Annotated in this window: 45 protein-coding genes (2 of these 45 only partly in view); 26 read left to right on the top strand and 19 right to left on the bottom strand. The window is 72.7% G+C overall.

Annotated features, from left to right (window positions below; translation table 11 throughout):
• The 11 genes from AB0J42_RS06835 to AB0J42_RS06785 all read left to right on the top strand — a co-directional run.
• Nucleotides 1-2,254, top strand: the 3' portion of a protein-coding gene (locus AB0J42_RS06835; protein WP_364289712.1) for a protein kinase. It extends 326 nt beyond the left edge of the window; 2,254 of the gene's 2,580 nt are visible here — the last part of the coding sequence; its start codon lies beyond the left edge, outside the window; it ends in the stop codon at nt 2,252-2,254.
• Between the two features lie 48 nt (nt 2,255-2,302).
• Nucleotides 2,303-2,929, top strand: a complete 627-nt coding sequence (locus AB0J42_RS06830) for a TetR/AcrR family transcriptional regulator (RefSeq protein WP_364289710.1) — start codon at nt 2,303-2,305, stop codon at nt 2,927-2,929.
• 53 nt (nt 2,930-2,982) lie between these two features.
• Nucleotides 2,983-4,515, top strand: a complete 1,533-nt coding sequence (locus AB0J42_RS06825; protein ID WP_364289864.1) for a carboxyl transferase domain-containing protein — start codon at nt 2,983-2,985, stop codon at nt 4,513-4,515.
• Complete coding sequence (locus tag AB0J42_RS06820) at nt 4,512-6,524, top strand: biotin carboxylase N-terminal domain-containing protein (protein ID WP_364289708.1); 2,013 nt, start codon at nt 4,512-4,514, stop codon at nt 6,522-6,524. Before AB0J42_RS06825 ends, AB0J42_RS06820 begins: the two co-directional genes overlap by 4 nt.
• A complete protein-coding gene (locus tag AB0J42_RS06815) occupies nt 6,521-7,285 on the top strand; it encodes an enoyl-CoA hydratase-related protein (RefSeq protein ID WP_364289706.1) in 765 nt (254 codons plus the stop codon). The genes AB0J42_RS06820 and AB0J42_RS06815 overlap by 4 nt, the downstream gene beginning before the upstream one ends.
• Complete coding sequence (locus tag AB0J42_RS06810; protein WP_364289703.1) at nt 7,279-8,958, top strand: acyclic terpene utilization AtuA family protein; 1,680 nt, start codon at nt 7,279-7,281, stop codon at nt 8,956-8,958. Before AB0J42_RS06815 ends, AB0J42_RS06810 begins: the two co-directional genes overlap by 7 nt.
• A gap of 33 nt (nt 8,959-8,991) precedes the next feature.
• Nucleotides 8,992-9,798 (top strand): GNAT family N-acetyltransferase, encoded by an 807-nt coding sequence (locus AB0J42_RS06805; RefSeq protein WP_364289701.1) that lies wholly within the window; start codon nt 8,992-8,994, stop codon nt 9,796-9,798.
• Nucleotides 9,799-9,848: 50 nt separating this feature from the next.
• Nucleotides 9,849-10,862, top strand: coding sequence for a phosphotransferase family protein (locus AB0J42_RS06800; RefSeq protein WP_364289699.1), 1,014 nt, complete (start codon nt 9,849-9,851; stop codon nt 10,860-10,862).
• A 105-nt stretch (nt 10,863-10,967) separates the two neighbouring features.
• Complete coding sequence (locus AB0J42_RS06795) at nt 10,968-11,228, top strand: hypothetical protein (protein ID WP_364289697.1); 261 nt, start codon at nt 10,968-10,970, stop codon at nt 11,226-11,228.
• A gap of 59 nt (nt 11,229-11,287) precedes the next feature.
• Nucleotides 11,288-12,139, top strand: coding sequence for a helix-turn-helix transcriptional regulator (locus AB0J42_RS06790; RefSeq protein WP_364289695.1), 852 nt, complete (start codon nt 11,288-11,290; stop codon nt 12,137-12,139).
• A 69-nt stretch (nt 12,140-12,208) separates the two neighbouring features.
• Nucleotides 12,209-12,475 carry a hypothetical protein gene (locus AB0J42_RS06785; RefSeq protein ID WP_364289693.1) on the top strand — a complete coding sequence of 89 codons (267 nt, stop codon included), beginning with the start codon at nt 12,209-12,211 and terminating at the stop codon, nt 12,473-12,475.
• 2 nt (nt 12,476-12,477) lie between these two features.
• Here the strand turns inward: AB0J42_RS06785 and AB0J42_RS06780 are convergent, their stop codons facing one another.
• From AB0J42_RS06780 to AB0J42_RS06770, 3 genes are read right to left on the bottom strand one after another with little or no spacing between them, the layout of a single operon-like run.
• Entirely contained in the window at nt 12,478-13,836 is a 1,359-nt protein-coding gene (locus tag AB0J42_RS06780; protein WP_364289691.1) for a HAMP domain-containing sensor histidine kinase, read from the bottom strand.
• Nucleotides 13,833-14,531, bottom strand: coding sequence for a response regulator transcription factor (locus AB0J42_RS06775; protein ID WP_364289689.1), 699 nt, complete (start codon nt 14,529-14,531; stop codon nt 13,833-13,835). Before AB0J42_RS06775 ends, AB0J42_RS06780 begins: the two co-directional genes overlap by 4 nt.
• A gap of 45 nt (nt 14,532-14,576) precedes the next feature.
• Nucleotides 14,577-16,085 (bottom strand): NAD(P)/FAD-dependent oxidoreductase, encoded by a 1,509-nt coding sequence (locus AB0J42_RS06770; protein ID WP_364289687.1) that lies wholly within the window; start codon nt 16,083-16,085, stop codon nt 14,577-14,579.
• 703 nt (nt 16,086-16,788) lie between these two features.
• On the opposite strand from AB0J42_RS06770, the gene AB0J42_RS06765 reads away from it, so the two are divergent.
• The 3 genes from AB0J42_RS06765 to AB0J42_RS06755 all read left to right on the top strand — a co-directional run bounded on the left by AB0J42_RS06765 (nt 16,789) and on the right by AB0J42_RS06755 (nt 21,021).
• Nucleotides 16,789-17,715, top strand: coding sequence for a pseudouridine-5'-phosphate glycosidase (locus tag AB0J42_RS06765; RefSeq protein ID WP_364289685.1), 927 nt, complete (start codon nt 16,789-16,791; stop codon nt 17,713-17,715).
• Complete coding sequence (locus AB0J42_RS06760) at nt 17,712-18,653, top strand: sugar kinase (protein ID WP_364289683.1); 942 nt, start codon at nt 17,712-17,714, stop codon at nt 18,651-18,653. Before AB0J42_RS06765 ends, AB0J42_RS06760 begins: the two co-directional genes overlap by 4 nt.
• A 73-nt stretch (nt 18,654-18,726) precedes the next feature.
• Complete coding sequence (locus AB0J42_RS06755) at nt 18,727-21,021, top strand: hypothetical protein (RefSeq protein WP_364289681.1); 2,295 nt, start codon at nt 18,727-18,729, stop codon at nt 21,019-21,021.
• Nucleotides 21,022-21,087: 66 nt separating this feature from the next.
• Here AB0J42_RS06755 and AB0J42_RS06750 read toward each other — a convergent pair whose 3' ends face one another.
• The 6 genes from AB0J42_RS06750 to AB0J42_RS06725 form a co-directional block, all read right to left on the bottom strand.
• Nucleotides 21,088-23,961: an AAA family ATPase gene (locus AB0J42_RS06750; protein ID WP_364289679.1), complete on the bottom strand. Its 2,874-nt coding sequence runs from the start codon at nt 23,959-23,961 to the stop codon at nt 21,088-21,090.
• Nucleotides 23,962-23,993: 32 nt separating this feature from the next.
• Entirely contained in the window at nt 23,994-24,428 is a 435-nt protein-coding gene (locus AB0J42_RS06745) for a GNAT family N-acetyltransferase (RefSeq protein ID WP_364289677.1), read from the bottom strand.
• A 155-nt stretch (nt 24,429-24,583) separates the two neighbouring features.
• Nucleotides 24,584-25,732 carry an acyl-CoA dehydrogenase family protein gene (locus AB0J42_RS06740; RefSeq protein WP_364289862.1) on the bottom strand — a complete coding sequence of 383 codons (1,149 nt, stop codon included), beginning with the start codon at nt 25,730-25,732 and terminating at the stop codon, nt 24,584-24,586.
• A gap of 3 nt (nt 25,733-25,735) precedes the next feature.
• Entirely contained in the window at nt 25,736-26,647 is a 912-nt protein-coding gene (locus AB0J42_RS06735) for a hydroxymethylglutaryl-CoA lyase (protein WP_364289675.1), read from the bottom strand.
• A complete protein-coding gene (locus tag AB0J42_RS06730; RefSeq protein ID WP_364289673.1) occupies nt 26,647-28,629 on the bottom strand; it encodes a biotin carboxylase N-terminal domain-containing protein in 1,983 nt (660 codons plus the stop codon). Before AB0J42_RS06730 ends, AB0J42_RS06735 begins: the two co-directional genes overlap by 1 nt.
• 2 nt (nt 28,630-28,631) lie before the next feature.
• Nucleotides 28,632-30,212 carry a carboxyl transferase domain-containing protein gene (locus tag AB0J42_RS06725; protein ID WP_364289671.1) on the bottom strand — a complete coding sequence of 527 codons (1,581 nt, stop codon included), beginning with the start codon at nt 30,210-30,212 and terminating at the stop codon, nt 28,632-28,634.
• 66 nt (nt 30,213-30,278) lie between these two features.
• On the opposite strand from AB0J42_RS06725, the gene AB0J42_RS06720 reads away from it, so the two are divergent.
• The 5 genes from AB0J42_RS06720 (at nt 30,279) to AB0J42_RS06700 (ending at nt 34,002) form a co-directional block, all read left to right on the top strand.
• Entirely contained in the window at nt 30,279-30,875 is a 597-nt protein-coding gene (locus AB0J42_RS06720; RefSeq protein ID WP_364289669.1) for a TetR/AcrR family transcriptional regulator, read from the top strand.
• Nucleotides 30,876-30,980: 105 nt separating this feature from the next.
• Nucleotides 30,981-31,538, top strand: coding sequence for a PadR family transcriptional regulator (locus AB0J42_RS06715; RefSeq protein WP_364289667.1), 558 nt, complete (start codon nt 30,981-30,983; stop codon nt 31,536-31,538).
• Nucleotides 31,535-32,512, top strand: coding sequence for an ATP-binding cassette domain-containing protein (locus AB0J42_RS06710; protein WP_364289665.1), 978 nt, complete (start codon nt 31,535-31,537; stop codon nt 32,510-32,512). Before AB0J42_RS06715 ends, AB0J42_RS06710 begins: the two co-directional genes overlap by 4 nt.
• Before the next feature lie 3 nt (nt 32,513-32,515).
• On the top strand, nt 32,516-33,379 hold the full coding sequence (locus AB0J42_RS06705) for an ABC transporter permease (protein ID WP_364289663.1): 864 nt from the start codon (nt 32,516-32,518) through the stop codon (nt 33,377-33,379).
• An 83-nt stretch (nt 33,380-33,462) separates the two neighbouring features.
• Entirely contained in the window at nt 33,463-34,002 is a 540-nt protein-coding gene (locus AB0J42_RS06700) for a hypothetical protein (protein ID WP_364289661.1), read from the top strand.
• Between the two features lie 48 nt (nt 34,003-34,050).
• Here the strand turns inward: AB0J42_RS06700 and AB0J42_RS06695 are convergent, their stop codons facing one another.
• A complete protein-coding gene (locus AB0J42_RS06695) occupies nt 34,051-35,379 on the bottom strand; it encodes a hypothetical protein (RefSeq protein ID WP_364289659.1) in 1,329 nt (442 codons plus the stop codon).
• 236 nt (nt 35,380-35,615) lie between these two features.
• On the opposite strand from AB0J42_RS06695, the gene AB0J42_RS06690 reads away from it, so the two are divergent.
• Nucleotides 35,616-37,796 (top strand): thiamine pyrophosphate-dependent enzyme, encoded by a 2,181-nt coding sequence (locus AB0J42_RS06690; RefSeq protein WP_364289657.1) that lies wholly within the window; start codon nt 35,616-35,618, stop codon nt 37,794-37,796.
• 3 nt (nt 37,797-37,799) lie between these two features.
• Here AB0J42_RS06690 and AB0J42_RS06685 read toward each other — a convergent pair whose 3' ends face one another.
• From AB0J42_RS06685 to AB0J42_RS06675, 3 genes are read right to left on the bottom strand one after another with little or no spacing between them, the layout of a single operon-like run.
• Nucleotides 37,800-38,918, bottom strand: a complete 1,119-nt coding sequence (locus AB0J42_RS06685; protein WP_364289655.1) for a magnesium and cobalt transport protein CorA — start codon at nt 38,916-38,918, stop codon at nt 37,800-37,802.
• Between the two features lie 13 nt (nt 38,919-38,931).
• Complete coding sequence (locus tag AB0J42_RS06680; protein WP_364289653.1) at nt 38,932-39,402, bottom strand: nuclear transport factor 2 family protein; 471 nt, start codon at nt 39,400-39,402, stop codon at nt 38,932-38,934.
• A 4-nt stretch (nt 39,403-39,406) separates the two neighbouring features.
• The gene (locus AB0J42_RS06675) at nt 39,407-40,294 is read right to left on the bottom strand and encodes an amidohydrolase family protein (RefSeq protein ID WP_364289651.1); all 888 of its coding nucleotides are present in this window, start codon (nt 40,292-40,294) and stop codon (nt 39,407-39,409) included.
• Between the two features lie 34 nt (nt 40,295-40,328).
• Between AB0J42_RS06675 and AB0J42_RS06670 the strand changes: the two genes are divergently transcribed.
• Nucleotides 40,329-41,030 carry a M50 family metallopeptidase gene (locus AB0J42_RS06670; protein ID WP_364289649.1) on the top strand — a complete coding sequence of 234 codons (702 nt, stop codon included), beginning with the start codon at nt 40,329-40,331 and terminating at the stop codon, nt 41,028-41,030.
• Here AB0J42_RS06670 and AB0J42_RS06665 read toward each other — a convergent pair.
• Nucleotides 41,027-41,494: a MarR family transcriptional regulator gene (locus AB0J42_RS06665; protein ID WP_364289647.1), complete on the bottom strand. Its 468-nt coding sequence runs from the start codon at nt 41,492-41,494 to the stop codon at nt 41,027-41,029. The genes AB0J42_RS06670 and AB0J42_RS06665 overlap by 4 nt on opposite strands.
• Before the next feature lie 225 nt (nt 41,495-41,719).
• On the opposite strand from AB0J42_RS06665, the gene AB0J42_RS06660 reads away from it, so the two are divergent.
• The 4 genes from AB0J42_RS06660 (at nt 41,720) to AB0J42_RS06645 (ending at nt 49,134) form a co-directional block, all read left to right on the top strand.
• Entirely contained in the window at nt 41,720-43,282 is a 1,563-nt protein-coding gene (locus AB0J42_RS06660) for a PHB depolymerase family esterase (protein ID WP_364289645.1), read from the top strand.
• A 107-nt stretch (nt 43,283-43,389) separates the two neighbouring features.
• Nucleotides 43,390-44,589 carry a hypothetical protein gene (locus AB0J42_RS06655; protein ID WP_364289643.1) on the top strand — a complete coding sequence of 400 codons (1,200 nt, stop codon included), beginning with the start codon at nt 43,390-43,392 and terminating at the stop codon, nt 44,587-44,589.
• Entirely contained in the window at nt 44,586-46,076 is a 1,491-nt protein-coding gene (locus tag AB0J42_RS06650; RefSeq protein WP_364289641.1) for a hypothetical protein, read from the top strand. Before AB0J42_RS06655 ends, AB0J42_RS06650 begins: the two co-directional genes overlap by 4 nt.
• Nucleotides 46,077-46,137: 61 nt before the next feature.
• Nucleotides 46,138-49,134, top strand: coding sequence for a chromosome partitioning protein ParA (locus tag AB0J42_RS06645; RefSeq protein ID WP_364289639.1), 2,997 nt, complete (start codon nt 46,138-46,140; stop codon nt 49,132-49,134).
• 153 nt (nt 49,135-49,287) lie between these two features.
• Here AB0J42_RS06645 and AB0J42_RS06640 read toward each other — a convergent pair whose 3' ends face one another.
• From AB0J42_RS06640 to AB0J42_RS06630, 3 genes are all read right to left on the bottom strand, one after another.
• Entirely contained in the window at nt 49,288-49,443 is a 156-nt protein-coding gene (locus AB0J42_RS06640; RefSeq protein WP_364289637.1) for a hypothetical protein, read from the bottom strand.
• A gap of 278 nt (nt 49,444-49,721) precedes the next feature.
• Entirely contained in the window at nt 49,722-53,267 is a 3,546-nt protein-coding gene (locus tag AB0J42_RS06635; protein ID WP_364289635.1) for an SMC family ATPase, read from the bottom strand.
• Nucleotides 53,268-54,377: an exonuclease SbcCD subunit D gene (locus AB0J42_RS06630; RefSeq protein WP_364289633.1), complete on the bottom strand. Its 1,110-nt coding sequence runs from the start codon at nt 54,375-54,377 to the stop codon at nt 53,268-53,270. It abuts the gene before it with no gap.
• Between the two features lie 154 nt (nt 54,378-54,531).
• Between AB0J42_RS06630 and AB0J42_RS06625 the strand changes: the two genes are divergently transcribed.
• A complete protein-coding gene (locus AB0J42_RS06625; protein WP_364289631.1) occupies nt 54,532-55,974 on the top strand; it encodes a prolyl oligopeptidase family serine peptidase in 1,443 nt (480 codons plus the stop codon).
• Here the strand turns inward: AB0J42_RS06625 and AB0J42_RS06620 are convergent.
• Together AB0J42_RS06620 and AB0J42_RS06615 are read right to left on the bottom strand one after the other, a co-directional pair.
• Entirely contained in the window at nt 55,947-56,885 is a 939-nt protein-coding gene (locus AB0J42_RS06620; protein WP_364289629.1) for an alpha/beta hydrolase, read from the bottom strand. The two genes, AB0J42_RS06625 and AB0J42_RS06620, sit on opposite strands and share 28 nt — an antisense overlap.
• Before the next feature lies 1 nt (nt 56,886).
• Nucleotides 56,887-57,671, bottom strand: the 3' portion of a protein-coding gene (locus tag AB0J42_RS06615) for an enoyl-CoA hydratase-related protein (RefSeq protein WP_364289627.1). The gene runs 79 nt beyond the window's last position; 785 of the gene's 864 nt are visible here — the last part of the coding sequence; the start codon falls outside the window, past its right edge; it ends in the stop codon at nt 56,887-56,889.

Below are 57,671 nucleotides of genomic sequence, written 5' to 3'. Positions count from 1 at the left end.
GGGCCCGCGCCGGGGGGCGGCGCTCGAACGGCTCGCCATCAGCACCGCGACCGCGCTGGCGGCCATCCACCGGGCGGGCATCCTGCACCGCGACTTCAAGCCCGCCAACGTCCTCATGGGCCCGGAAGGGCCGGTCGTGATCGACTTCGGCATCGCCCGCGCCCTCGACGCGCCCGGCGCGACCGCCACCGGCATGGCCATGGGCACCCCCTCCTACCTGGCGCCCGAGCAGCTCACCGGCAGCGCGCCGGTGTCGGAGGCGGCGGACGTCTTCGCGTGGGGCGTCACCGTGGTGTACGCCGCCACCGGCAAACCGGCCTTCGGCGCCGACTCCATCCCCGTGGTGATGAACCGCATCCTCCACCAGGAGCCCGAGCTGGGCGGGATGGAGGGGCGGCTGGCCGAACTGGTCTCGCTCTGCCTGTCCAAGGACCCGGCCCAGCGGCCTACGGCCGACCGGCTGATCGTCGAGCTGACGGGCCAGCCGGCCCCGCACGCCGCCGTCGAACCGGTCCCCGGTCCCGGAGTTCAGACCCCCGGCCCCGGGGTTCAGACTCCCTACGAGCCTGCCCCGTACGGCCCGGCCCCTGGAACGCATCAGGTCCCCGCCACCGGCGCCTTCGCCCCGAACCACCCCGAAACCAGCCACCCCGGCCCGGCCCACCCCGGCACCCCGGGCCAGCCAGGCACGGCGCACCCGGACGCGGCCCGCCCCGGCTCTCCGGCCCAGCCTGCGGCCGGCCACCCGAGTGCCGCCCACCCCGGCGCCCCGGGCCAGCCTGGGACAGGTCACTCAGGCGCGGCACACCCCGGCACCACGGGCCAACCTGCGGCCGGTCACCCAAGCGCGGCACACCCCGGAGCACAGCCCGGAGTTCCCTGGACGCCTGCGGCCGCGGGTGACGCCATGCCGCATACGGGCGCGTACGGTCCGACAGGCCCCGGCGCCCCCGAGACCACCGGCGGCGCCGCAGCCCCAGGCGGACATCCGGCGACGCCCGGCCACCCCGGCATGGGCGCGCAACCCCCGTTCCCCGGCGCACAGCACCCGGGCCAGCCCACCCCGGGATACACGGGCCCCACCGCGCCCGGTCAGGGCCAACACGGGCCGGGAGCGACCGCGCCGGGCCAGGGAACTCTCCCGCACGGCGCGCCGGACACGACACCCGGGACCGCAGGCCAGAACGCTCCTCAGTACGGCGCACCGGACGCAGGTCCGGGTGCGTACGGCCCGCAGGGCGGTCCCGGTTATCCGGGAGCCGCAGGCCAGGGCGGTCCCTCGTACGGCGCGCAGGACGGTGCCGGTTACCCGGCGCAAGGACAGGGTGTCCCGTACGGCGCGCAGGATTCCGGGTACGCGGCGGCCGCCGCTCAGGGTGGCCCCCCGTACGGACCGCAGGAGGACGCCGCGCCTGGTCAGGGCGGCACTCCCCCGTACGGAGCACAAGAGGGTGCCGAGCCGGGTGCCAAGCAGCGGCGGACGCTCACGTTCGCGCTGTCCGGGGCCGCGGCGGCGGCGCTGCTGGTAGTGGCCGGTGCCGTGGTGGTGCAGGCCAACGCCAAGACGCCGGTGAGGACGGTGGACAACGCCAGCACCTCCACGCCGGTGGCAGAGGTCCAGCCGACCCCCGACGACGCCTTCTCGCCGATCCCGACGCCGGATCTGGCGGAGCCCACCCCGACCAGGACCAGGAAGAAGCGGCCCGACGAGAGCTCCGCCCGGCCGGACACGGTCACCGTCCCCAGCTACCGCCCGTCGAGCAGCACGCCGTCGCCGTCCCCGACGAAGACGAAGAAGCGGAAGAAGAAGCAGGACAACCTGGTCGACCCGGAGCTCGAGCCGACGACTCACCCGACGGGCAGCGGCGAGCAGACGCACCTGCCGCTCAAGCCGCGTCCCAAGCCGCTGATCAAGAACACCACGAACGTGGTCGCCGTCTGCGGCACCGGGTACAAGGTCATCAACCAGCGGAAGCTCGCCGACAAGTCCGGTAAGGACACCGCCGTGGTCTACCTGCTGTACCACAGCGGCCAGGGCAAGAACTGCGTGGTGACCAAGTCGCTGTACGTCAACAGCGACAAGCCGGTGATGAACGCCCTCCTCCAGGTGAAGGGCGGCTCGAAGGCCGAAGACCCGGGCCGTTACACCAAGTACGCGGGCCCGGTCCGCCTGGCCGCGAAGAAGAAGTGCGTCATCTGGGGCGGCTCGTTCGCGGGCGTGACGTGGAAGTCGGGCTGGAGCCACTGCTCCTGACGAGGGGCGCCCTTCTCTCCGGACGGGGTTCGCGCTACCGTTCCTGACGTGATCGTCAAATCGCTGACCGAGCGTGGCAAGCGGACGCGCGCCGCCCTGCTGCGCGCGGGCCGCGACGCGTTCGAGGAGTCCGGCTACGACGCGGTACGGGTCGACGACGTGTGCGCGCGGGCCGGGGTGTCGCACGGCACGTTCTACACGTACTTCCGCTCCAAGGAGGCGCTGTTCGCCGAGGTGGCGGAGGCGGCGGTGGGCGAGCTGTTCGCGGCGAGCGTGGTCGGCCCGTCGGCGCCGCGCGACCCGTACGCCCGGATAGCCGCCGCGAACCGGCTCTACCTGCGGGCCTGGACGGCGAACTCGCGGCTGGCGCGGACGCTGGAGCACGCGGCGACGGTCGACGAGCGGTTCGGCGGCCTGCTGCTGGAGCTGCGCGAGGTGTTCGTGCGGCGCGGCGAGGAGGGGCTGCGGCGGCTGCAGGAGGAGGGCCTGGCCGACCGGTCGCTGGACCCGAGGCTGACGGCGATCATGCTGGGCGGCATGGTGGAGAACTTCGCGCACGTCTGGCTGGATCTGGGCGAGCGGGCCGACGAGGAGACCGCCGTGGACCATCTCACGCGGCTGTGGGCGCGGGCCATCGGGTTGACGCCGCCGTCAGGTTCGGAGGCGGGATCGTGATCGTCAGCAGGCTCGACACGGGCTCCGGCGACTACCGGCGCCGGCGGGAGGCGATGCTCGCCAAGCTGGCGGAGCTGGACGCCGAGCACGCCAAGGCGGTGGCGGGCGGCGGCCCCAAGTACGTCGAGCGTCACCGCGGGCGCGGCAAGCTGCTCGCCCGGGAGCGGATCGAGCTGCTGGTCGACCCGGACTCGCCGTTCCTGGAGCTGTCGCCGCTGGCCGCGTGGGGCAGCGACTTCCAGGTCGGCGCGAGCGTGGTGACCGGCATCGGGGTGATCGAGGGCGTCGAGTGCGTGATCAGCGCGAACGACCCGACGGTGCGGGGCGGCGCGTCGAACCCGTGGACGCTGCGCAAAACCCTGCGCGCCGCCGACATCGCCTTCGAGAACCGGCTGCCGTTCGTGAACCTCGTGGAGAGCGGCGGCGCCGACCTGCCGACCCAGAAGGAGATCTTCATCCCGGGTGGCCGGGTCTTCCGCGACCTGACGCGGCTGTCAGCCGCCGGGATCCCGACGATCGCGCTGGTGTTCGGCAACTCTACGGCGGGCGGCGCGTACGTGCCCGGGATGAGCGACTACACGGTGATGGTGCGGGAACGCGCCAAGGTGTTCCTGGGCGGGCCGCCGCTGGTGAAGATGGCGACCGGCGAGGAGTCCGACGACGAGTCGCTGGGCGGGGCCGAGATGCACGCCCGGGTGAGCGGCCTGGCCGACTACCTCGCCGCCGACGAACACGACGCGCTGCGCATCGGCCGCCGCATCGTCCGCTCGCTCCACTGGCGCAAGCTCGGCGCCGAGCCGATCCCGGTGCGCGAGCCCGCCTACCCGGCGGAAGAGCTGCTGGGGATCGTGCCGGAGGACCTGAGGGTGCCGTTCGACCCGCGCGAGGTGATCGCCCGGGTGGTCGACGGCAGCGAGTTCGAGGAGTTCAAGCCGCTGTACGGGGCGTCGCTGGTGACGGGGTGGGCGCGGCTGCACGGCTACCCGGTGGGCGTCCTGGCCAACGCGCGCGGGGTGCTGTTCAGCGAGGAGTCGCAGAAGGCCACCCAGTTCATCCAGTTGGCCAACCAGACCCGCACCCCGCTGATCTTCCTGCAGAACACCACCGGCTACATGGTCGGCAAGAAGTACGAGCAGGGCGGCATCATCAAGCACGGCTCGATGATGATCAACGCGGTGTCCAACTCGACGGTGCCGCACCTGACCGTGGTCATGGGCGCCTCGTACGGCGCGGGCAACTACGGGATGTGCGGTCGCGCGTACGAGCCGAGGTTCCTGTTCAGCTGGCCGAGCGCGAAGTCGGCGGTGATGGGGCCGGCGCAGCTCGCCGGGGTGCTGTCGATCGTCGGCCGCGCCGCCGCGCAGGCGCGCGGCCAGGTGTACGACGAGGAGGCGGACGCGGCGATGCGGGCGATGGTGGAGGAGCAGGTGGAGGCGGAGTCGCTGCCGTTCTTCCTGTCCGGCCGGCTCTACGACGACGGGGTGATCGACCCGCGCGACACCCGGACGGTGCTGGGGCTGTGCCTGTCGGCGGTCAACAGCGCGGCGGTGCCGGAGCGGGCCGCGTTCGGGGTGTTCCGGCCGTGATCAGGCGTCTGCTGGTGGCGAACCGGGGCGAGATCGCCCGCCGCGTCTTCCGTACCTGCCGTGAGCTGGGCGTCGAGACCGTGGCCGTCTACTCCGACGCGGACGCGGACGCGCCGCACGTGGCCGAGGCCGACCGCGCGGTGCGGCTGGACGGGGTGAGGCCCGCCGGGACGTATTTGGCGATCGGCAAGGTGATCGAGGCGTGCCGGCTGTCGGGGGCGGACGCGGTCCATCCGGGGTACGGGTTCCTGTCCGAGAACGCGGAGTTCGCCCGGGCCGTCCTGGACGCCGGGCTGACCTGGGTGGGGCCGCCGCCGGAGGCCATCTCGGCGATGGGGTCGAAGACGACGGCCAAGCGGCTGATGGCCGAGGCCGGGGTGCCGGTGCTGCCGACGCTCGACCCGGCCTCTCCCGGTGAGTTCCCGGTGCTGGTGAAGGCGGCGGCGGGGGGCGGCGGGCGCGGCATGCGGGTGGTGCGCGACCCGGGCTCGCTGGCGCGCGAGGTGGAATCGGCGCGGCGGGAGGCGGAGGCGGCGTTCGGCGACGGCGCGGTGTTCGTCGAGCCGCTGCTGGAGGGGGCCAGGCACATCGAGGTGCAGGTGCTCGCCGACCGGCACGGCACGGTGTGGGCGCTGGGCGAACGGGAGTGCAGCATCCAGCGCCGCCACCAGAAGGTCGTCGAGGAGTGCCCCTCGCCCGCGGTCACGCCGTCGCTGCGGGCCCGGCTGGAGGAGGCGGCGGTCCGGGCGGCCCGCGCGATCGGCTACGTGGGGGCGGGGACGGTCGAGTTCCTGGTCGCGGGCGAGCGGGTGGCGTTCCTGGAGATGAACACCCGGCTGCAGGTCGAGCATCCGGTGACCGAGCTGGTGTACGGGGTGGATCTGGTGCGGCTGCAGGTGGAGGTGGCCGAGGGGGCCCGCCTGCCGGACGCGCCGCCGGTCCCGCGCGGGCACGCGGTGGAGGCCCGGCTGTACGCCGAGGATGCGGCTTATCTGCCGCAGACGGGGGTGCTGCACCGGTTCGAGGTGGGCGGCGCGGTGCGGGTGGACGCGGGGGTCGAGAGCGGTTCGGTGGTATCGCCGCACTACGACGCCATGCTGGCCAAGATCGTCGGGTACGGTGCGACGCGGTCCGAGGCGCTGCGCCGGCTGGAGTCCGCGCTGCGGGGTGCCCGCCTCCACGGTGTCACCACCAACCGGGCCCAGCTCCTCCAGATCCTGACAAATCCCGCTTTCGTGCGAGGAGAGACCCACACCGGCTTCCTCGACGAACACCCGCCCGTCGCTCCCCCGCCGCCCGGCCCCCGGGAAGCGCTCGCGGCCGCCCTCGCCCTGGCCGCCGCCAACCGCGACCGCGCCCTTGTCCTGCGCAGCCTGCCCTCCGGGTGGCGCAACGTCCGCTCGCAACCCCGTACGCTCCGCTTCGAAGAGACCTCAGCCACCTACGACCCCCTCCCCCCGTCCACTCGCGCGCTCGCCGTAACCCCGCTCGACTCCAGTCGGGGGGTGTCGGGAGAAAACCGCGTGGGGCGGCTCCCTCAGTCCACTCGCGCGCTCTCCGTAGCTCCGCTCGACTCCGGTCAGGGAGTGCGGCTCCCGTCGGACACCCGGGCGCCGGCCGCATCCAGCGGCGGGGCGTATCGGGTGGTGCTCGAAGAGGATCGGGTGCGGCGGGCGTTCGAGGTGTGCTGGTACGGCGACGGCAAGGTGTACGTCGACGGCCCGGACGGGGCCGCCGTGCTGACTCCCCTGCCGCGCCTGCCCGAGCCGGTGGAGCACGTCGCCCCCGGGTCGCTGCTGGCCCCCATGCCGGGCAGCGTGCTGCGGGTGGAGGTGGCCCCGGGCGACCGGGTGGACGCGGGCACCCCGATCCTGATACTCGAAGCGATGAAGATGGAGCACGCGGTCACCGCCCCGGCGGCAGGTGTCGTCGAGGCCGTGAACGTGGAGAAGGGCCGTCAGGTCGACGCGGGCGCGGTGCTGGCGGTGATCAGGAAAGAGGAAACATGACGGAGCTGGTGCACAGGAACGTCGAGGACGGGGTCGCGACCGTGACCCTGGACTCACCGCGGAACCGCAACGCGCTGTCCGCCAGGCTCCTGGCCGACCTGGACGCTCATTTGAGGGCGGCGCTGGCCGACGACGCGGTGCGGGTGATCGTGCTGACGGGGACGGGCCCGGTGTTCTGTTCCGGCGCCGACCTCAAGGAGCAGCGCGACCCGGACTCCGCGCCGGTGACCGCGTCGATGCCGGACGTCCTGACCATGATCTGGGAGAGCCCGAAGCCGGTGGTGTGCCGCCTCAACGGCACCGCCCGCGCGGGCGGGATCGGCCTGGTGACGGCGTGCGACTTCGCGATCGCTCCCGACACGGCGACGTTCGCGTTCTCGGAGGTGCGGCTCGGCGTGGTGCCCGCCATGATCGCGGTGCCGGTGCTGCGCCGGGTGAACCCGCGGGCGGCGGCGGAGTACTTCATGACCGGCGAAGTGTTCGACGCGGCGAAGGCGGTGGAGATCGGCCTGCTCAACCGCGCGGTGCCCGAGGACGAGCTGGACTCGGCCGTACGCCACTACACCGGCATGCTCGTCAAGGGCGGCCCCGAGGCACTGGCGATCACCAAGAACCTGCTGCGCGAGCTACCCGGGGTGGAGTTCGCGGAGGGCCTGCGCCGGATGGCCGACCTGTCGGCCGAGCGGTTCACCTCCGCCGAGGGCCAGGAGGGCATCGCCGCCTTCATGGAGAAGCGCCCGCCGCGCTGGGTGCCGTGCTGAGGATCGCGAACTGCTCGGGCTTCTACGGCGACCGGCTGTCGGCGGCCCGCGAGATGGTCGAGGGCGGCCCGATCGACGTGCTCACCGGCGACTGGCTGGCCGAGCTGACCATGCTCATCCTGGCCGGGAACCGGCTCAAGGGCCGCCCCGGTTACGCGCCGACGTTCCTGCGCCAGCTTGAGGACGTCCTCGGCACCTGCCTGGAGCGCGGCATCAGGATCGTGTCCAACGCGGGCGGCCTCGACCCGGCGGGCTGCGCCGGCGCGGTGCGCGAGCTGGCCGGCCGGCTCGGCCTCTCCCCCAGGGTCGCGCACGTGTCCGGCGACGACCTCACCGGCCGCGACCTGGACCTGGTCAACGCCGACACGGGCGAGCGGCTGACGGCCGCGCCGCTCACGGCCAACGCCTACCTGGGCGGCCGTCCGATCGCCGCCGCGCTGGCGGCGGGCGCGGACGTCGTGGTGACCGGCCGCGTCACGGACGCCGCCCTGGTGACGGGCCCCGGCATCTGGCGGTACGGGTGGACACCGGACGATCTGGACCCGCTGGCGGGCTCGGTGGTCGCCGGCCACGTCATCGAGTGCGGCTGCCAGGCGACGGGCGGCAACTACGCGTTCTTCCAGGACGTCCCCGACCTGGCGCACTGCGGCTTCCCGATCGCCGAGCTGCACGCCGACGGCTCGTCCGTGATCACCAAGCATCCCGGCACGGGCGGGCTGGTCTCGGTCGGCACGGTCACGGCGCAGCTGCTGTACGAGATCGCGGGCCCGTGCTACCCCGGCCCGGACGTGGTGGCCAGGTTCGACACCATCTCCCTGGCGCCCGACGGCCCCGACCGGGTCCGGATCTCGGGCGTCCGCGGCGAGCCGCCTCCTGACACGCTCAAGGTCGCGGTCAACTACCTGGCCGGGTACCGCAACACGATGACCCTGGTGCTCACCGGGCTGGACATCGAGGAGAAGGCCCGCGTCGCGGAGGAGGCCATCTGGGCGCGGGTCCCCAAGGACTCCTTCGACGAGGTGGACGTCACGCTCACCGAGCACGGCCTGCTCCGGATCACGGTCATGGACGCCGACCGGGAGCGGGCGGGCCGGGCGTTCTCCTCCGCCGTGGTGGAGACGGGGCTGGCGAACTATCCGGGCTTCTACGGGCTCACCCCGCCCGGCCCCGCCTCGCCGTACGGGGTGTACTGGCCGGTCCTGGTGCCCGCGTCCGAGGTCCGGCCGGAGGTGTACGTGGACGGCGAGCGCATCCCGCTGGACCTGGACGCCCCGCGCGGGCAGCCCGTGGCGGACGTCCCGGCCGAGCCGGAGACCGGGCCGCAGGGGGAACCCGCGGTGCGGATGCCGCTGGGCCGGATCGCCGGGGCCCGCTCCGGCGACAAGGGCGGCAACGCCAACCTGGGCGTGTGGACCACGAGCCCGGAGCGGTACGCCTGGCTCGACGCCTATCTCACCACCGAGCGCCTGAAGTCCCTCCTCCCCGAACTGGCCCCGTACCGGGTCGACCGGCACCCGCTGCCCAACCTCAACGCGGTGAACTTCGTGGTCCACGGCCTGCTCGGCCGCGGCGTCGCCGCCAGCCCCCGGATGGACCCTCAGGCCAAGGCCCTCGGCGAGGAGCTGCGCGCCCGGCCGGTGGAGGTGCCGGCGCGGCTCGTGCAAACGGTTTGAACCCTTTACGTCCCGTACGCGAAGATGACCCGCATGTCTATCCGCCGGTTGACCCTCGACGACCTGGACGCCTGCGGGCGGCTGGCCAAGGACCGCGGCTGGCTGCCGGAGCGCCCCAAGTGGACGCTGCTGTTCGAGGTCGGCGAGGTGTACGGGATCGACGCGCCCGACGGCGACGGCCTGGCCGCGACGAACGTCCTGACCCGCTACGGCGGCGACCACGCGGTCGTCAGCATGGTGCTGACCGCCTCCCGGTACACCCGCCGGGGCCTGGCCCGGCACCTGATGGAGCACGTGCTCGCCCAGGCCGGTGACCGGGTCGTGTCGCTGCACGCCACCGAGCAGGGCAGGCCGCTCTACGAGAGCCTGGGCTTCCGCACCGTGGGCCGGGTCGCCAAGCTCACCGGCGTCTTCCGCGGCGAGCCCTCGGGGCGCACCCGCCCGGCCGCGGAGGCGGACCTCGGCGGGATCCTGGCGCTGGACGCGGAGGTGTTCGGCACGGACCGGTCGGCGCTGCTGCGGCGCATGCCCGGGTTCGGCGAGGCGGTGCGGGTGGCCGAGGGCGGGTTCGGCCACTGCTGGCGCAACGACGACAACGTGGTGATCGGGCCGGTCGTCGCCCGGGACGAGGAGACCGCCCGCGCGCTCATCGGCGACCTGGCCTCGGACGTGGGCGGCGAGGTGCGGGTGGACGTGGACCTGACTCACGACGGCCTGGTGCGGTGGGCGGGCGAGCACGGCCTCGGCGACCCGTGGGAGACCTCTCTGATGGTGTGGGGCGGGGAGCTGCCCGGCGACCGGTCACGGCAGTTCCTGCCGTTCATGCAGGCGCTCGGCTGAGGCCCGTTAGGATGAGCGTTTCCAGAATATGATTCGGGAAGGCGGCGGCCATGACCTCTGCCCACATCGACGTCAGCGCCGTCGACCTCGATGAGCTCGGCGCCTGGATGGACGAGCAGGGCCTGCCCGGGGGACCGATCACGGAGGCCGAGCCGGTCGCCGGCGGCACCCAGAACGTGATGGTCCGCTTCGAACGCGGCGGCGTCCCGTACATCCTGCGCAGACCGCCGCGGCACGCCCGCGCCAAGAGCAACGAGGTGCTGCGGCGGGAGGCCCGGGTGCTGGCCGCGCTGCGGGACACGCCGGTCGCGGCGCCCCGGCTGGTGGCGGCGCAGACGGCGCGGGAGCCGGTGTTCTACCTGATGGAGCCGGTCGACGGGTTCAACCCCTCGGTGGGGCTGCCGGAGCGGCACGCGGGCGACCCGGCGATCCGCCACCGGATGGGGCTGGAGGCAGCCTCGGCGCTGGCCGAGCTGGGGCGGGTGGATCCGGATCTGCTGCCCGGGTTCGGCAGGCCGGAGGGGTTCCTGGAGCGCCAGGTGCCGCGGTGGCTGCGCGAGCTCGACTCCTACGGCGAGCTGGACGGCTATCCCGGGCCGGACATCCCCGGGCTGGAGGAGACGGCGCGCTGGCTGGAGAGCAACCTGCCCGTGACGTTCCGGCCGGGGATCATGCACGGCGACTTCCACTTCGCGAACCTGATGTTCGCCCACGACGGGCCCCGGGTGGCGGCGATCGTCGACTGGGAGATGTGCACGATCGGCGATCCACTGCTCGACCTGGGCTGGCTGGTGGCGATGTGGCCGATGGCCGCCGGGCACGTGCCCGGTCTCGCCTCGCCGCGCGAGATCGTCGCCTGTTACGCGGCGCTGTCCGACCGCGATCTGTCCGCCGTCGACTGGTACGCGGTCATGGCCTGCTTCAAGCTGGGCATCGTGCTCGAAGGCACACATGCCAGGGCATTCTCCGGAAAAGCGCCCAAAGACATCGGCGACCTGCTGCACGCCGCCACACTCGACCTTTTCGCCCGTGCGGCGCACATCATCCGCAACTCCCTCGATTGATGCCCATAGCATCCGATGTCCTGATTTTCCGGATAACGATCACAGACACCGCCTCGACCCGTACAATTGCGCGCAATTGCTGACGTAGTTCGGGGAAGGATCGTCATGCGGATGCGGTTCCTGGGGTCCACGTCGGAGGCCGGCGCCTGCCCGACCCTGTACGAGACGGACCGCGGCACGATCGTCGTCCAGGGGCTCCAGGTCACGGACGCGCAGGCCCTCGCCGATCTGCGGGACGTGCTCGACGGCGAGACGGCGGTCGAGGTGCCCCGCGAGCTCATCACCGAGATCGCCGCCCGGGTTCTGCCCGAAATCACGGCAACCGCTTTCCCGACCAGCGGCGGCGCACAACCCGCAACCGGTTGATCACAATTGCGGGATAGGGTCTGGCATGATCCGGGAACAGAGGTCTAGCCTCTGACGGCGTGAGCTCGTTTCAGCAGGCCCGCATCGACCTCGGCCGCCAGCTCCGCCAGTTACGCGAGGCCGCCGGCCTGTCCGGCAAGGAGCTCGCCCAGCGCCTCCACTGGCAGCCGTCGAAGGTCTCCCGCCTGGAGAACGCGCGCCAGACGGCCACGGAGGACGACGTGGTGCGCTGGGCCCAGGCCGCCTCGGTGCCGCCGCGGACCACCGACCTGCTGATCCAGCAGGCCATCGCGCTGGTGGAGCGGCACGACGGCTGGAAGCAGCGCCACCGCAGCGGCCTGGCCGCCATCCAGGAGGACATGCGCGACCTGGAGTCCCGCACCAAGCTGTTCCGCGCCTTCGAGCCGGGCATCCTGGTCGGCCTGCTGCAGACGGCCGAGTACGCGCGGCACGTGTTCAGCAAGGTCAAGCGCCTCTACAGCGCCCCCGACCAGATCGACGCGGCGGTGCGGGTGCGCATGCAGCGCCAGGAGATCCTCTACGACCGCACGCGCACGTTCCGGTTCGTGGTCCTGGAGGGCGCGCTGCACACCCGGCTGGCCCCGGCCGACGTCATGCGGGGCCAGCTCGACCGGCTGCTGGCCGTCAGCACGCTGCCGAACGTCCAGTTCGGCGTCATCCCCTTCAACCAGGAACTGCCCGCCAACCCGGTGCACGGCTTCTGGATCTTCAACGAGGCCCTGGTCACGGTCGGCACCCTGACGAAGGACCTGCTCCTGCGGGACCCGGACGACATCGCCTTCTACACCGGGGCCTTCGACGACTTCGCCGCGGCGGCCCGCTTCGACGACCAGGGGCGTGACATCATCATCAGAGTTCTTGACCAGTACAGAAAAGATTCAGCACTTTAACCCTCGCAATTGCTTGCCCTCCGACCAAGATCGTGCAATTCTTTGCCCGAGACGCCGCGGAGGTGATGCATGATGCGAGATGTCGCGCTCTGCCTCGAGCAATTCGCCCGGCATGCGCGCCGCCATGCTGACCTGTCGGTTCAGGACGTCTCGCTGTCCAGCGATCCCGCGTACGTCTCCGTACGCAACCGCTTCTCCGACACGCTCGCCGAGACCGTCACCTGCTCCGATGACGGCATCTTCGTCACCTCGTGGGGCTACCGGCTCGGCACCGCCGACGACGTGGAGGCCGCCGCCGCCCGTCTCGCCTTCCTGCTGGCCGCGCTGCCCGCCTGACCTCACGCGTCGCGGGCGACCCGGCCCGGCAGCGTCATGATCGCGATCACTCCCCCGCCGTCGGCGTTGCGCACGTCCACCCGCCCGCCCGCCTCCGCGACCGCCTGGGCGACGATGGCCAGCCCCAGCCCGGAGCCGGGCAGCGACCGGGCCGCGGGCGAGCGCCAGAACCTCTCGAACACGTGCGGCAGGTCCTCCTCCGGAATGCCTGGCCCGTGGTCCCGCACTGTCAGCACGCCCTCCCTGAGGGTGACCTCCACCTGGCTGTCCGGGCTGAACTTGGCCGCGTTGTCGATGAGGTTGAGCACCGCCCGCTCCAGCGACGCGGCGCCGCCGACCACGTACCAGGGCTCCAGGTCGGCGGTGACCTCCGCGCCGCGCAGCCGCGCCCGCTCGACGGCGGCGGTGACCACGTCCTGGAAGGCGAGCTCGGCGTGCGGCTCGTGGTCGGTGTCGCCGCGGGCGAGCTGCAGCAGGTCGCCGACGAGCGTGGACAGCTCGGCGAACTGCGCCTTGAGGTTGACCAGCAGCCGCTCCTTCGCCGCCGGGTCGAGGCTGCGGCCGGTCTGCTCGCTGCGCAGCAGCAGGTCGATGTTGGTGCGCAGGGTGGTGAGCGGGGTGCGCAGCTCGTGCCCTGCGTCGGCGACGAGCTGCCGCTGCCGGTCGCGGGAGCCCGCCAGCGCGGCCGTCATCGCGTTGAAGGAGGCGCTCAGGCGGGCGATCTCGTCGCCGCCCTCGACCGGGATCCGGGTGTCGAGGTCCTCGGTCTGCGCTATGTGCTCGACCGCGCTGGTCAGGCGGCCCACCGGGCGCAGCGCGGCACGGGAGACGAGCAGCCCGACCGAGGCGGCGACCAGCACGCCGAGCGCGGCGACTCCGGCCAGCAGGACCGTCACGCGGCGCAGCGTGTCGTGGATCTCCTCCACCGGCCGGCCGACGACGAACGCGGCGTCGGTGTCGACGTTCCTGATGTAGACGCGCAGCGGGGTGCCGTCGTCGGCGTGGCCGTTGTAGAACTCCCACTGGCCGTAGATGCCGGCGGCGATGCGCCGCTCGCGCCAGGTGACCTTGATCGCGGTGTTGCCCATGACGCAGCGGTCGCCGCCGGGGAAGACGATCTGCATCGGCTCGGCGAACGCGGGATGCCCGTCCAGGCTGGCCGCCGGCTCGGGCGAGCAGTTGCGCACCGCCCCCTGCATGGCCTTGATGGGCACCGCGATGTCCCGCAGCGACTTGTTGAGCTGCCAGGACAGCTCGCGGCGGACGAAGTACCAGCAGCCCACGGCGGAGACCGCCACCGCTATCGCCACGGCGGCGGCGACCAGGAGCGTCAGGCGGGAACGCAGGCTGCGCTTTCTCATGGGGAGCCTCTGAGCACGTAGCCGACGCCGCGCACGGTCTGTATGACGCGCGGCTCGCCGCCGGCCTCGGTCTTGCGCCGCAGGTACATGACGTACACGTCGAGCGAGTTGGAGCTGGGCTCGAAGTCGAAGCCCCACACCTCCGACAGGATCTGGTCGCGGGTCAGCACCTGGCGGGGGTGGGTCATGAACAGCTCCAGCAGCAGGTACTCGGTCCTGGTCAGGTCCAGCCGCCGGCTGCCCCTGGTGACCTCGCGGGTCACCTGGTCCATCCGCAGGTCGCCGTAGGTCAGCGTGTCGCCGGGCGCGTTCGGGCCGTTGAGCGCGCCGCGCCGCAGCAGGGCGCGCACCCGGGCCAGCAGCTCGTCCAGCTCGAACGGCTTGACCAGGTAGTCGTCGGCGCCCGCGTCCAGGCCGGACACGCGGTCGCCGACGGCGTCGCGGGCGGTGAGCATGAGCACGGGCACGTGGTTGCCGGCCGCCCGCAGCCGGCGGCACGCGGTCAGCCCGTCGAGGCGGGGCATCATGACGTCGAGCAGCACGGCGTCGTAGGCCTGCCGGGCCACCTCGCCCAGGGCGGCCATCCCGTCGTCGGCGGTGGTGACCCGGTAGCCCTCGAACTCCAGGCTCGACTGCAGCGCCTCGCGCAGCGCGGGCTCGTCGTCCACCACCAGTAACCGGGCGCCCTCGTTCATGCGCCCTACGCTAGAACAACAATCTGAGAGCCTGATGAAGGCAGGTCAGCGCCCCAGCACCGCCATCGCCGCGTTGTGCCCGGGGATGCCGCTCACGCCGCCGCCGCGCCGGGCGCCCGCCCCGCACAGCAGGATGCGCTCGTGCCCGGTCTCCACGCCCCAGCCGCCCTCCTCCCCGTACGGCCAGCTCAGGTCGCGGTGGAAGATGTGCCCGCCGGGCAGGCCCGCCTCGTTCTCCAGGTCGACGGGGGACTTGGCCTCGACGCACAGGGTGCCGTCGGGGGCGCGCAGCAGGCAGTCCTCGATCGGCTCGGCGAGCACCTCGTTGATCGACGCCAGGGTGGCGCTCAGTGCGCGCTCCCGCGCCCCGTCCGGGTCCTCGCGGAACAGCCGGGCGGGCATGTGCAGGCCGAACAGCGTCATCGTCTCGGCCTTGCCGCGCAGCCCGGGACCGAGGATGGACGGGTCGGTGAGCGAGTGGCAGTAGACCTCGGCGGGCGGCAGGTCGGGGATCTCGCCGCGGGCCGCCTGGGCGTGGGCGCGGGCGAGCTGGTCGCGGCTCTCGTTGATGTGGAACGTCCCGCTGAACGCCGCCGCCGGGTCCACGTCCTGGTCCTTCAGCCTGGGGAGCCTGCTGAGCACCATGTTGACCTTGAGCTGGGCGCCCTCCGGGGTGCCGCCCGGCTCCCCGCCCAGCAGCCGGTCGAGGGTCGCGGGCGGCAGGTTGACCAGGACGTGGCCGCCGGTGACCGTGTGCTCGCGGTCGTCCGTACGGAAGGTCACCTCGCCGGACGGGGCGATGCCGATGATCTCGGCGCCGGTCCTGATCTCCGCACCGGCCGCGCGGGCGGCGCTCTCCAGCGCGCCCGAGACGGCGCCCATGCCGCCCACCGGGACGTTCCACTCGCCGGTGCCGTCGCCGATCACGTGGTAGAGGAAGCAGCGGTTGGCCAGCAGGTCGGTGGCCGGGTCGGCGAACGTGCCGATCAGCGCGTCGGTGAGCACCACGCCGCGCACCACGTCGTCGGCGAACCGCTCCTCCACCACCTCGCCGATGGGGCGGGCGAACAGGTCGCGCCAGGCCTCCGCGCCGACCAGCTTCTCCACCTCGGCCGCCGGTCGCAGCGGCGCCAGCAGCGTCGGCGCCAGCGCCTGCGCGGCCTGCGCCGTCATGCCGTAGAACGCCTCCCAGGCCGCGTGGTCGGCCTCGCCGCCGGTGACGGCCCGGAACGACGCCCTGGTGCGGTCCGCGTCCTCGCCGTCGACGAGCAGCCCGGTCGTGCCCACGGGCGTGTACGAGGCGTAACGGCGGCGGCGCAGCTCCAGCTTCAGGCCCAGATCCTTGACGATCTTCGTCGGCAGCAGGCTGACCAGATAGGAGTACCGCGACAACCGGACGTCCACCCCGGGAAACGGCTGGGCCGAGATCGCCAGCCCGCCCGTGTGGTCCTGCTTCTCCAGCACCAGCACCCGCCGCCCGGCCCGCGCCAGATACGCCGCCGCTACCAGCCCGTTATGCCCGCCTCCGGCGACGACCACGTCATAAGTCCCCATTCCAGGCACTTTAAGACCTCCCCTCCCGATCCCGCCATCACCGCCCCTCTGAGGTAACGCTTCGGTTGAACTGAGGGGAGGCAGACCCGCCATCGCCGCCTCTCCCGCCATCACCTTCATCCGCGCCTCCCGCCACCTCCACGCCGCACACGCCGCCCCGTAAGACATCGGCGGCCTCCCCGACTTCGACAGCTCGGTGTCGAACGCGCAGCGGCACGTCTGACGCGCCCTCATCTGCCCCGTGACCGGCCGACTCCGCCACGCCAGCCTGAGGGGATCGCGCCATCGATCGGCGCCGCACGCGCCACCAGCCGAGCGCGGCGCGTCGGGTGAGTCCTCTCCTATCGCCGCCACGACACCCGACCACGCGAGCACGGCGCGGCGCGTGAGTTCTCTCTGTCGGCACCGTCGATGCCCGACCACGCGAGCCCGATTTTCGAGGTGGCGCTTCGGTTGTGCGGAGGGGAGGCAGACCTCGCACTATCTCGGAGCGGTGTCTTCGACGACACCCCTGTCATCTGACGGGGGTGGTGTGGCCGGTGAGTCCTGTGGGGACGGGGGTACTCGGGCAGGGGGTGGGGCCGTCCGGTCCGAGTGGACGTCGGGGCGGTCCGGCCGTACGCTGCTCTGTTCGGAACAAAATCCGCGAACCGCGCCGTTCCGGCTATGCGCCACAAGCCTCTCAAAGGAGCACGAAAGACACATGCGCCCCACCGCCGACTCCCTTATCCGGCCGTCCGACGAGGTAGCCGAGGCCCTCGACTCGGGCGCGCCGGTCGTCGCGCTGGAGTCCACGATCATCTCGCACGGGCTGCCCCAGCCCCGCAACCTCCAGGTCGCGCGTGAGCTGGAGGAGATCGTACGGAGCGCGGGCGCGGTACCCGCGACGATCGCGGTACTCGACGGCGTGGCCAGGGTGGGCCTGAGCGAGGCGGAGCTGGAGCGGATCGCGACGGAGCCGGGCCTGCGGAAGCTGAGCCAGCGCGACCTGCCGCTGGCGTCGGCGCTGAAGGCCAGCGGCGCGACCACGGTGGCGGCGACGTCGTTCCTGGCGGCCCGGGCGGGCGTGCGGGTGTTCGCGACCGGCGGCCTGGGCGGGGTGCACCGCGGCTGGACGGTGGACCAGGACGAGTCCGCCGACCTGGACACGCTGGCCAGGACCCGCATCACGGTGGTCTGCGCGGGCGTCAAGTCGATCCTGGACGTGCCGGCGACGCTGCAGCGCCTGGAGACGCGCGGCGTGACCGTGGCGGGCTACCGGACCGACGAGTTCCCCGGTTTCTACCTGCACTCCTCCGGCCGTCCCGTGGAATGGCGGATCGAGAAGCCCGAGGACGCGGCGGCCGTCATGCGCGGCCAGGACGCGTTCGGCGGCCAGGAGACGGCGCTGATCGTGGCCAACCCGGTCCCCGAGGACCAGCAGCTCGACCCCGCCCTGCACGACCGCGTGCTCACCGAGGCCCTGGCCGCCGCCGAGAGCCAGGGCGTCACGGGGCAGGCGATCACCCCGTTCCTGCTGGACTACCTGGTCCGCGGTACCGGAGGCGCCTCCCTGGAGGCCAACCTGGCCGCCGTCCGCGGCAACACCGCCCTCGCCGCCGAGATCGCCGCCGCCTGGTCTCGATCGTGAACGCCAAGGGGCTGCTGGTCATCGGCGACGTGGTCACCGACGTGGTGGCCCGGCACGGCGCCACGTTCATGTCGGGCCCCGGCGCCCCCTCCGACATCACCGCCGACATCGTGCTGCGCCCCGGCGGGTCCGGCGCCAACACCGCCGCCTGGGCGGCCTCGCTGGGCGTCGAGGCGAGCCTGCTGGCCCGCTGCGGGTACGACAGCAGCGAGTGGCACATCGCCGAGCTGACCAAGACCGGGGTACGCCCGCACGTCCGGGTGGACGCCGCCAACCCGACCGCCGTGGTCATCTCCATGGTCGACAGCACCGGCGAGCGGTCCATGCTGACCAACCGCGGCGCCGCCGACCAGATCTCCCCCCTCGACTGGGACGACGCGCTCCTGGACGGCGTGGCCCGCCTGCACGTCTCCGGTTACACGCTGTTCAGCGAGCCGGGCCTGGCCCTGGCGAGGCTGGCGATGGCCCGGGCGACCAGCGCCGGGATCCCCATCAGCGTGGATCCGGCCTCGACGGGGCCGCTCGCCGAGTTCGGCCTGACGCGCTTCCTCGGCGAGACGTCGCTCGCCGGGGTGATCTTCCCGAACCGTGACGAAGCTCTCCTTCTCAGCGGCGCCGCCACGCCCGAGCGGGCCGCCGAGACGCTCAGCGAACGGTACGGGACGGCGGTCGTGAAGCTGGGCTCCGAGGGCGCCCTCGTGGCGGCCGGCGGGCAGATCGTGGCCAAGGCGGGCGCCGCGCCCGCGGAGACCGTGGACTCGACAGGGGCGGGCGACGCGTTCGCCGCGGGTTACCTCGCCGCCACCCTGTCGGGAGCGAGCGAAAGAGAGGCCTTGGAGACAGGTTGCCGTGCGGGTGCCGAGTGTGTGGCCCTGGTGGGGGGTCGTCCACGGTACGGTTTGGACATGAAGCGCCTTTACCCTATTCACACCGATTGATAGCTTGCCGCGTAGGCTGCACCACGAGTCACACCCGCACCGCGGCTCACTTGGGGAGGATAAGGTCCCGCCAATGGACGTCGAGTCAGCGATCTGCCTGAGCGACCTGGTCCCTGCCCTGCGCTGGAGCCGGCCGCAGCAGGTCGCGGAGGCGTTGTCCGACCCTCGTCTGCCGTCCTCGTGGTGGTCGTCGATGGCGCTGCCGAAGGCCGTCGAGGCGGCCGGGCTCGACTGGATGTGCGAGCGGCTGGCGCTGCTGGCCTCCTCCCGCTGGGACCATCTGTCCCTCGGTGACGTGCTGCCCGCGCTGGCGCTGCATCCGATCGACCCGACGCTGCCCGGCTACCCGGAGCCCGCCAGGACGGCGATCCTGGGCCTGGGCGGCTGGCACCGGCTGCGCCGTCTCTCTCCCGGTGATCTGAAGACGCCGGGCTCCTCGCCGGAGACCGTGCTCGGGTCGCTGTTCCGCGAAGTGCTCGGCAGCCTGACCCGGCCCCAGGCGGCCGCCGGGCATCCCGAGGTCACCCGGCCGGTCCAGTCCCGCGCCTCCGGCACCGGCCCCTTCCCCGTCGCCGGGGAGGGTGGTCCGCGTCCCGGCACCGGTTCCTTCCCCGCCGTCGGCGAACGCCCGGCCGCCGCGTACGAGGGCTCCGGGGCCTCCGCCCCGGGCGAGCCGCTGCCGCAGCGCCGTGACGGCACGGGCTCCTTCCCCAGGGTGGGCGACGGGCCGCGCCCGGCGAGCGAACCCCAGCTCCCCGCGGCCTCCTTCCAGGCGGAGGGTCAGCAGCCCTCCGGCGAGACCTCGCGCTCCACGGGCTCCTTCCCCGCGGTCGGCCAGGACCGGCCCGGCACGGGACCCTTCCCCGTCGCAGGCCAGGAACCGCCTGCCACCGGCCCGTTCCCCGGGCAGGACCGGCCCGCCACAGGCTCTTTTCCCGCCGCGGGCCAGGACCGACCGGGCACGGGTTCCTTCCCCGCGGTCGGCCAGGACCGGCCCGGGACGGGTTCCTTCCCCGCGGTCGGCCAGGACCGGCCCGGGACGGGTTCCTTCCCCGCGGTCGGCCAGGACCGGCCGGGGACGGGCTCCTTCCCCGCGCAGGATCGGCGGGCCACGGGTTCCTTCCCGGCCGTCGGCCAGGACGGGGGCGAGGCCCGGCGGGCCACCGGCTCCTTCCCTGCCGTGGGCGGGCAGAATCCGCTGCCGCAGCGCCCCACCGCGGCGCAGGACGCCTCCGGCCCGCAGACCGGCTCCGTGCCCGCCTACGCCGGCGGCGCCCCGCAGAGCGCCCCGGTGCCGTCCGACACCGACCACGCGATGGTCCGGGTCGTGGACAGCCTGTTCCGCGGCCTGAACAAGCTGGAGCTGGCCGTGGCCGTGCACCGCCTGTTCGCCGAGGACCCGATCAGCCTGCGCACGCTCGCGCACAAGATGCTCGTCGAGCGCGAGGTCCTGTCCCTCGCCCAGCGCACCGCCGAGGAGCGGGTGCTCACCTGGCTGCGTTCGTCGGAGTCGGCCCCGGTCACCGGGCACATGTTCCGGCTCACCGAGTGGCTGGGCGCCGCGGCGACCGAGGAGCAGCTGATCGGCGCCGACCCGGCCCACCCGGCGATGGTCCCGTCGCTGCGCACGCCGCTGTGGCGGGTGCTGGTCACGCTCATGCCGGACCGCCGCCTCCAGGACGGCTGGCTCGTCGTGGGCGACATCCAGGGCCTTCAGGCGCGTACCCGCCGGCTGCTGGCGTCGGCCGCGCCGGACGCGGACCCGGTGGCGCTCATGGCGGAGCTGGGCATCCGCGCCCACTCGGCCAAGGCGTGGCTGGACGCGCTGCCGTCCGAGCCGGTCAGCGACCCGGTGGCGCCGTCCGCCCCCGCCGCCGCGCCGCAGCCGCTGCCGCGCCGCACCCCGGGCGCGAACGGGCACCACCACCGGGGCGGCCAGCCGATCCCGCCCGCCGAGACCGGCTCGATCGACCCGTCGGCCGCGCTCGCGACGCTGTCGGCCCTGTCGAACGGCCGCTCGCCGATGCTCCAGGGCCACCTGGCCGGCACCCCGGCCACTCCCCCGCCGCCGCTGCCGAGCCCGTCGGCGGACCCGCGCCGCTGGCAGCGCATCGAGGTCAAGCCCGAGCATCTGCGCGGCGGCCCGGTGCCGGTGCCGCAGAACTACGCGGCCCAGCTCGGCATGCGCCCCGGCACGCTGCTGTCGGTGACCGGCCCGGGCGACAACGCGATCGTGCTGGTGTGGCAGGGTCAGCAGCCGGTCTTCGACTCGCTCCAGCCGGTGCTGATGCGTCTCAACGCCCGCCCCGGCGACCAGGTGTACGTGACGGTCGACGGCTACCGCCTGGAGGCCCAGCTGACGGGCTGACCCGTCTCAACAGCCGAAAGCGGCGGCTCACGAGCTGAGCCGTCTCGACCACCGGACAGCCGCGGATCAGTCGTCGAACAGCCGTAGCTCGTGGGCCCTGGCCGCGGCCTCGCCCCGGGAGGCGACTCCGAGCTTGGCCAGGATGTTGGACACGTGCACGCTGACCGTCTTGACGGCGATGAACAGCTCGGCGGCGATCTCGCGGTTGCTCCGCCCCAGGGCGACGTGGCGCAGCACCTCCAGCTCGCGGGCGGTCAGGCCGAGCGGCGGCCCGCCCGCCGGGGAAGCGCCGGTGCCGGCGATCCCGGCCCGGCGGGCCAGCGCGTCGATCCGTTCCAGCAGCGGCCGGGCGCCCAGGCTCCGCGCCAGCTCGCCCGCCGTGGCCAGCCGCGCCGCCGCGTGCTCGCGCTTGCCGCACGCCAGCGCGGCGTGCGCGGCCCCCTCGCAGACCCGCGCCTGCGCGTACGGGTTACGCAGCGCCGTCCAGGCGGCCACCGCCTCCTCCCAGGCGTGCAGCCGGGCCGCCGGGTCGTCGCCGGGCCCGGTCAGGGCAGTGACGGTGAGCCGCTGGGCCTGCTGGAGGTCGCCTTCGGCGGGCATCTCCCGGGCGATCGCGCGGACCTCGGCGGCCACCTCGCCATCCAGCGCCGCCAGGCTCGCCAGCACCGCCCAGGTGTAGCGCGTCTCGGCGGCCGGGTCGCAGGAGCGCAGCAGGCGCAGGGCGGCCTCGCGGGCCTCGTCCAGGCGGCCCCGGGCCAGCAGGAGCTCTGTCTCGCGGCGGCCGTAGGGCAGGGTGGTCTGCCAGCGGAAGCTGCCGCGTGCGACGATGCGCCGGATGGCGGCCTGCAGCTCCTCGGCCCGGTCGAGCCGGCCGCGGGCCAGCTCGATGTCGACGGCGAGGCCGCGCAGCCCGGCCTGGTGGGGCGGGGGCGGCACCAGGTCGAGGGCGTGCTCGATCACCTCCAGCGCTTCGTCCCAGCGGCCGAGCGACATCAGCGGCTCGGCCAGGTTGATCGACAGGAAGGTGCCGGAGGTGCGGGCCAGCCCGTACTGCTCGGCCAGCGCGATGCCTTCGCGGGCGACCTGGGCGGCCTCCTCGTGACGCCCGGCGCCTTCGAGGCTGTCGGACTCGGAGATGGCGGCCCGCATCAGCGGGCTGTAGGCGTCGGAGCGGGACGCCAGCCGCCGGGCCTCGGCGTAGCCGCCGCGGTGCTTGTCGAGCTCGCCGAAGCGTAGGCAGCGGGTCCAGGTGAGGCTGATCAGGGCCTGCGCCTGGACGGTGTCGTCGCCGGTGCGGCGGCCGATCTCGATGGCCTGCCCGGCGGTGGAGATCCGCTCGGCGAGCTGCTCCGGCCGGTAGATCATGCGGGCCAGGGTCTCCAGCACCTGGCCGCGCAGCCGGGTCGGCGGCTCGGCGGGGACCAGGGCGGCCGCCGCGCGCAGGTCTTCGACGTGGCCGGGCCGGTTCAGGTCGTAGCGGACCAGGCCGCGGTGGCGGAGCAGGCGGGCGGCCGTCACCGGGTCGGCGTCGCGGTCGATCTCGCCGAGCGCGGCCGAGGCGAGCGCGACGGAACGGTCGTACTCGCCCGCGAGGTAGGCCGCCAGGGACGTGCGGCGCAGCAGCTCGGTGTGGCCGCAGCCGATGCGCTCGGCCGCGTCGGGCACGTGGTCCCACAGCTCCAGCACGCGCGACAGCATGCCCAGCTGCTCGTCGTAGGCGGTGGCGCGGCGGGCCTCGGCGGCGGCCTGCCAGGCGCTGGCCAGCGCCCAGGTGGTGTCGCGGGCGGAGTACCAGTGGTGGGCCAGCTCGATCGCGCCGCGCGGCGCGGGCAGCACCGACAGGTCGCGTTCGAGCGCCTCGGCGAAGCGGGTGTGGAGCCGGGCGTGCTCGCCGGGCAGTAAGTCGTCGTGGAGCGCCTCGCGGATCAGCGCGTGGCGGAAGGCGTAGCCCTCGCCGTCGACGGCGAGCACGTTGCCGGCCACGGCGGGGCGGAGCGTGGCGGCCAGCGCCGCCTCGTCCAGGCCGGTCACGGCGGCCAGCAGGGCGTGCTCGATGCGCTGGCCGCCCGCGCTGGCCACCCGGAGCAGCTCCTGGGTCTCGGCGGGCAGCCGTTCGACGCTGGCCAGCAGCAGGTCGCGCAGCGTCTCCGGGAGCACGCCGCCGGACCCGCCCCCGGCCAGCAGCGCCTCCACGAAGAGCGGGTTGCCCTCGCTGCGCGAGTAGACCAGCTCGACGTCGGCGGGCGACGGCTCCCGGGACAGGATGGCGGCCGCCTGCGCGGCGACCTCGCGGCGGCTCAGCCGGCCCAGCTCCACCCGGGTGACCCAGGGGACGCGGGTCAGCTCGGCGAGGAGCGGGCGGAGCGGGTGGGAGCGGTGGAGCTCGTCGGAGCGGTAGGTGACGACGATCATCAGGCGGCCGGTGCCGCGCTGGTAGCGGACCAGGAAGGAGAGCAGGTCGCGGGTGGAGCGGTCGGCCCAGTGGGCGTCCTCCACGACCAGGATGACCGGCCGGTCCTCGGCCAGCCGCTCCAGCAGGCCGAGCAGCTGCTCGAACAGCCGGGCCCGGGCCTCGGCGCCGTCGCGGTCGGGCTCGCCGAACTCGGGCAGCAGCCGCGCCAGGCCCCGGGTCGTGCGGCCGGGCACCAGCTCCACGACCCGGTCGCGGCCGATCTCGCGCACCAGGCCGCGCAGCACCGCGGTGAAGGGGGCGAAGGGCAGGCCCTCCGCGCCGAGCTCCAGGCAGTGGCCGACGAGCACGAGCGCGTCGCCCGCCCGCGCGGTGAACTCCCCCATGAGCCGGGTCTTGCCCACCCCGGCCTCGCCGCCGACGAGCACGGTGGCGGCGTCGCCGCCGCGCGTGCCGGTCAGCGCGCCCTCCAGCAGCTCCAGCTCGCCGGCCCGGCCGACGAACAGGGGGCTCACCTGATGGATGGTCATGCCGCCCAGCATGCCATCCGGCTACGACAAGATCAGCGCAGCACCTTGCGGTAGAAGGTGGCGGAGGCCTCGTAGCCGAGCGCGTGGTAGAACTCCGGCGCGCGCCGGGTCGCCATCGACACGTAGCGGGCGCCCCGGCCGCGCGCCCACTTCTCGAACTCGACGAGCAGGGCGCGCCCGATGCCCTTGCGGCGCTTGCCGGACTGCACCATCGCCTCCTCCACCCAGGCGACGGGGCCGTTGGCGAAGAGCGTCAGGTGGACGTTGCCGAGCAGATAGCCGAGCACACGCCCGTCGACGACAGCGGCGAGCAGCAGGGTGTCGTCGTCCTTGAGCAGCTCCGGCAGCGCGGCGTCGAACGCCTCACGCTCCGGCCGGAAGGTGAGCCCGAACTCGCGCGCCAGGGCGAACACCTCGTCCGCGTCGGACTTCTCCACCCTCCTGATGAGAAGATCGTCTGCCGTCATGACGTATGACACTAGATCGTGCCCCGTTCCCGAGTCCAATCACCCATGAGTCGCGGATCGCCCAGACCCGGCCCGCGGGCGGTGGCGGCCCGCTCTGGTGACATTCCCGGCATACCTCCCGGACACTCCGGCTGTCCCGGGAGCGGGGCGTCTTCTCACAGGTCGCCGAGGCCGAGCTGGCGGGCGATGAGCATGCGCTGCACCTCGGACGTGCCCTCGCCGATCTCCAGGATCTTGGCGTCGCGGTAGAAGCGGCCCACCGGGAATTCGTTCATGAACCCGTACCCGCCGAAGATCTGCGTCGCGTCCCGCGCGTTGTCCATCGCCGCGTTGGACGAGACGAGCTTGGCGATCGCCGCCTCCTTCTTGAACGGGACGCCCGCGAGCATCATCCCGGCCGCGTGGTAGTAGGCCAGGCGGGCGGTGTGGACGCGGGCCTCCATGTCGGCGATCTTGAACTGGATGGCCTGGTAGTGGCCGATCGGGTTGCCGAAGGCGTGGCGCTCTCGCACGTACTTCAGGCACTCGTCCACGCAGCCCTGCGCCAGGCCGACGCTGAGTGCGGCGATGGCGACGCGGCCCTCGTCCAGGGTCTGCAGGAACTGGGCGTAGCCGCGGCCGCGCGTGCCGAGCAGGTTGGCGGCGGGCACCCGGCAGTCGGAGAACGACAGCTCGCGGGTGTCGGAGGCGTTCCAGCCGACCTTGGAGTACTTCTTGGACACGGTGAAGCCCGGCGTGCCGGACGGGACGAGGATGGTGGAGATCTCCCGCTCGCCGGTCAGCGCGGCCACGCCGACGACGCCGGTGATGTCGGTGCCGGAGTTGGTGATGAACGCCTTCGTCCCGTTGATCACCCACTCGTCGCCGTCGAGCACGGCGGTGGTGCGCATGCCGCCGGGGACGTCCGAGCCGCCACCCGGCTCGGTCAGGCCGAACGCGCCCAGCATCTCGCCGGTCGCCAGCTTCGGCAGCCAGTGCTCGCGCTGCTCCTCGGTGCCGAACCGCAGGATGGGCATCGCGCCGAGCGACACCGCCGCCTCCAGGGTGATCGACACGCTGGAGTCGACCCTGGCCAGCTCCTCCAGCGCCAGGCAGAGGGCGAAGTAGTCGCCGCCCATGCCGCCGTACTGCTCCGGGATGGGCAGGCCGAACAGGCCCATCACGCCCATCTGGCGGACGATGTCGTACGGGAACTCCTCGCGCTCGTAGTAGTCGCCGATGACGGGGGCCACCACCTCGCGGGCGAAGGCCTCGACGGTCTTGCGCAGCTCCTGGTGTTCGGGAGAGAGCTTGTTGATCATGATGCATCAGCCTTTCGCGAGGGCCTGGACGACGCGGGAGGGGCTGGGCCGGCCCAGGCGGTCGGCCAGCCAGGTGCTGGTGGCCACGAGCTTGTCCAGGTCGAGGCCGGTCTCGATGCCGAGCCCGCGCAGCATCCAGACGAGGTCCTCGGTGGCCAGGTTGCCGGTGGCGGACTCGGCGTACGGGCAGCCGCCGATGCCGCCGGTGGAGGCGTCCACGGTGGTGACGCCCGCCTTGAGCGCGGCCAGCGTGTTGCCGAGCGCCTGGCCGTAGGTGTCGTGGAAGTGGACGGCGAGCCTGTCGGGCGAGCCGAACGCCTCGATGAGCGCGGTGACGTGGCCGGGCGTGCCGACCCCGATCGTGTCGCCCAGCGACAGCTCGTAGCAGCCGAGGTCGAGCAGCCGCCGCCCCACCTCGACCACCTGGGGGACGGGGGTGGGGCCCTCCCAGGGGTCGCCGAAGCACATCGACACGTACGCGCGCACCCGCACCCCGTGGTCGAGGGCCCGCCTGATCACCGGCTCGAACATCTCGAACTGGCTCTCCAGGGTGCGGTTCAGGTTCTTGGCGGCGAACGTCTCGGTGGCGCTGGCGAACACCGCGATCTCCGCGACGCCCCGCTCCAGCGCCCGGTCCAGGCCGCGCTCGTTCGGCACCAGCACCGGGTAGCGGACGCCGGGCCTGCGTTCCAGCCGGTCCAGCAGCTGCTCGGCGTCGGCGAGCTGGGGCACCCACTTGGGGTGGACGAAGCTGGTCGCCTCGATCACCCGGTGCCCGGCGTCCGCGAGCCGGTCGATGAACTCCGCCTTCACCTCGACGGGCACGATCGCCGCCTCGTTCTGCAGGCCGTCGCGGGGGCCGACCTCGTAGACGGTGACCTGCTCGGGCAGACCCGCCATCGGGTACGTGCGCGTCATCACGCCTCCTCCACCACGGCGAGCACGGCGTCCATGTCGACGGACCGGCCTGCCTGGACGGGCAGCTCGGCGACGCGGCCGTCGCGGGGCGCGGTGACGGTGTGCTCCATCTTCATGGCCTCCACGATCAGCAGCGGCTGGCCTTCCTTGACCTGGTCGCCGACCTGGGCCTTGACCACCAGGACCGTGCCGGGCATGGGGCTCCTGACCACGCCGTCGCCGCCGCCCGCCGCGCCCTGGCGGTCGCCGGGGTCGCCGATGAGGTGCCGGGTGACGGGCCAGGCGTGCCCGTCGCGGCCGAGCCAGACCGTCTCGCCGTCCCGGGCGCACACGTACCGGGCCGTACGGCCGTCCAGGGTCACGACGATCTCGCGCTCGTACGTGCGCAGGACGGCGGGGACCGGCGGCCCGCCGGCGACTCCGACCTCGGCGCCCTCCCGGGGCAGGCCGCGCACCTGGACGGGGTGGACGCCGTCGCGGGTCTCCAGGCGCCAGGTGGTCCAGGCCCGCTCCCCGATCCGCCAGCCGTCCATGACCTCCCACGGGTCGGAACCGGCCGGCTGGTCGTGGAAGACGAGCGCGGCGGCGGCGAGCACGTCCGGAGGGGTCGCCCGCTCCGTACGGGCCGCGTCCGCGCGGTCCGGGCCGGCGGCGGGCAGCAGGTCCGGCAGGGCTCGTTCGACCAGGCCGGTGTCGAGCTCCCCGGCGCGGACCGCGTCGTGGGCGAGGAGCGCGCGCAGGAACGGCACGTTGGTGGTGACCCCGAGCACGACGGTCTCGCCCAGGGCTCGGTCCAGCGCCCGCAGCGCCCCCGCCCGGTCCGGCGCCCAGGCCACGACCTTGGAGAGCATCGGGTCGAACTCGCTGCCGACCACCCCGCCCTCCAGCAGGCCGGAGTCCACCCGTACGCCGGGACCTGACGGCTCGCGCAGGGCGAGCACGCGGCCGCCGGTGGGCAGGAAGCCGCGCGCGGGGTCCTCGGCGTAGACGCGGGCCTCGACGGCGTGGCCGTCGAGGCGGACGTCGTCCTGGGTGAACGGGAGAGGCTCCCCGGCCGCCACCCGGAGCTGCAGCTCCACCAGGTCGAGGCCGGTGACCAGCTCGGTGACGGGGTGCTCGACCTGGAGCCGGGTGTTCATCTCCATGAAGTGGTGGTCGCCGGTGGTGCCGTCGACGATGAACTCCACGGTGCCCGCCCCGGTGTAGCCGACCGCGCGGGCGGCCTCGACGGCGGCGGCGCCCATGCGGGCCCGGGTCTCGTCGTCCACGAAGGGCGACGGGGCCTCCTCGACGATCTTCTGGTGCCTGCGCTGGAGGCTGCACTCGCGTTCGCCGAGGTGGACGACGTTGCCGTGGCCGTCGGCGAGGATCTGGATCTCGATGTGGCGGGGCCGCTCGACGTAGCGCTCGATGAGCAGGGTGCCGTCGCCGAAGGCGGCGGTGGCGGTGCGCCGGGCCGAGGCGAGGGCGTCGGGCAGCTCCGCCGCCGAGCGCACCAGCACCATGCCCTTGCCGCCGCCGCCCGCCGACGGCTTGATCAGGGCGGGGAAGTCGGACCAGGTCTCCAGCGCGTCGCCGGGCTCGGCGGCGCCGGGCACCACGGGCACGCCCGCCGCCGACACGGTCCGCTTGGCGCGGATCTTGTCGCCCATCGCCTCGATGGCCTCCGCGGGCGGGCCGACGAAGACCAGCCCGGCCTCGGCGCAGCGGCGGGCGAAGGCGGCGTTCTCGGCCAGGAAGCCGTAGCCGGGGTGGACGGCGGCGGCCCCGGAGAGCCGGGCCACCTCCACAATCGCCTCAATATCCAAGTATTTCGGGATCTGGTGGGCTTCGTCGGCCTCGATCACGTGCCGCGCGCCCGCGTCGGCGGCCGTGTGCACGGCGACCGCGCCGATGCCGAGCGCCCGCAGGGTGCGGATGATCCGGACGGCGATCTCGCCCCGGTTGGCGACCAGCACCCGGCCGAACAGGGAATCAGTCATGATCACATCCGGAAGACGCCGTAGCCGACGGGTTCGAGCGGGGCGTTGGCCGCCGCGGACAGGGCCAGGCCGAGCACGGTGCGGGTGTCGACGGGGTCGATCACGCCGTCGTCCCACAGCCTGGCGGTGGAGTAGTACGGGTTGCCCTGGTGCTCGTACTGGGCCCGGATCGCGTCGGGGTCCGCCCCGCCCGCAGAGGAGCCCACCGTGGTGAGCACGTTCGCGGCCTGTTCGCCGCCCATGACCGAGATACGGGCGTTCGGCCACATCCACAGGAAGCGCGGATCGTACGCCCGGCCGGCCATCGCGTAGTTGCCCGCGCCGAACGAGCCGCCGATGACCACCGTGAACTTGGGCACCCGGGCGCAGGACACGGCGGTGACCATCTTGGCGCCGTGCTTGGCGATGCCACCCGCCTCGTAGGCCTTGCCGACCATGAACCCGCTGATGTTCTGCAGGAACAGCAGCGGGATCCGCCGCTGGTCGCAGAGCTCGATGAAGTGCGCGCCCTTGAGCGCGGACTCGGCGAACAGGATGCCGTTGTTGGCCACGATCCCCACCGGATGCCCGTGGAGGTGGGCGAACCCGGTGACCAGCGTGTGCCCGTACTCCGCCTTGAACTCCAGGAACCGGGACCCGTCCACCAGCCGCGCGATCACCTCGCGCACCTCGTACGGCTGCCGCGTGTCGGCGGGGACGATCCCGTACAGGTCGCGCGGATCGTGGGCGGGCGGCTCGGGGTCGGCCACCTCCCACGGGCGCGCCGCGCGCGGCGCGAGCGTGGAGACGATGTCGCGGACGATGGCGAGTGCGTGCGCGTCGTCCTCGGCGAGGTGGTCGGTCACGCCGCTGACGCGGGCGTGCAGGTCGCCTCCGCCCAGCTCCTCGGCCGTGACCTCCTCGCCGGTCGCCGCCTTCACCAGCGGCGGGCCGCCCAGGAAGATCGTGCCCTGGTTCCGTACGATGACCGCCTCGTCGCTCATGGCCGGCACGTACGCGCCGCCCGCGGTGCAGGAGCCGAGGACGGCGGCGATCTGCGGGATGCCGCGCGCGGACATTGTGGCCTGGTTGTAGAAGATGCGGCCGAAGTGGTCGCGGTCGGGGAACACCTCGTCCTGCTTGGGGAGGAACGCGCCGCCGGAGTCGACCAGGTAGACGCAGGGCAGGTGGTTGCGGAGCGCCACCTCCTGCGCGCGCAGGTGCTTCTTGACGGTCACCGGGTAGTACGTGCCGCCCTTGACGGTCGCGTCGTTGGCCACGACCACGCACTCGCGTCCGGAGACCCGGCCGACGCCGGTGATGATGCCGGCGGCCGGTGCCTGGTCGTCGTAGAGGCCGTTGGCGGCCAGCGGCGACAGCTCCAGGAAGCGCGAGCCCGGGTCGAGCAGCGCGTCGACGCGCTCGCGGGGAAGCAGTTTGCCGCGTTCGACGTGGCGCGCGCGGGCGCGCTCCGGGCCGCCGAGCGCGGCGGTGGCCAGGCGCTCGCGGAGTTCGCCGGCGAGCCGCTCGTTGAGCTCGGCGTTGCGCCGGTACGCCTCACTCCCGGGGTCGGCGGCCGACTTGAGAATCGGCCAGTCGCTCATGTCTGCCCTCTCGTCATGGCCAGAATGTTAGTAGTCATTAACGTAGACGTCTAGCATGATGTCACTGTGACGACTGCCCCGACACCTACCCGCAGCCGCGGCAACAGACGTGCCGAGATCCTCGACGCCGCGGCGAGACTGTTCGCCGCGCGCGGCTTCCACGGCGTGCCCATCGAGGACATCGGCGGCGCGGTGGGCGTCTCGGGGCCGGCGCTCTACCGCCACTTCAGCGGCAAGGAGGCGCTGCTCGCGGAGATGCTCCTGGGCATCAGCTCCCGGCTGCGCGACTCGGCCGTCGAGGTCGTCACGGCCTCCGCCAGCCCGGCCGAGACCCTGGACGCGCTGCTCGACGCGCACATCACGTTCGCCCTGGAGCAGCCCGCGCTGATCACCGTGCACGACCGCGAGCTGGGCAACGTGCCGGAGCGGGAGCGGCGCCAGATCCGGCGGCTGCAGCGGCTGTACGTGGAGGAGTGGGTGACGGTGCTGGCCGAGCTGCACCCGTCCTGCCCGGCGGCGCGGCTGCGGGCCGCCACACACGCCGTCTTCGGCCTGCTCAACTCGACCCCGCACAGCGCGGGCGAGCTCCCGCCCGAGGCCATGCGGCCCCTGCTCCGGGCGATGGCTCGGGCGGCTTTCGAGGCCACCGTTAACGACCACTAACACCTTCGGAGGGACCGGGTTCGCCGCGGCCGACGCGGAAAAAGGGATTGCTGTCCCAACTATCTAGATATATCGTCAGAACATCTCGATAGTTGGAGGAAAGCTATGCATGATCGACATGGCTGGCCCGGGCCTCCGCACCCGCAGATCCCCCCCGGACCGCCACCCCCGCACTTCCCGTTCCCCCCGCCGGGCACCCCCGGCATGGACGCCGCGCCCCGGGTGCGGCGCGGCGACGTCCGGGCGGCGCTGCTCCTGCTGCTCGGCGAGGGGCCCCGGAACGGCTACCAGATGATCCAGGACATCGAGACGCGCAGCCGCGGCGTCTGGCGGCCCAGCCCCGGCTCCGTCTACCCCGCGCTCCAGCAGCTGGAGGACGAGGGCCTGGCCACCGGCGACGACGCGGGCGGCAGCCGCTCCTACCGCCTGACCGGGCAGGGCCGCGAGGAGGCCGGGCGCCTGCTCGCCGAGACGGCGCCGTGGGACGAGGTCGCCCGCACCGTGCCGGAGGACCGCCACGAGCTGCGCCTGCTGTGGGGCCAGCTCGGCGAGGCGTTCGTCCACCTGGCCAGGACGGCCGACGACGCCCAGGTCGCCAAGGCCAAGAAGCTGCTCAGGCAGACCCGCAAGTCCGTGTTCCAGATCCTGGCGGAGGACCGATGAGCGAGGACGCCGCCGTCGTCGTGAGACGGCTGACCAAGACGTACGGCAAGACCGAGGCCGTCAAGGGCATCGACTTCGAGGTGGCGCCCGGCGAGGTGTTCGGCTTCCTCGGCCCCAACGGCGCGGGCAAGACCACCACGATCAGCATGCTCTGCACGCTGGCGAACCCCACCGGCGGCACCGCCACCGTCGCCGGCCACGACGTGGTCGAGGAGCGCGACGAGGTCCGCAGGAACATCGGCCTGGTCTTCCAGGACCCCACCCTCGACGGCTACCTGAGCGCTGAGCAGAACCTGCGCTTCCACGCCGAGCTGTACGGGGTGCCCCGCGGCGCGGTGGACGCCCGGATCAAGCGGGTCATGGAGATGGTGGCGCTCTGGGACCGCAAGGACGCCAAGGTGATGACGTTCTCCGGCGGCATGAAGCGCCGGCTGGAGATCGCCCGCGGGCTGCTCCACTCCCCGCGGGTGCTCTTCCTGGACGAGCCGACCGTCGGGCTCGACCCGCAGACCCGCTCCGCCATCTGGGGCTACATCAACGAGCTGCGGGTCAGCGAGGACATCACGATCTTCATGACCACCCACTACATGGACGAGGCCGAGTACTGCGACCGGATCGCGATCATCGACCACGGCGAGATCGTGGTGATCGACTCCCCGGAGCGGCTCAAGGCCAGCGTCGGCAAGGACCGCGTGCAGCTCCACACCCGCGACAGCGAGGGCGCGATCAGGGCGCTGCGCGAACGGTTCGGGCTGGAGGCGGCGGTGCACGAGGGCGCGGTGACGTTCGCCGTGGCCTCCGGCGAGGAGTTCGTGCCGCGGCTCTTCGCCGAGCTGGGCATGCCCATCACGTCGGTGAGCGTGTCACGGCCGTCGCTGGACGACGTCTTCATGAACTACACCGGCTCCACGATCCGCGACGCCGAGTCCGGTGACGACCAGAAGGCCTTCATGCGCGCGATGGCGAGGCGATGACCCATGGCGACAGAGGCGACACAGGCGATACGGGTGCGGGTGCCGGCCCGCGGCGCCGCGCACGACCTGCGGGCCGTCAAGGTGGTCCTGCACCGCGAGATGCTCCGCTTCCTCAACGACCGCACCCGCATGGCGTCGATGCTGCTGCAGCCGGTGCTCTGGCTGTTCGTCATGGGCACCGGGCTGGGCTCGCTGGTGCAGGCGTCCATCCCCGGGGTGGACTTCCGCACCTTCATGTACCCCGGGATGATCTCCATGACGGTGATCATGACGGGCATGTTCTCGGCCGGGTCCATCGTGTGGGACCGTGAGTTCGGGTTCATGCGCGAGATGCTGGTCGCACCGGTGTCGCGCGCCGCCATCGTGGTGGGCAAGTGCCTCGGCGGCGCGATCGTGGCCACCGGGCAGGGCATCGTCATCCTGGCCATGGCGGGGCTGGTGGGCGTTCCGTACCAGCCCGTGCTGATGCTCACGCTGCTGGCGGAGATGTACCTGGCGGCCTTCACCATCACCGCCTTCGGGGTGATGCTCGCGGCGCGGATGAAGAACATGCAGGCCTTCTTCGGGCTGATGCAGATGGTGATCATGCCCATGATGTTCCTGTCGGGCGCCATGTTCCCGCTGGCCAACCTGCCGTCGTGGCTGCACGTCCTGACGGTGGTCAACCCCATGACGTACGCGGTCGACCCGATGCGGCAGGCCGTCTTCTCCCACCTCGACGTGCCGGCCGAGGTGAACGCGGCCCTCAACCCCGGGGTGCAGTGGTTCGGGTGGCAGGTGCCGGTGCCGGTGGAGCTGGGGCTCGTGGCGGCGCTCGGGGCGGCGCTGCTCGCGGTGGGCATCGCCCAGTTCAAGCGGGCGGACTAGAGCATCGTTCGGATGCGAAGACCGCTCACGGACGGTAACTTTCCTGATGCGAATCGCTACCCCCCAGCGGAAAGGAACCGCCCATGTTCGATCTGCAGACACGCTTGGATGAGCATGAGGAGAGGATCGCGGCCCTCGAGGCACGTACAGTGAGCGGCGTGCCTGACATGAGCATCGCCGACCGCTTCACCGCCCTGCACGACCGCATGGACGACGTCGGCAGGAACGTCCTCAAGAAGATAGACAAGGTACGCGGCGAGCTGTCGACGCAGATGCTCGCCTTCGAGGTCGAGACGCGCGACCGCTTCACCAAGGTGGAAACCCGGCTCGGCCTCATGGACGAGCGGCTCATCCGCATGGACGACCGGCTCGACGACGTCGACGACCGCCTCGACGGCATCGACAAGCGATTCGAAGCCGTCGACCAGCGATTCGACAGCATCGACCAACGATTCGAAGCCGTCGACAAGCGGCTGGATCGGCTCGACACGCAGTTCGGCGAGCTCAGGCAGGACGTCTCCGGACTCAAACAGGATGTCGGCGGGCTCAAGCAGGACATGGGTGACATCAAGGCGATGCTCGTCGGCCTGGGGGCCACGGCTCCCGGCGATCGGGTGAACTGACGGGTGAGGCCCGGGACACCGCGCGGTGTCCCGGGCCTCAGTGATTGGTCAGCGTCGTACGCGGACGTAGTCGGAGCCGCTGGTGGCGCCGTTCGTCCGGCTGTCGCCCTCGAAGACGAAGCGCCAGCTGCCGGAGGTCCAGGCGCGGACCTTCGTGTACAGGCGTCCGTTGTCGCTCGCGGTGACACGCTTCACGAGCCTGTAGTCGTCAGACCGGTTGGACTTGAAGTAGAGGCCGACCTTGCCCCCGTACCCCTTCCAGGTCCCGTTCCGGTCGACCTGGAGCCGGGCCAGGACGCCCAGGTTCCGGCCGCGCTTGGCGGGCTCGGGGCCGGCGTTGAAGCCGACGATCCGGGCGTCGGCCTTCTGGACGACCCGCACCCAGTCGGGGCTGCTGACCGAGCCGTCGTGCCGCCGGTCGCCCCTGTACACCGCGCGCCACCAGCCGCTCTGGTCGGCGCTGGCGGAGGTGTGGAAGCGGCCGCGCCGGTCGGTGCGGTCGCTGGTGACGTTCCGCCAGTGCCGCGAGCCGGCGGCCCTGAACTGGATGGTCACGCGCTCGCCGGGCAGCGCCCGCCGGCGGTCGACCTGGAGGGTGCCCCGGAAGCGCAGCTTGTCGCCCTTGGCGACGGGCTCGCGGTAGGCGTCGAAGCCGGCGATCCGGGTGTCGCGCTTGCGGTCGCGGACCCGGACGTCGTCGGTGTCGCTGACCGACGCCTTGGCCTCGGCGTTGCCGCCGAACTCGGCCCTCCACTCGCCGCTGCGCCACGGCTTCACCCTGGCGGTGAACCGGCCGTCGCGGTGCGTGCGCACCGTGGTGACCTTGCGGAAGTCGTGGGAGCGGCGGGCGCGGAAGCTGATCGCGATCTCCTGGCCGCGGTAGCCCTCGCCGTCGGCCTGGAGCTGGCCGGAGAGCCGGGTCCGGTCGCCCTCGGTCACCCGGTCGGGGTTGGCGTCGAATCTGACGATCTTCGTTTCGAGCGCCTTCTTGACGTCGAAGGTGCCCCTGACGGGTTCGCTGCTCTTGTCGCCGTTCGCGGCGGTGGCGGTGTAGGTCCACTTGCCGGCGGTGCCGACGGAGTGCTCCAGCCGGAATATGTTCCGGCCGATCCGCTTCGCCGCAATGATCGGCTGAGTGCCGACTCCCGGAGGAGTGAAGACCATGCTCGCCTTGTCGGCGTCCTTCGTCCGGATGGTGAAGGTGACCTTGGCGCTGCTGTCGAGAAGCACCACCGGCGACGCCGGGTTCATCCTCACTCCGGTGACGGCCGGCGCGGGGGGCGCCTTGACCTGCGCCGACGCCGGTGGCGGGAGGACGAGCACACCGGCCCCCACCGCCATCGCGACGGCGATCGTACGCATGCGTTGTAACGACATTCGGGTTCCTTCCTGGATATCCCGGTTGTTTCAACGCGGCTTTGAGGGTGCCACGTAGTAACCCAGTAGACGGGGTGGCGCGGGATGAGGTTCACCATTCTGACAAGCTGTAATTCATCTCTGTCAAACGGACCGGTCCAACACATCTCACCCCCGACTGGCAGACGGACAGCGCGCTCAGCGGCATAATCGCCTGTGTGGCGCGCGACACGGTTGAGACTCATTTCATCCAGGCAGTGGAAGCACTTCAGACGGGCCCGGCCAGGGATCCCGGCGCTCCGGTGAGGGAGGGCGCCGCGCTCACCCTCGAACGATGCCGGGCGCTCTACCAGCGCCAGCTCGACAGCAGGTTGCTCGACATCGCCGCCCGCTGGCTGCGCGGCGAGGGCGAGGGCTTCTACACCATCGGCTCGGCCGGCCACGAGGGCAACGCGGCCGTGGCCGCCGCGCTGCGCCCCGACGACCCGGCGCTGCTCCACTACCGGTCCGGCGCCTTCTACCTCACCAGGTCCGAGCAGGCCGGGCGGCTGCCCGAGCAGGGCATCAGGGACGTGCTCATGGGCCTGACCGCGTCGGCCGAGGAGCCGATCGCGGGCGGCCGCCACAAGGTGTTCGGCCATCCCGAGCTGGCCATCATCCCGCAGACGTCCACGATCGCCAGCCACCTGCCGCGGGCGGTGGGGGTGGCGTTCTCCATCGAGCGCTCCCGCGCGCTGGGCGTGCGCTCCCCCTGGCCGGACGACGCCATCGTGGTGTGCAGCTTCGGCGACGCCTCGGTCAACCACGCCTCGGCCCTGACGGGCTTCAACACCGCCGCCTACGCGACCTACCAGGGGCAGCGGATGCCGATCCTGTTCGTGTGCGAGGACAACGGCATCGGCATCAGCGTCAAGACCCCCCGGGGCTGGGTGGAGACGGCCGCCCGGCGGCCCGGCATCGAGTACTTCGCGGCCGACGGCTGCGACCTGGCCGACGCGTACGACACCGCCCTGCGCGCGGTGGAGCACGTGCGCACGCACCGCTCCCCCGCGTTCCTGCACCTGTCGACGGTGCGGCTGATGGGGCACGCCGGCTCCGACGTCGAGTCGGCGTACCGCACCCAGCGCGAGCTCCGCGCCGACCTGGCGCGCGACCCGCTGCTGCGGACCGCGCGGCTGCTCGTCGAGGGGGGCCTGATCACGCCCGACGAGCTGCTGCGCCGGTACGAGCTGGCGCGCGAGCACGTGCTGCGGGTCGCGAAGGAGACCACCCGGCTGCCCCGGCTCGGCTCCGCGGAGGAGATCATGGCGCCGATCGCGCCGCGCGACCCCGACCTGGTCGCCAAGCTCAGCCCGGTGGCGGCGGAGAACGCGACGCGGGAGCGGACGTTCGCCGGGACGCTGCCGGAGTCGGAGAAGCCGCTGACACTCGCCCAGTCGATCAACCGCACGCTCGCCGACGCGCTGGCGGTCCACCCCGACATGATGATCTTCGGCGAGGACGTCGCCAAGAAGGGCGGCGTCTACGGCGTCACCCGCGGCCTGCAGAAGCGGTTCGGCCCCGCCCGGGTGTTCGACACCCACCTCGACGAGCAGGCCGTCCTCGGGCTGGCCCTGGGCGCGGGCGTGTCCAAGCTGCTGCCGGTCCCGGAGATCCAGTATCTGGCCTACCTCCACAACGCGATCGACCAGCTCCGGGGCGAGGCCGCCACGCTGTCGTTCTTCTCCCAGGGCGCCTTCCCGAACCCGATGGTGGTGCGGATCGCCTCGTACGCCTACCAGAAGGGGTTCGGCGGCCACTTCCACAACGACAACGCGATCGCGGCGCTGCGCGACATCCCGGGCCTGGTCATCGCCTCGCCGTCACGGCCCGACGACGCCCCGGCCATGCTCCGCACCTGTCTCGCCGCCGCGCGCACGCAGGGGTCGGTCTGCGTGTTCCTGGAGCCGATCGCGCTCTACCACACGAAGGACCTGTTCGAGGAGGGCGACGGCGGCTGGCTCGCCCCGTACGCGCCCCCGTCGCGCTGGGCGGAGACGCACGTCCCGATCGGCAGCGCCCGCTCCTACGGCGACGGGCGCGACCTGACGATCGTGACCTTCGGCAACGGCGTGCGGATGAGCCTGCGGGCGGCGGTGCGGCTGACCCAGGAGGGCTACAGCTGCCGGGTGCTCGACCTGCGCTGGCTGGCGCCGCTGCCGGTGGAGGATCTGCTGCGCGCGGCGGAGCTGACGGGCAAGGTGCTCATCGCCGACGAGACCCGCCATTCGGGCGGGGTGTCGGAGGGCGTCATGGCCGAGCTGCTGGACGCCGGGTTCCAGGGCCAGGTGGCCCGGGTGACCTCGGCCGACAGCTTCATCCCGCTGGGCGCCGCCGCCGACCACGTGCTGCTGTCGGAGGAGGAGATCGAGCAGGCCGCCCGCAAGCTGCTCTCCTGACGGTCAGAGCCAGCCGCGCCGTTTGAAGATGCTGTACAGGATGACGCAGACGGTGACCATGAGGCTGATCGCGAACGGGTAGCCCAGGGCCCAGTGGTACTCGGGCATGTTCTCGAAGTTCATCCCGTAGATGCCGCCCACCACGGTCGGGGCGAACAGGATGGCGCCCCAGGCGGAGATCTTCTTGACCTCCTCGCCCTGCCGGATGCTGACCTCGGTCATCCTGGCCATCTCGGCGTTCTGCGCCTGGGTGACCAGGGTGGAGTTGACCACCAGGATGTCCTGGAGCTGCTGGCGGAAGGAGGCCACCCGCTCGTTGGCGGTGATGGCGTGGTCGGCGACGTCGCCCAGGTAGGTCTGCAGCTCACCGTCGACCCCGTACTTCTCGGCGCCGGCGATGAACCCGTCGATCATCCGTACCAGCGGCGCGGTCGCGCGCTGGAACTCGATCACCTCGCGCGACAGCTCGTAGACGCGGCGGGAGACGGCGGGGTCGCCGCCGAACACCTGGACCTCGATCTCCTCGATGTCCTTCTGGAGCCCGGCCACGACCGGGGCGTACCCGTCGACCACCGCGTCCAGGATCGCGTAGAGCACCGCCTGCGGCCCCTTGCGCAGCAGGTCGGGCTCCGACTCCATGCGCCTGCGCACCACTTGCAGGTCGGGCGTCTCGGAGTGGCGGACGGTGAGCACGAAGTCGGGGCCGACGAAGACGTGCAGCTCGCCGAAGGCGACCTCCTCGGCCTCGTCGAGGTAGGTGGCCGCGCGCAGCACGACGAAGAGGGTGTCTCCGTAGCGGTCGGCCTTGGGGCGCTGGGAGCCGACGATGGCGTCTTCGAGGGCCAGCTCGTGGAGCTGGAACGCCTCGGCGAGCTTGACCAGCTCCCACTCCTTGGGCCGGTACAGCCCTATCCAGGCGAGCGCGCCGGGCTTGTCCTTCAGGCAGCGGAAGGCGTCGGCCAGCGAACCGGGTGTGTCGATGACCCGGCCGTCCTCGTAGACGGTGTTGTTGATGACGGTCGGGCGGTAGGGCTGGTCCTCGCTCGGCCGCGGATCCATCGACTTCTCGGGAGCCCGCTCGCGGTTCAGCCCGCCGCGCCGGCGCCCGTGCGCCCTGGCCATGCCACCTCCTGTGTCAGGTCACGAACTCTTCGAGCCTCCGCATGGCCCGCTCGCGGATGCTCTGCCGCCAGCTCGGCGTCCAGCCGAACAGCAGCACGTGGGGGCGGCCCAGCGCCATCTTGGACCAGCGTCTGAAGTCGAACTCCTCGTGGTGGCGGACGATCAGGTCGCCCTCGAACCGGAAGAGCGCCTCGATCTCGTTGACCACGTCGCGGCCCGTCTCGTCCATCCGGTAGCGGGCCGTGTAGCGGGCGGTGCCGGAGAAGTCGTCGGCGCTGGCGCCGTGGAACTCGGTCGACAGCCCGCCGTCGCGGCTGAGCTGGAGCCGCCACTTCGCCATCACCCTGGCGCGGCCCTCCAGCTCCTGGAAAACGGGATCTCCGAAGCTGACCTCGGGATGGTAGCAGGCCGCCATGGCCGCCTCGTCAGCACGGCGAAGGGCCTCATAGAACGCGCATATCAGCGCAACGTGCCGATCGTTCACCTTGCTATCGAACCATGGCCAGGCCGTTGCCCCAGCAGACGGCCCGCACCCAGTCGTCTCCGAGATCGAGCCGGCCGAGCGCGTGCAGCTGATGGGCGTACGGGTGAGGGATCGTCGGGTAGTCACTGCCGAGCACCACCTTCCCCGCCAGCCCGAGTTCACGCAGGGCCGGTCGGAGCCGGGCGGGAAACGGCATGCCGGCCTCGGTGAAGTCGGTGAAGGCCATCGTGGTGTCGAGCGCCACCCGCTCGTAGCGCTCGGCCAGCGCGAAGAACGGGTCGTACTCGGGCATGCCGAGGTGCGCGATGATGGCCCGCAGCCGGGGATGCCGGCGCAGCACCTCGCCGATCGGCTCCGCGCCCACGTACCCGCCGGGCACCGGCACCGAGCTGGCGTGCACCACCACCGGCACGCCGGTCTCGGCCAGCAGCCCCCAGACGTCGTCCAGCTCGGGCAGCGCGGGGTCGAAGTTCCCCACCTGGAGGTGGACCTTGAAGATCTTCGCGCCGCGGTCCAGGGCCCGCCGGACGTAGGCGGTGACGCCGGGCTCGGGGTAGAAGGTGGCCGAGGGCAGGCAGCCGGGCGTCCGCTCGGCGAACCCGAGCGTCCAGTCGTTGAGGTCCGCCGCCATGCCCGGTTTATGGGCGTACGCGAGTGCGGGGAAGGCCGTCACCCCGAGCTCCCGCAGCCGGGTCACCCGGTCGTCGACCGGCCACTCGTACTCGATCTTCCAGCCGGCGCCCATGAGCGGGCCGCCGTGGCGGAAGTGGTGCCAGACCCGGCGCTCCATCCGCTCGGGCAGGAAGTGGACGTGCAGATCCACCAGGCCCGGGAGCCCGAGCGCCGCCCACCAGGCGGGCACCGCGTCATCGGAATAAAGCTCTGTGGCCACAATCGTGACTTTACCTGGATAGGGTCTGTCATCGATGGACAAGCTCTGGGCTCAGCTGATCGAGGTGCGTCCTGACCCCGAACCCTGGGTCGTGGTGGCCTCCGCGCTGGCGGCGCTCGCGATCGTCACCTTGACCACGCCCTGGCAGCTGTCCAGGGGTCTGATCACGATCGCCCACGAGGGCGGCCACGCGCTCATGGCGCTGCTCACGCGGCGCAAGCTGGAGGGCATCCGGCTGCACTCCGACACCTCGGGCGTGACGCTGACGAGGGGGCGGCCCAACGGGCCCGGCATGGTGCTGACGGCGCTGGCGGGCTATGTGGCGCCGTCGCTGCTCGGGCTGGCGGGCGCCTGGCTCGCCGACCAGGGGCGGATCACCCTGCTGATCTGGGGGATGCTCCTCTTCCTCGTGGGGATGCTGCTGCTGATCCGCAACCTGTACGGGGCGCTCATCCTGCTGGCGTCGGGCGGGGCGGTGTTCGCGCTGTCGATGTACGCGCCGGACGCGGTGCAGCAGGTCGTGGCGTTCGTGGTGGTGTGGTTCCTGCTGTTCGGCGGCGTACGGCCGATCCTGGAGCTGCAGCGCAAGCGGCGCATGCGGCAGGCGCGCGACTCCGACGCCGACCAGCTGGCCCGGCTGACGTTCCTGCCCGGCGGGTTCTACGTGCTCTTCTTCCTGCTGATGGCGGCGGGGTCGGTGGCGGCGGGCGGCTATCTGCTGAACCCCTTCGCCTAGCCGGGGTCGGGGTGGAGGGCCCGGGAGCACCGGGTGAGGGTCTCCGCGAGGGCCGTGCGCTCCGGGTCGTCGATGCCGGCGAGCATGACGGATTCGAGGCCGTCGAGGGAGCGGTCGCAGCGCTGGAGGGTGTCCAGGCCCTTCGGGGTGAGGCGGGTGCGCAGCGCGCGGCCGCCGTCGGGGTGCGGCTCGCGGCGGATCAGGCCGCGCTGTTCGAGGTCGCGGATGACCAGGTTCATCGCCTGCGGGGTGACGAAGGCGATGCGGGCCAGGTCGGCCGAGGACGGGGCGTCGCGCACCCGTAGCTCGCTGAGCGCCATGTAGCCGGTGGTCGTCATGCCATGGCGGGCCAGCGCCTCGTCGAGGCGGGCGCGGATGCGGCGTTCCAGGCGGAACACCAGGTAGCTCACACGGGGCAGCGGTACGTCGGGCGCGGCGGCCGCGGGGACACCCGGATCAGTCACCAGGAGACGATATCGCGCCCGTGGCCCGATGAAAGTTTCCCGCACTGGTATCAAGGCCATTGATAACAAGTTACTTGATAACCAGGGCAAACGTCTTTCACTCCCGTGAACGGCCGGGTATGCGCTAGGGGCAGGCGTTGACGTCGCGTCGTGCGCCTCTTATTTTCCAGCGACCGATGTCATTACGCGGCGGCGGGCCGCGTCGAAGGAGAAGGAGGAGCGCGCATGAGACGATTGACCACGGCGCTGGCGGGTGCCTGCGCCGCGGCGCTCTTCGCCGCCATGACCGTGATACTCGGATCGCCGGCCCTCGCCGCCTCGCTGGTGGAGGTGTCCAGCTTCGGCGACAACCCCGGCAACATGCGGATGCACGTCTACGTGCCGGATTCGCGCCCGGCCTCGCCGGCGATCGTGGTCGCGATGCACGGCTGCGGCGGCTCTGGTCAGGGCTTCTACCAGGGCAGTGAATTCGCCTCACTGGCGGATCAATATGGCTTTATCGTCATTTATCCGACCGCCACCCAGTCAGCCGGTTTCGGCAACTGTTTCGACACCTGGTCGGACACGGCCAAGCGCCGCAACGGCGGCAGCGACCCCGTCTCGATCCTGTCGATGATCGGCTATGTCGAGCGGACCTACCAGGGTGACCCGAACCGGGTCTACGCCACGGGAAGCTCCTCCGGCGGCATGATGACCCAGCACATGCTCGCCGTCTACCCGGACGTGTTCAAGGCGGGGGCCTCCTTCATGGGCGTGCCCTTCGACTGCTTCGCCGGCGCCGCCGACTACCCGCCGGGAAGCAGCAGATGCACCGGCGGGAGCATGGACCGGACACCCCAGCAGTGGGGCGACGCGGTCCGCCAGGCTTACCCGGGCTTCTCCGGCACCCGCCCGCCCATCCAGCTCTGGCACGGCACCAGCGACACCCTCGTGCCCTACTCGCTGCTGCGCGAGTCGGTCGAGCAGTGGACCAACGTGTTCGGGCTCAGCCAGACCCCGACCAGCACCGACACCCCGCAGGCGAACTGGAACCGCAGCCGCTACGCCGACCAGTCCGGCACCGTGCGGGTGGAGTCGTACAGCATCCAGGGCGCCGGGCACGCCCTTCCGCAGGGCGGCATGGCCCGCTACGCCGTCGACTTCTTCGGCCTGACCACCAGCCAGAACGACACCACGCCGCCGACCGCCCCGGGCACGCCCGTCGCCTCCAACGTCACCGCCACGGGCGCCACGCTGACCTGGACCGCCTCCACCGACGACACCGGCGTGACCGGCTACGACATCCTGCGCGCTCCCGGCTCGTCGGGCGGCGCCTTCGCCCAGGTCGGCACCTCCGCCACGACCTCGTACACCGACAGCGGCCTGACCGCGGACACCACCTACCGCTACCAGGTCCGGGCCCGCGACGCCGCCGGCAACGTCTCACCGGTCTCCGGCACCGTCCAGATCACCACCGACGAGCAGAGCGGCCCGCCGCCCGGCGCCTGCTCGGCCACCCCGACCGTGCAGTCGCAGTGGGGCAACGGCTACGTGATCCAGCCGCTGACCATCACCAACACCGGCACCGCGACGCTCAACGGCTGGACCGTCACCTTCACCCTGCCCGCCGGGCACACCCTGACCGGCTCGTGGAACGGCACCGTCACCACCAGCGGCCAGACCGTCACGGTCAAGAACGTCAGCTACAACGGCACGCTCGCGCCGGGCGCCAGCACCACCGGCTTCGGCTTCCAGGTGAGCAAGCCCGACGGCGACAACGCGCTGCCGTCCGGCTACACCTGCGCCTGACCGGCAGCCCTTGATCACGGCCCTGCCCGGGCCGTGATCAAGGCTCCGCGGCGGGCGTACGGTGGATGAGGTCGGGATTGTCGGCCGGAGGCCGTACCTTAGTGCGCGTGCCCGAGGAGCCCCTGACCCTGGACGCCGCGCTCAGCGACGAGGCGGTGCTGTCCACCTACCGCCGCATGTTCGCGGCGCTGGCCCGCGACAGCGGCGCGGTGGTCGACGACCCCGTGCTGGTCGACATCGCCGAGACGCTGTTCGCCGCGTTCGCGGAGGCGGGCGAGGAGTGGCTGACGCACGAGCAGATGCGTCTGGCCTGCGGCGCCTATCCCGCCGAGCAGTTCGACAACCGGCTGCGGGTGCTCAAGGGGCTCGGCGCGATCCGCGAGGTGTTCCCCAAGCCCAACCAGCTGCGCTACCGCGCCTCGTTCACCAGCGTGGTCGGCCTGATGTTCATCCGGCGGATGATGGACGACGGCGGCCAGTCGGAGATGCACCGGCTGCTCGCCCTTGAAGACCTCAACGTCGCCGACCCGCGCACCACGATGGACGAGGCCCGGCAGAGCGCCGTCAACCTGGCGCGGGCGTTCCGGCTGTGGGCGCTGGAGCTGATCACGCTCACCACCGGCACCATCGAGGAGCTGCGCGAGCAGGCGCCCAAGCTGTGGGGCACCGAGGAGATCGCGCACCGCGCGCAGAGCCTGCACGCCACCATCCTGACCCGCTGGCCCGAGCTCGACCGGGTCTGCACCGACCTGCGGGCGGCGATCTACGCCTACAGCGACGCCTCCCGCCGCGCCGCCGGGCGGCTGGCCGACTCGGCCGGCACCACCCGCAACCTGACCCTGCTGCCGACCGAGACGTGGCGCACGTTCGCCCAGACGGCGCCGAAGGAGCGGCTGGCGGCGGTGCTCGACGGGTTCGTCTTCGACGCCCCCGCGCCGTGGCACGACCCGGCCGCCATCGCCCGCGCCGTCGACGAGGCGCCCCGGCCCGCGCCCGCCCAGCCCACTCCCCCGCGCTCCACCCTCCCCGACCCCGGCCCTGACGACTCGCTCGGCGGCCCCCTGGAGGCGGGCCTGGAGCGGCTGCGGGAGCTGGCCGAGTCCCTGCTGGGCGAGGAGTCGCGGGTGGCGCTGGCCGACGTGCTCGGCCCCGACTGGGCCACCGCCCGGCGGGTGCTCGCCGACCTGACGACCGCCGACCTGCGGCCCGAACTGCCCTACCGGCTGGTCTGGTCCGGCGGGCTGACGATCGACCCGTCCCGGGAGCCGTCCTGGCTCTCCCACGGCCATCTGGAGCGTACGGCGTGACCGCGGACGCACACGCGCGGGCCCGCGCGCTGGGCCCGCTCCGGCTCGGGCCCGGCGTCCCCGCGCCCGCGGGCATGACGAGGCTGACCGGCCCCGACTCCACGGGCCTGGCTCTGCCGGTCTGGCCCGACGGCGCGACCCCGGCCCTGCTGGAGGAGCACCAGGTGGCGCCCATGCCGGTGGAGCGGGCCGGCGAGACGCGCCGGGTGCTGGCGGCGGTCCTCAAGTGCTGCTGGACCGACCTGTCGGCCGACCCCTGGCCGGGCGAACCGGCGCCCCTGGAGCGCGTCCTCGACACCTACCGCGCCCTGATCGGCCGCACCGACGACCTCATGCGCAACTGGGCCATCGGCGCGCTCCGCCGGCTCCACGACTCGGCCTGGGCGGTGCTGTCCGACGGCATCGTCTCGCTCGGCCCCCGATGCGCCCTGTGGCCGGTGGAGTCCCACGCGGTCCTGAAAGACCTCGTACGCCGCATCCCGGACCCGGAGCGCCGCGCCGCCCCGGTAGTCCCCGACGCCACCCTCGTCGCCGCCGCCCTCCCGGACCGCAACGCCGCGTCCCCGGTCTCGGACGCGACGCCAGGCACAGCCGCCCTTCCCGAACGCGCGCTGACGGCCTCCGACGGGACGACGAGGGCCACCCCGCCAGAACACGGCGCCACGGCAGGCACCGCGGCTCTTCCGGAGCGCAGTGGCAGGCCAGCGGTCTCCGACACGATGCCGGTCACCGCCGCTTTCCCGGAGCGCCGCGACGCGCCCGTGGTCGCCGAAGCGGCGCCGGTCGCCCTTTCTTCGCCTGAGTCCGGCGCGGCCGGAGATCCGGCCGCGCCCGCGGTGCCGCATCCCGGGAGCCGGGCGGAGCCGGGGGTGGCCGAGTTCGACGATCTGCTGAGCGGCTATGACGAGCGGCGCAGGGCCGAGCTGGTGTCCGCGTTCATGGTGGTGGAGCACGCCGCCGAGCCGGTGCCGGAGGCGAGGTTCGCCGCGCTGCGCGACCCGGCGCTGCGGCGCACGCTCGCCGAGATGCTGGCCCGTCGCGGGCGGACGCTGATCCAGCAGCGCGACCGCTGGACCTCGGGTTACGCCGACGATCTCGTACGAGACGAGCAGCCGGACGGCGGGCCGGGCGAGAGCGAACGGGCCGTGCTGACCCTGGTGCTGGTGCATTCGGTGGCCATCCCGCGCGCCGAGGGCCTGCTGCCGGAGGACTCGTGGCTGTCGCCGCACCCGACCCCGGTCGATGAGCTGCGCCGCCACACCCAGCTGCCGATCGGCGAGCTGGAGTCGGCGCTGCGGGCGCTGCGCCATGCCGGGCTGCTGACGCAGGTGAAGGCGGGCGAGGAGGCGGGCGGCTACGTGCCCGGCCCGCAGTTCCACCGCCTGACACCGGCGGCGCGCAGGCGGTTGCAGGAGGAGTTGATCCTGGCGGCGGGGCCCGACACGCCGCTGGCGGCCGCGGTGCGGGCGCGCCGGGCGGCGCGATGAACGACGGTGGTCCGGCACGGCCGGGCCGGACGAAGGCAACGGGGGGTTAGTGGTGGCACAGGTGGAGAACGTCGTCGGGGATCGGGTGCTGATCGCTGTGCAGGCGGTCAACATCTCGCGCCTGTCCACCCATGCGGTGCCCGTCGTGCCCGGCACGCTGATCGTGGTGGCGGGGGCCGGGCCGAAGGACTCCAACGGCGCCGGCAAGTCGTCGTTCATCGCCTCGATCACGGCGCTGCTCGGCGACGAGCAGTGGCGGTTCGCCTCCGGTGCCAAGGCGGTGTCGGAGCTGCTGTTCAACGCGGAGCTGGCGAGCGGGGCGGGCGGCCGGCAGTGGGCGAGCGCGGGTCACGGCTACATCGTCGGCGTGTTCGCCCCGGCCTCGGGCGGCGAGCTCGACGCGTACGAGGTGGAGCCGGGTGACGACGACGGCGAGCTGTTCGGCGTCGCCGGGCGGCCGGACGCGCCGCTGACCGTCTGGGTGCGGGTCAACCAGGAGGCGCCGCACCTGGAGATCCGGTGGCGGGAGGGGGTGCGGCTGGCGGCCGCGGCGTCGGAGGCGGAGCGGGTGGCGCGGGCCGACGAGATCTGGGCGTCGCTGCCGCGTTCGGCGGGCCGCCGTGACGTGGTGGCGCGCGACCTCACCAAGGTCCTGTACGGCGACCGGGTGCGGTGCGTGTCCTTCCTGTCGACGAGCGTGCGCAGCAAGGTGGCGACCAACCTGCTGTCCCAGCCGCTGAACGAGATCTCGCCGGAGCGGGTGTTCGAGGCGATCGCGGCGCTGACGGGGCTGGACGCCGAGCTGGAGCTGGAGCGGGAGGCGCGGCGCGACGAGCACGCCAAGCGGGTGCGGGCGGCGCAGGCGGCGGAGCGGCTGGCGGAGTTCGAGGCGGAGTCCCGGGCGCTGCTGGCCACGTTCGACCGGCGCGATCAGGCCCGGGTGCGGCTGGCCGAGGCGATGCGTTGCTGGAAGGGGCGGCAGGCGCGCAAGCTGGCCGACGCGGCGGCGAAGGACGACGCGCTCGCCGCCGAGCTGGAGCGGCACCGCGTCGCGGGCGAGACCGCGGCGGAGGCGATCGCCGAGGTCCGCGCCGAGATCGCCACGCTGAAGGACGACACGCTCGACCGGCAGGTCACCGCGGCCCGCAAGGAGCTGGCCGAGTTCCAGGCGCGGGCGGCCAAGCTCGACGCCGACCGGGCGGTGGCGGAGAACACCGCCGACGAGCTGCGCGGCCGGATCCCGGCTCTGGAGGAGGCGCGCCGGTTCGCCGACGGACGTGACGTGCCCGGCGCCGAGCGTGAGCTGCGCGAGGCCCGGCTCCGGCTCAACGAGGCGCTCAAGGCGCTGGGCGTGGCCGACCAGGAGGTGGCCTCGGCCCGCGCGGCGCTGGACGACGCCGAGGGCGGCCCGGCCGCCGCCCAGCTCGACGCCCTCGCCCAGGCGGGCGTCCCCGCGTCCGGTCTGCTGGACGCGCTCGACGTCGCCGAGCAGGCCCGCGAGTCTTCGGGCCGCCGGAAGAGCGGCGGGCCGGCGCTGGGCGAGCTGCGCAACTGGCCCGGCGAGCACGCCGTGATCGTGGACGCCGACCGGCAGGCGGAGGCGGCCGCGGCGCTGCGCGAGCTGCCCGGGTCCGTGCTGGTGAGCGCGGCCGGGGTGAGCGTGGTGGGGGCGTTCGACGGGGTGGCGACCGGCCGGGAGGCCAGGATCAAGGCCGCCGAGCAGCGCCTGAACCGCGCCATGGACTCCCAGGACACCGCCGCCCAGGCCGTGCGCGAGGCCGAGGAGGCGGTGACGCTGGCCCAGCGCAGGCTCGACGGCGCCAACGCGGGGGTGCGGCTGGAGGAGCTGGAGCGACGGCTGACCGGGCAGCGGGCCACGCTCGCCGGGCTGGCCGCCGCGCTGGAGGAACTGGCCCCGAAGGTCGCCGAGGCCGAACGGGAGACCGCCGCTCTCGACTTCCGCGCCCGTACCCGCGACCTGGAGATCGAGCGGCTGGAGAGCCGCCGCCAGCAGCTCGACGGCGAGCGTGCCCGCGCCCGCGAGCAGGAGGCCCGGGTCGCCGCCGAGCGGGAGGCGCTCAAGCTCGGCGCGCTGGCCGCCGACTGGGGCGGCCCCGCCGAGTCGGCCGCCTCCTGGCTGGCGGAGCTGCCCGAGGAGGAGCGTCCGCGCACCGCCGACGAGTGGTGGCGGGTCGCCGAACGCCATCTCGACCAGGCGCTGCGCGACACCTTCCCGGAGGAGGACGCCGAGGTGCCGGAGGAGCTGCGGTTCCTGCTGGCCGAGCGGGGCGGCAGCGCGGCCCGGGAACAGGCGACGTTCGCGGGCGTGTGCACGTCGCTCGCCTCCTACCTGCGCGGCCAGGAGGAGTACGAGAAGCACCAGCGGCGGCAGATCGAGGCGCAGCTCGTGTCGCGGCAGCGTGACCTGGCGGCGGCCGACAAGGGCGCGGAGGAGGCGGCGCAGTCCACGGCCGTCCACCGGGCGGCGCTCACGGCGGCGATCAAGGCCCGGCTGGAGCGGGTGGCGGAGGAGTTCGGCAAGCTCGACGTCTCGTACGGCGGATACGGCGCGACGCTGGAGTTCCCGGTGCCGCCCGCGCCCGCCGACCCGGAGCAGCGCTGGCAGTGGCGGGTGACGCCGAAGTGGCGGCGCGGCGAGGGCCAGGGCTACGTGCCCTACAACCGGCGGGCCAACACCGCGCTCATGGACGAGAAGGCCGTCAAGCTGGTGTGCGCGGCGGCCATCGCCTCCTCCGGCGGCGGCCACCTGTGCCTGGTCCTCGACGAACTGGGCCGCAACCTCGGCAAGGAGCACCGGCGGGAGGCGGTGGCGCTGTTCCGGCGGATCGGCGAGACCTACGGCATCACGGTGATCGGGGCGCTGCAGGACGACATGGAGCCGTACGCGATCGACGCCTGCGGCCAGTACATCAAGCTCCGCCGCTCCTCGGACGCGATGCCCTACAACGAACCCCCGGTCATCGTCGGCCACGACCAGCACGCCGACCGGGTCAAGGCCCTGGCCGCCTTCGTCGACAGAACGAGCGAGACCGGCTGACTCCGGCGCTGCGTCGCGGGAAACCGGCGCCCCTTGTCTCCCCCCACCTTCGGCGTGTCTACGAGGTGGGGCTCTCTACGGAGATCCGCGACGCCTGGGCCCGGCCGATACGCGCGGGACGGCCGGGTGAGTGAGGCAGGCCTGGTGTGAGGGTCAGGAGATGGGGATGCCCTTCACCTCGCCCAGGCCGTCCGTTTCCAGGGTGAGGGACGTGACGTCGTCGGCGGGTGCCGGGTAGTAGACGTACGAGCGATTGACCTCGCCCTTGTCCAGGGCGTACACCGCGCTCTCGACGAACTCGGTGTGCATCTTGAGCGGGTGAGTTCGATTCCCCTTTGCCGGTAGGACCTGACGGGTTCGGTTTGTCAGACCCCGAACTGTCCCAAAGACCCTTCGACTTTTGGGCCATAGTGAGGCCCAGCTCAAGTGCGTATTCACAATCGGCTGACAGGGCGTCCTCTTTGAAAGCAGGCCGTCTCCCACGAGCAACCCAGCCCCCGCAGGCCGATCCGAGGCATTCGTGGAATCGGTCCTGTCCCAATCGCTCCCGTGCGATTGGCAATGAATGCCGACCCTGCGGCAGAACCTCAGGCGGAGGTCGCGGACAAGGTGGAGCCGGTGCGGGTCTTGGTGACCTTGAGCTGGGACGGGATTCGGGAGCGGAGTTCGGCGACGTGGCTGACGATGCCTACCGCCCGGCCGCCGTCACGGAGTCCGTCGAGGATGTCGAGGACGCCGTCGAGGGTGTCCTCGTCGAGGGTGCCGAATCCTTCGTCGACGAAGAGGGTGCCGATTTCGGCGCCGCCCGCTTCTGCTGTCACCACGTCGGCCAGGCCGAGGGCCAGCGCGAGCGAGGTGATGAAGCTCTCTCCGCCGGACAGGGTGGCGGGGTCGCGTTCGATGCCGGTCCATCCGTCGAAGACTTTCAAGCCCAGGCCGCCGCCGGAGCGGGAGCGGGAGCCGGCGGTTCTGGCGAGGTCGTGGCGGAGCAGGTAGCGCCCGCCGGACATGTGGCCGAGCCGTTCGTTGGCGGCGTCCACGACCTGGCGGAGTCGCTCTCCGAGTACGTACGAGGACAGGCTCATGTTCCACTGGTTGTCGGTGGAGGTGCCGGCGGCCAGTGATGCCAGTTGTTCGGCCAGTTTGTACCGTTCGGCGGCGGGGAGCCAGGCGTCCACGCAGGCGGCGAGGTCGTCGCGGAGCTGGGCCAGGCGGTGTGCTCTGGCGGTGGCCCGGTCGCGGGCGGAGGCCAGGGCGGTGCGGGCGCGTTCGGCGTCGTCCCGTTCGGTGGCCAGCCGCTCCAGGTCCGGTGCCGGTTCGGCGGCGGCCGCGGCCAGTTCGGGGTCTTCCAGGGTGGCGGTGACGGCGGCGAGCTGGTCGTCGAGCCTGCGCAGCGTCTCGGCCTTGGTCTCCAGTTCGGCTGTGGTGCGTGCGGCGGCCTCCGCGTCGGCGGTGTCGGCGAACCCGGCCTCCTGTGCCGCCGTCCGCGCCGCCTCCTCAGCGCTGACCCGCTCGCTCTCGGCGGCCAGGGCCGACATGGTGGCCTCCAGCGCCTCCCTCAGCAGCCCTGCCTCGTTGCCGAACCGGGTCAGCCTGGCGGTGATGGTGGGGTCGTCGCCGCGGGCCTCGTCCAGTCTGGCGCTGATCCGGGCGGCTTCGGCGCTCAGCTCCTCCTGCCGGGTCCGGCCGGCGGCCAGCTCAACGGCCAGCCGTCGGGCCTCCTCCTGAAGGTCCTCCCTCTCACGTCTGCGGGCCGCCGCCTCTTCCGCCAGCGGCTCCTCCCGGCCGGCGGCCTCTCTGAGATGTACGAGTTCGCGATCCAAGAGGCGCAGCAGCTCCGGTCCGTCGGGCAGAGGTGCGGGGGTGAGGCGGGCGTGCAGGCGGGTGCGTTCGGCTTGCAGGTGGGTGAGCCGGGCGCGGCGGGCGGCCAGGGTTTCGCCGAGTTCGCGGGCGGCTTCCCGGACGCGTTCGCGTTCCGCCTCCACCTGTTCCAGTGCCGCCGCCAGCTCGGGCTCTCGGGCGGCGATCTGCTGGAGGCGGGTCAGCTCTTGTTCGGCCTGGTCCACCGCTGTCTGGGCGTCCTCGATGGACACGCCGGACGTTTCCGTCACCGCGTCCGCGTGGCGGGAGTGCAGGGAGGCCAGCGCTCGCTCGGCCGATTCGCGTTCGGCGACGGCGGCCTCGTGGTCGCGTTCGGCTTCCAGCTCGTCGTCCGGGGAGGGGGCGCTGAGGGCGGGGGACGCCGGGTTGGGGTGGTGGCTGGAGCCGCAGACCACGCACGGGTGCCCGTCGGCGAGGTCGCGGGCCAGTTCGGCGGCCATTCCGTCGATGCGCGCCTGCCGGATGTCGAGCCACCGTTCGCGCAGGCCCTGGGCACGGTCCACGATGATCTGGTGGGCCGCCTGGGCTTCCTCCAGCTCGGCGGCGAGGGCGTCGCGGCGGCGGACCCGGTCGAGCGTGGCCCGGGCCGAGTCCAGCAGGGCGGCCGCGGCGGGGATGGCTGCCGCTTCGGCCCGTACTTCCGCCAGCCGGGCGGCGGCCTCGGCGACCAGCCCCGGCAGCTCCGCCTCGGCGGTCGCCAGCTCGGTCTCGCGCGCCGCGAGTGTGTCCAGCTCGGTGGTCAGGCTCTCCAGTTCCCGCTCGGTCTCGATCAGGTCCGCGGCGGCTTCTCGTACGGTCTCGACGGCGGGGATCCGTGAGGCGGCGGCGCGGGCTTCGGTCAGGCCGCGCTCGGCCTCCTCGATGAGGGCGGGCAGGGCGGAGAGCCGGGCTTCGACCTGCTCGTCCTCGCGTACGAGAGCGGCCAGGCGTTCCTCTTCCCGTTTCAGGTCGCGTCGTACGACGAGCAGGCGGGCCTCTTCGGTGAGCAGCTCGGAGAGGCGGGCGATGTCGTCTTGCCGCGCTCTCTCCAGGGCGGCCAGCTTCTCCGGGGGCGGCTGCGGGGCGTCCTCGGGCCCGGTGAGGGGGCGGGCGCGGGCCAGGGCGTCGGCGGCGAGAGCCTGGGCCTTGGCGGCGGTCTCGGCGCGCTGGCGGGCCGCGGTGACGAGCGGGATGACCGTGGCGGCGCGGGCGGCGTCGTCGAGGACCGCCTGGAGCTCGGCGCGTTCCTCGGCCCGCTCGTCCAGCGTGCGGCGCAGGGTCAGGGCCTCGGCGTGGCGGCGCTGCTTGTCGGCCAGGGCGGCTGCTCGTTCGTACCGCGTGCTGGCGTCTCGCCAGATCCGCTCGGCTTCGAGGTATTCGTCCCCGACACGGGAGACCGCGGCCTCGGCTGCCTTCTGCAGGAGACCCGCCCAGCCCACCGGGTCCTCCTCGGGCGCCGGCGGCTCGAAGGCGGCCTGCGAACCGTCATCGTCCCTGTGAGCGGGCTCCGTAACCTCCGGTCCGGTGGAAGTGGCGGCGCCACCAGAAGCGCCAGGGTCCGGGCCGAAGGAGGCGTCCTCTGCCGGGGCCGGGTGGAGGAGGTCGGGGCCGGCGGCTTCCGCCAGGCGGTGGACGGCGTACTCGACCTGCTGGCGCAGCTCCTGCTGGGTGCGGAACGCCTGCTTGCGGTGCTCGGCCAGCCAGGCCTCCGCCTGGGTGAAGATCTTGACGGTGAACAGCCGTTCGAGCAGTTTGCGGCGCTCCTGCCCGTCGGCGCGCAGGAAGCGCGAGAACTCGCCCTGCGGCAGCATCGCCACCTGCCAGAACTGGTCGGCGTTCATCCCCAGCAGCCCGCCGATCAGGTCGCCGGCCTCGTCGGCGCGGGTGGTGAGCCCTTGCCAGCCGGAGCCGCGCCGTTCCTCGACGATGACCTTGGCCTTCTCCTCGGTGGTGCCGGTGCCGCGGAGCTTGGGCCGCTGCCAGGCCGGGGAGCGGTGGATGCGGAGCAGCCGGCCGCGGATGCTCACCTCCAGCGTCACGGACGGCCCCACGGTGGGCGGGGCGTGGTCGCAGCGCAGGCTGCGGGCGCTGTTGCGCTGGCCTGGCACCTGCCCGTAGAGGGCGAAGCAGAGGGCGTCGAGGACGGTGGTCTTGCCTGCCCCGGTCGGCCCGTGCACGAGGAACAGGCCCGATTCGGTCAGCGCGTCGAAGTCGACCGTCTCGGTCCCGGGGAAGGAGCCGAACGCGGTCAGGGTGAGCCGGTGTGGCCGCATCTACGCCGTCGTCTCCTTCATCCTCGACTCCTCGATCGCCCGTCTCAGCAGCGCTTCCTCGGCGCGGGTGGCGGGCTCGCCGCGCACCTCGCGGACGAAGTCGAGCGCGACGTCCGCCTCCGGCCGCCCGCTCAGCCGGGCGGGGGCGGGGGCGGCCCGTTCGCCTTCGGGTTCGAAGGACAGGGCGAGCGTGTGGGGGAAGCGGGCGCGCAGCCGGTCCATGGCGGCGCGGGGCCGCTCCGGGTCGGTGAGCACGACCTGCAGCCAGTGGTCCTCGACGTCCGCGTACCGAGGTGAGGTGAGCAGGTCGTCGAGGCGGCCGGAGATGCGGCCGACGGGGCGCGGCACCGGCGCGGGCACGAACTCCGCGCCCGAGCCGAGCGTCACCAGCCAGGACCCCTTGACCTGCCCGGCCTCGGAGAACGAATAAGCGAGCGGGGAGCCGGAGTAGCGGACGGTCTCCGACATCCGCTGGCGACCGTGGAGGTGGCCGAGCGCGACGTAGTCGACTCCGGCGAAGGTGGTGAGCGGGACGTGCGCGACGCCGCCGACGCTGATGTCGCGCTCGCTGTCGCTGGCCGCTCCCCCGGTCACGAAGGCGTGCGCGAGCACGACGGCGTGGCGGTGGCGGGCGGCGTCGGCGCGGATGCGGTCCATGGCGTACGTGAGCGCGGCGGTGTGGGTGCGCTCGGTCAGCTCCCACGGGCGGCGGACCAGCTCGGGCTCCAGGTAGGGGATGCCGTAGAAGGCGACGTCGTCGATGACGACGGGCTCCCATGCCTGGGCGGGATCGGTGCGCAGGTGGACGCCGGACGCCTCGATCAGCGCGGCGCCGAAGCCGAGCCGCCGCGCGGAGTCGTGGTTGCCGCTGATCAGGATCGTGCGCGCGCCCGTCTCACGCAGGCGGTGCAGGGCCTCGTTGCAGAGCGCGACGGCGTCGACGGGCGGCAGCGCCCGGTCGTAGACGTCGCCGGCGACGAGCACGACGTCGACCCGCTCTTCCCGCACGGTCTCCACCAGGTGGTCGACGAAGGCCGCCTGCCCGTCGAGCAGGCTCTCACGGTGGAACGAGCGGCCCAGGTGCCAGTCGGAGGTATGCAGGATCCGCATTCGCAGGAAGCTAACATGTCCCACTGACAAACGCGGTCCCATGCGCCACATGAGCCGGGAGTAAGCTGGAAGATCGACGGGCAGACCAACGCACATGGGGAGGCCGATGCGGACTGGCCGTGGCACTCTGAGCGTTGCCGCCGGTCTGTTACTGGTGGTTCTCGCGTCCGTCGGCTACATCCTGCCGCCCGCCTTCGACCCGCCTCCGCTCGAGGCCGACGTCGCGTTACGGTCGCTTCCTCCCCAGCCCGCCGCGGAGCTGCGCCCGGTCGCGGTGGTCTCCGAGTTCAAGGAGGAGGAGATCTCGGTCCGGGCCGAGGGACAGACGCTCCACGGCACGGTCCGTTCCCCTGTGAAGCCGGGGCGCTACCCGGCGATGGTGTTCGTGTCGGGGTCGGGGAACGGGTCGCGCACCGAGTTCACGCCGCAGGCCGAGTTCCTGTCCCGGGCGGGCGTGGTGACGCTGACCTTCGACAAGCGCACGGTCGGCTACAACTTCCGTGACCGCGACTTCTCGCTGCTCGCCGACGACGCGCTGCGCATGGTCGGGCTCCTGCGCGCCCGTCCCGACGTGGACCCGGACCGGGTCGGCGTCTGGGGGGTGAGCGAGGGCGGCTGGGTGGTGCCGATCGCCGCGGCCAAGAGCCCGGACGTGGGCTTCGTGGTGCTGGTCTCCTCACCGAACGTCTCGCCGCTGCGTCAGGTCGCCTGGGCGCTGAACGAGCAGCTGCTGCGGCTGCGCGCCCCGGCGGGCGTACGCGACCTGCTGATCAGGGCGATGGGCGGGGTCGGCTTCGACTTCCTGCGCTACGACGCGCAGCCCGCGCTGGACCGGATCGAACAGCCGGTGCTGGCCTTCTACGGCACCACCGACCCGTCGATCCCGTTCGTGGAGTCGACGGACGCGCTGCTGCGCGGCATGAAAGCGGCCGGCAACGACCGCTACACGATCCGTTTCATGGCCGACGGCGACCACGCGATGCGGGTGCGCGGCGGCGACTTCACCGACGGCTACCTCGACACGCTCGCCAACTGGATCCTCGGCCTGCCTGCCACCGCGACGCCGCAGGTGCACGTCGCGGGGGCGACGCCGGTGCAGCGGTTCCAGGCCGCCGAGGTGCCCGCCGCGCCGTGGTACGCGGGCGGCACGATGCTGGGGCTGACGATCTGCCTGGCCGCCGTCGGCTACGTGGCGGGCCCGGTCGCGGCGATGGTGGTACGGCTGCGCGGCCGCCAGCACATCCCCGAGCTGAACGCGAGGCTGTGGCCGCCGATCAGGCGCAGGCTGGTCAGGATGGTCTGGACGAGCGTCGGGTTGCTGGCGTCGGTGGTGGCGTTCATCACGCTGCTGGTGCTGTTCAGCATCAACCAGGCGGGGGCGTGGCCGGCGGTGCTGGCCGGCTGGCTCGTGGTCCGGGTGCTGGCGGTGCTGATGCTCATCCAGGAGGTCACCGCGGTGGCCGCGGTGGTGTCGGGCCTGCGCGAGGGCATGCGGCCGGGCCGCTGGCAGCACGTGGCGATCGCGGGCGTGCTGGGCGGCACCGGCCTGCTGCTGGTGGCGGCGGCCTACTACGGGCTGTTCTCCTTCCCCTGGTAGGCGGGTCGCGGCTCAATATAGGCCGCCATCCAGCGGTCGAGCTCGGCGAACACCTGCTTGCGGACCGGTTCGGCCGACAGCACCAGGTCGTGCATGCCGCCGTCGACGCGCACGCACGTGACGTGCGGGCCGAGCGAGGTCGCCCAGCGCGCCATGTGCGCGGGGTCGAGGACGACATCGGCCGAGCGTGCTTCCGGTACGAAGTCCCGTACCCGCAGGCCCTTGCCCGCGGCGAGGACGAGCACCGGCGCGTCCACCTTCAGCCCGGCCTGGAGGCGGCGCTGGGCGCGCCGGATGGCGGCCAGCCAGGTGGCGTGCACCGGGAACCCGCCGAGCGGCTTCAGCTCCAGGTCGTAGTGCCATTCGCCGCCGTGGTCGCGGTGCAGGCTGTGGCCGTAGACGTTGCTGGGGCCGAGCGGGAGCGGCCTGCGGATGTACGAGAGCGGGACCTGGAGCAGGTCGGCGGCCAGGCGGAGCGGGCGCGGGACGTTGAGGTCGAAGAACGGGCTGTTGAGCACGAGCCCCTGGACCAGGCCCCGGCCGCGGACCCGGTCGGCCCAGAGCGGGGCGATCAGGCCGCCGGTGGAGTGGGCGTTGATGGTGAGCTCGTCGTGGTCGCGCCGGATCAGCCGGACCGCCTCGTCGATCTCCGGGAAGTACTCGGTGACGCTGCGCACCAGGCCCCGGGTCTGGTGCGGCAGCAGCGACCGTCCGTACTTGCGCAGGTCGAGTGCGTAGAAGTCGATGCCGCGCTCGACGTACCAGTCGGCCAGGTGGTCCTGGAAGAAGTAGTCGGTGAAGCCGTGGATGTAGAGCACCGCCCGGCGGGAGCCGGTTCGCTTGGAGATCAGGGTCGCCACGACCTCGCCCTCGTAGTCGGGCGGCATGGCGAGGACGGTCGTCTCGTACATGTCAGACACGATAGGGATCGGCGGGCCACGAGGGCACTCCCTCGGGGAGATCCTCGCTGACGGACATCGGGAACGCGGGCGGGCGCTTCTCCAGGAAGGAGGTGACGCCCTCGACCGCGTCGGCGGCCGGGCCCAGCTCGGTCATCAGCCGGGAGTCGGCCGCGTGCGCCTCCCACGGAGAGGACGCCGACAGCCCCGACCACATCAGCCTGCGCACGGCGGCCACGGACACGGCGGAGGTGTTCTCGGCGATCTCGCGGGCCAGCGCGTACGCGGCGGGCAGCAGGTCCTCGCCCGGGTAGACGCGGGACACGAGCCGGCCTTCCAGGGCCTCGGCGGCGCCGAAGACCCGGCCGGTGGCGGCCCACTCCATGGCCTGGGCGATGCCGACGATCCTGGGCAGGAACCAGCTGGAGGCGGCCTCGGGCACGATGCCGCGCCGGGCGAAGACGAACCCGATCTTGGCGGTGTCGGCGGCCAGGCGGACGTCCATCGGCAGCGTCATCGTGATGCCGACGCCGACGGCGGCGCCGTTGATCGCGGCGATGACGGGCTTGAGCGAGCGGGCGACGCGCAGCGCGACCGTGCCGCCGCCGTCTCTCGGGTAGCCGTTCACCAGCTCGGTCTTCCGTTCGGAACCGGCGAAGGTGTCGCCGCCGCCGCCCAGGTCGGCGCCCGCGCAGAAGGCGCGGCCCGCGCCGGTGACGACCACGGCCCGCACCTCGTCGTCGGCGTCGGCCAGGTCGAAGGCCTCGATCAGCTCGGCGCGCATCCTCATGGTGAAGG

It is taken from the genome of Nonomuraea sp. NPDC049649, from assembly GCF_040675175.1.
GTDB lineage: Bacteria > Actinomycetota > Actinomycetes > Streptosporangiales > Streptosporangiaceae > Nonomuraea.
This window is presented reverse-complemented; position numbering and strand designations above follow the sequence as displayed.

Coding starts and splice junctions, on each gene's coding strand:
- AB0J42_RS06785 (WP_364289693.1), top strand. CDS start 12,209: ATGATGCGAGATGTCGCGCTCTGCCTCGAGCAATTCGCCCGGCATGCG.
- AB0J42_RS06695 (WP_364289659.1), bottom strand. CDS start 35,379: ATGTCGTTACAACGCATGCGTACGATCGCCGTCGCGATGGCGGTGGGG.
- AB0J42_RS06765 (WP_364289685.1), top strand. CDS start 16,789: ATGCGCCCCACCGCCGACTCCCTTATCCGGCCGTCCGACGAGGTAGCC.
- AB0J42_RS06630 (WP_364289633.1), bottom strand. CDS start 54,377: ATGCGGATCCTGCATACCTCCGACTGGCACCTGGGCCGCTCGTTCCAC.
- AB0J42_RS06825 (WP_364289864.1), top strand. CDS start 2,983: ATGCTCGCCAAGCTGGCGGAGCTGGACGCCGAGCACGCCAAGGCGGTG.
- AB0J42_RS06750 (WP_364289679.1), bottom strand. CDS start 23,961: ATGACCATCCATCAGGTGAGCCCCCTGTTCGTCGGCCGGGCCGGCGAG.
- AB0J42_RS06745 (WP_364289677.1), bottom strand. CDS start 24,428: ATGACGGCAGACGATCTTCTCATCAGGAGGGTGGAGAAGTCCGACGCG.
- AB0J42_RS06660 (WP_364289645.1), top strand. CDS start 41,720: ATGAGACGATTGACCACGGCGCTGGCGGGTGCCTGCGCCGCGGCGCTC.
- AB0J42_RS06620 (WP_364289629.1), bottom strand. CDS start 56,885: ATGTACGAGACGACCGTCCTCGCCATGCCGCCCGACTACGAGGGCGAG.
- AB0J42_RS06635 (WP_364289635.1), bottom strand. CDS start 53,267: ATGCGGCCACACCGGCTCACCCTGACCGCGTTCGGCTCCTTCCCCGGG.
- AB0J42_RS06685 (WP_364289655.1), bottom strand. CDS start 38,918: ATGGCCAGGGCGCACGGGCGCCGGCGCGGCGGGCTGAACCGCGAGCGG.
- AB0J42_RS06640 (WP_364289637.1), bottom strand. CDS start 49,443: ATGCACACCGAGTTCGTCGAGAGCGCGGTGTACGCCCTGGACAAGGGC.
- AB0J42_RS06670 (WP_364289649.1), top strand. CDS start 40,329: ATGGACAAGCTCTGGGCTCAGCTGATCGAGGTGCGTCCTGACCCCGAA.
- AB0J42_RS06805 (WP_364289701.1), top strand. CDS start 8,992: ATGTCTATCCGCCGGTTGACCCTCGACGACCTGGACGCCTGCGGGCGG.
- AB0J42_RS06770 (WP_364289687.1), bottom strand. CDS start 16,085: ATGGGGACTTATGACGTGGTCGTCGCCGGAGGCGGGCATAACGGGCTG.
- AB0J42_RS06800 (WP_364289699.1), top strand. CDS start 9,849: ATGACCTCTGCCCACATCGACGTCAGCGCCGTCGACCTCGATGAGCTC.
- AB0J42_RS06755 (WP_364289681.1), top strand. CDS start 18,727: ATGGACGTCGAGTCAGCGATCTGCCTGAGCGACCTGGTCCCTGCCCTG.
- AB0J42_RS06815 (WP_364289706.1), top strand. CDS start 6,521: ATGACGGAGCTGGTGCACAGGAACGTCGAGGACGGGGTCGCGACCGTG.
- AB0J42_RS06735 (WP_364289675.1), bottom strand. CDS start 26,647: ATGACGCGCACGTACCCGATGGCGGGTCTGCCCGAGCAGGTCACCGTC.
- AB0J42_RS06715 (WP_364289667.1), top strand. CDS start 30,981: ATGCATGATCGACATGGCTGGCCCGGGCCTCCGCACCCGCAGATCCCC.
- AB0J42_RS06725 (WP_364289671.1), bottom strand. CDS start 30,212: ATGAGCGACTGGCCGATTCTCAAGTCGGCCGCCGACCCCGGGAGTGAG.
- AB0J42_RS06705 (WP_364289663.1), top strand. CDS start 32,516: ATGGCGACAGAGGCGACACAGGCGATACGGGTGCGGGTGCCGGCCCGC.
- AB0J42_RS06775 (WP_364289689.1), bottom strand. CDS start 14,531: ATGAACGAGGGCGCCCGGTTACTGGTGGTGGACGACGAGCCCGCGCTG.
- AB0J42_RS06780 (WP_364289691.1), bottom strand. CDS start 13,836: ATGAGAAAGCGCAGCCTGCGTTCCCGCCTGACGCTCCTGGTCGCCGCC.
- AB0J42_RS06730 (WP_364289673.1), bottom strand. CDS start 28,629: ATGACTGATTCCCTGTTCGGCCGGGTGCTGGTCGCCAACCGGGGCGAG.
- AB0J42_RS06795 (WP_364289697.1), top strand. CDS start 10,968: ATGCGGATGCGGTTCCTGGGGTCCACGTCGGAGGCCGGCGCCTGCCCG.
- AB0J42_RS06710 (WP_364289665.1), top strand. CDS start 31,535: ATGAGCGAGGACGCCGCCGTCGTCGTGAGACGGCTGACCAAGACGTAC.
- AB0J42_RS06700 (WP_364289661.1), top strand. CDS start 33,463: ATGTTCGATCTGCAGACACGCTTGGATGAGCATGAGGAGAGGATCGCG.